This is a genomic window from Streptomyces bicolor, assembly GCF_000719285.1.
In the GTDB taxonomy this organism is placed as follows: domain Bacteria; phylum Actinomycetota; class Actinomycetes; order Streptomycetales; family Streptomycetaceae; genus Streptomyces; species Streptomyces bicolor.
This window is the reverse complement of sequence record NZ_JOFS01000005.1, coordinates 456205-512923: the sequence shown is the minus strand read 5'-3', so window position 1 is coordinate 512923 and position 56719 is coordinate 456205. Positions and strand designations below refer to the sequence as shown.

General features: G+C 71.1%; 54 protein-coding genes (2 of these 54 running past the window's edge). 23 read left to right on the top strand and 31 right to left on the bottom strand.

Features of this window, described 5'->3' with window-relative positions:
- A protein-coding gene (locus IF78_RS0108445) for a mycothiol transferase (RefSeq protein WP_031480215.1) crosses the window boundary here: on the top strand, nt 1-438 show its 3' portion. Its footprint begins 69 nt before the window's first position; only the last 438 of its 507 coding nucleotides appear in the window; its start codon lies off the left edge, out of view; the stop codon is at nt 436-438.
- Between the two features lie 24 nt (nt 439-462).
- Here IF78_RS0108445 and IF78_RS0108440 read toward each other — a convergent pair whose 3' ends face one another.
- Together IF78_RS0108440 and IF78_RS0108435 are read right to left on the bottom strand one after the other, a co-directional pair.
- The gene (locus IF78_RS0108440) at nt 463-1536 is read right to left on the bottom strand and encodes an adenosine deaminase (protein ID WP_031480213.1); all 1074 of its coding nucleotides are present in this window, start codon (nt 1534-1536) and stop codon (nt 463-465) included.
- Between the two features lie 47 nt (nt 1537-1583).
- On the bottom strand, nt 1584-1970 hold the full coding sequence (locus IF78_RS0108435) for a VOC family protein (protein ID WP_031480211.1): 387 nt from the start codon (nt 1968-1970) through the stop codon (nt 1584-1586).
- Between the two features lie 134 nt (nt 1971-2104).
- Here IF78_RS0108435 and IF78_RS0108430 point away from each other — a divergent pair, with 134 nt between their 5' ends.
- A complete protein-coding gene (locus IF78_RS0108430; RefSeq protein WP_031480209.1) occupies nt 2105-2563 on the top strand; it encodes a pyridoxamine 5'-phosphate oxidase family protein in 459 nt (152 codons plus the stop codon).
- A 119-nt stretch (nt 2564-2682) separates the two neighbouring features.
- Nucleotides 2683-3669, top strand: a complete 987-nt coding sequence (gene sph / locus IF78_RS0108425; protein ID WP_031480207.1) for a sphingomyelin phosphodiesterase — start codon at nt 2683-2685, stop codon at nt 3667-3669.
- 15 nt (nt 3670-3684) lie between these two features.
- Here the strand turns inward: sph and IF78_RS0108420 are convergent, their stop codons facing one another.
- The 9 genes from IF78_RS0108420 to IF78_RS0108380 all read right to left on the bottom strand — a co-directional run bounded on the left by IF78_RS0108420 (nt 3685) and on the right by IF78_RS0108380 (nt 13137).
- Entirely contained in the window at nt 3685-4590 is a 906-nt protein-coding gene (locus IF78_RS0108420) for an aldo/keto reductase (protein WP_031480205.1), read from the bottom strand.
- A gap of 37 nt (nt 4591-4627) precedes the next feature.
- A complete protein-coding gene (locus tag IF78_RS0108415) occupies nt 4628-5338 on the bottom strand; it encodes a chitinase (RefSeq protein ID WP_031480203.1) in 711 nt (236 codons plus the stop codon).
- A gap of 232 nt (nt 5339-5570) precedes the next feature.
- Entirely contained in the window at nt 5571-8330 is a 2760-nt protein-coding gene (locus tag IF78_RS0108410) for a fumarate reductase/succinate dehydrogenase flavoprotein subunit (protein ID WP_031480201.1), read from the bottom strand.
- 123 nt (nt 8331-8453) lie between these two features.
- Complete coding sequence (locus IF78_RS0108405; protein ID WP_031480199.1) at nt 8454-9248, bottom strand: ABC transporter ATP-binding protein; 795 nt, start codon at nt 9246-9248, stop codon at nt 8454-8456.
- Entirely contained in the window at nt 9245-10087 is an 843-nt protein-coding gene (locus IF78_RS0108400) for an ABC transporter permease (protein WP_031480197.1), read from the bottom strand. The genes IF78_RS0108405 and IF78_RS0108400 overlap by 4 nt, the downstream gene beginning before the upstream one ends.
- The gene (locus IF78_RS0108395; RefSeq protein ID WP_031480195.1) at nt 10084-11439 is read right to left on the bottom strand and encodes an ABC transporter substrate-binding protein; all 1356 of its coding nucleotides are present in this window, start codon (nt 11437-11439) and stop codon (nt 10084-10086) included. The genes IF78_RS0108400 and IF78_RS0108395 overlap by 4 nt, the downstream gene beginning before the upstream one ends.
- A 14-nt stretch (nt 11440-11453) precedes the next feature.
- Nucleotides 11454-11681 (bottom strand): 4Fe-4S dicluster domain-containing protein, encoded by a 228-nt coding sequence (locus tag IF78_RS0108390; RefSeq protein WP_031480193.1) that lies wholly within the window; start codon nt 11679-11681, stop codon nt 11454-11456.
- Between the two features lie 101 nt (nt 11682-11782).
- Entirely contained in the window at nt 11783-12553 is a 771-nt protein-coding gene (locus IF78_RS0108385) for a GntR family transcriptional regulator (protein WP_031480191.1), read from the bottom strand.
- A 140-nt stretch (nt 12554-12693) separates the two neighbouring features.
- Nucleotides 12694-13137: a MarR family winged helix-turn-helix transcriptional regulator gene (locus tag IF78_RS0108380; RefSeq protein WP_031480189.1), complete on the bottom strand. Its 444-nt coding sequence runs from the start codon at nt 13135-13137 to the stop codon at nt 12694-12696.
- 158 nt (nt 13138-13295) lie between these two features.
- Between IF78_RS0108380 and IF78_RS0108375 the strand changes: the two genes are divergently transcribed.
- The 6 genes from IF78_RS0108375 (at nt 13296) to urtE (ending at nt 19402) form a co-directional block, all read left to right on the top strand.
- Entirely contained in the window at nt 13296-14411 is a 1116-nt protein-coding gene (locus tag IF78_RS0108375) for a substrate-binding domain-containing protein (protein WP_031480187.1), read from the top strand.
- Nucleotides 14412-14636: 225 nt separating this feature from the next.
- Nucleotides 14637-15893: an urea ABC transporter substrate-binding protein gene (gene urtA / locus IF78_RS0108370; protein ID WP_031480185.1), complete on the top strand. Its 1257-nt coding sequence runs from the start codon at nt 14637-14639 to the stop codon at nt 15891-15893.
- Between the two features lie 68 nt (nt 15894-15961).
- Nucleotides 15962-16858, top strand: a complete 897-nt coding sequence (urtB, locus tag IF78_RS0108365) for an urea ABC transporter permease subunit UrtB (RefSeq protein WP_031480183.1) — start codon at nt 15962-15964, stop codon at nt 16856-16858.
- Complete coding sequence (gene urtC, locus IF78_RS0108360) at nt 16855-17949, top strand: urea ABC transporter permease subunit UrtC (RefSeq protein ID WP_031480181.1); 1095 nt, start codon at nt 16855-16857, stop codon at nt 17947-17949. Before urtB ends, urtC begins: the two co-directional genes overlap by 4 nt.
- Nucleotides 17946-18710 (top strand): urea ABC transporter ATP-binding protein UrtD, encoded by a 765-nt coding sequence (urtD, locus tag IF78_RS0108355; RefSeq protein ID WP_031480179.1) that lies wholly within the window; start codon nt 17946-17948, stop codon nt 18708-18710. The genes urtC and urtD overlap by 4 nt, the downstream gene beginning before the upstream one ends.
- On the top strand, nt 18710-19402 hold the full coding sequence (gene urtE / locus IF78_RS0108350; RefSeq protein ID WP_031480177.1) for an urea ABC transporter ATP-binding subunit UrtE: 693 nt from the start codon (nt 18710-18712) through the stop codon (nt 19400-19402). Before urtD ends, urtE begins: the two co-directional genes overlap by 1 nt.
- Here urtE and IF78_RS0108345 read toward each other — a convergent pair.
- Both IF78_RS0108345 and IF78_RS0108340 read right to left on the bottom strand, forming a co-directional pair.
- Nucleotides 19392-20582, bottom strand: a complete 1191-nt coding sequence (locus IF78_RS0108345; protein WP_031480175.1) for an RNA polymerase sigma factor — start codon at nt 20580-20582, stop codon at nt 19392-19394. The genes urtE and IF78_RS0108345 overlap by 11 nt on opposite strands.
- Nucleotides 20579-20935: a YciI family protein gene (locus tag IF78_RS0108340; RefSeq protein ID WP_031480173.1), complete on the bottom strand. Its 357-nt coding sequence runs from the start codon at nt 20933-20935 to the stop codon at nt 20579-20581. Before IF78_RS0108340 ends, IF78_RS0108345 begins: the two co-directional genes overlap by 4 nt.
- A gap of 191 nt (nt 20936-21126) precedes the next feature.
- Here IF78_RS0108340 and IF78_RS0108335 point away from each other — a divergent pair, with 191 nt between their 5' ends.
- Nucleotides 21127-21567 carry an SPW repeat protein gene (locus IF78_RS0108335; RefSeq protein ID WP_031480171.1) on the top strand — a complete coding sequence of 147 codons (441 nt, stop codon included), beginning with the start codon at nt 21127-21129 and terminating at the stop codon, nt 21565-21567.
- Between the two features lie 103 nt (nt 21568-21670).
- Here the strand turns inward: IF78_RS0108335 and IF78_RS0108330 are convergent, their stop codons facing one another.
- On the bottom strand, nt 21671-22438 hold the full coding sequence (locus IF78_RS0108330; protein ID WP_031480169.1) for an ArsR/SmtB family transcription factor: 768 nt from the start codon (nt 22436-22438) through the stop codon (nt 21671-21673).
- Nucleotides 22439-22672: 234 nt separating this feature from the next.
- On the opposite strand from IF78_RS0108330, the gene IF78_RS0108325 reads away from it, so the two are divergent.
- Together IF78_RS0108325 and IF78_RS0108320 are read left to right on the top strand one after the other, a co-directional pair.
- A complete protein-coding gene (locus tag IF78_RS0108325) occupies nt 22673-23215 on the top strand; it encodes an AAA family ATPase (protein WP_031480167.1) in 543 nt (180 codons plus the stop codon).
- Between the two features lie 102 nt (nt 23216-23317).
- Entirely contained in the window at nt 23318-23581 is a 264-nt protein-coding gene (locus tag IF78_RS0108320) for a GlsB/YeaQ/YmgE family stress response membrane protein (protein ID WP_031480165.1), read from the top strand.
- 99 nt (nt 23582-23680) lie between these two features.
- Here IF78_RS0108320 and IF78_RS0108315 read toward each other — a convergent pair whose 3' ends face one another.
- Complete coding sequence (locus IF78_RS0108315) at nt 23681-24415, bottom strand: dienelactone hydrolase family protein (RefSeq protein ID WP_031480163.1); 735 nt, start codon at nt 24413-24415, stop codon at nt 23681-23683.
- 212 nt (nt 24416-24627) lie between these two features.
- A complete protein-coding gene (locus IF78_RS0108310) occupies nt 24628-25404 on the bottom strand; it encodes a GNAT family N-acetyltransferase (protein ID WP_031480161.1) in 777 nt (258 codons plus the stop codon).
- 295 nt (nt 25405-25699) lie between these two features.
- Between IF78_RS0108310 and IF78_RS0108300 the strand changes: the two genes are divergently transcribed.
- Nucleotides 25700-26185 (top strand): nucleoside deaminase, encoded by a 486-nt coding sequence (locus tag IF78_RS0108300; protein ID WP_031480159.1) that lies wholly within the window; start codon nt 25700-25702, stop codon nt 26183-26185.
- Between the two features lie 54 nt (nt 26186-26239).
- Here IF78_RS0108300 and IF78_RS0108295 read toward each other — a convergent pair whose 3' ends face one another.
- Together IF78_RS0108295 and IF78_RS0108290 are read right to left on the bottom strand one after the other, a co-directional pair.
- Nucleotides 26240-27094, bottom strand: coding sequence for a GNAT family N-acetyltransferase (locus IF78_RS0108295; RefSeq protein ID WP_031480157.1), 855 nt, complete (start codon nt 27092-27094; stop codon nt 26240-26242).
- 210 nt (nt 27095-27304) lie between these two features.
- Complete coding sequence (locus IF78_RS0108290) at nt 27305-27961, bottom strand: chaplin (protein WP_031480155.1); 657 nt, start codon at nt 27959-27961, stop codon at nt 27305-27307.
- A gap of 271 nt (nt 27962-28232) precedes the next feature.
- Between IF78_RS0108290 and IF78_RS0108285 the strand changes: the two genes are divergently transcribed.
- Complete coding sequence (locus IF78_RS0108285) at nt 28233-29819, top strand: alpha/beta hydrolase (RefSeq protein ID WP_031480153.1); 1587 nt, start codon at nt 28233-28235, stop codon at nt 29817-29819.
- A gap of 82 nt (nt 29820-29901) precedes the next feature.
- Complete coding sequence (locus IF78_RS0108280; protein ID WP_031480151.1) at nt 29902-30999, top strand: baeRF3 domain-containing protein; 1098 nt, start codon at nt 29902-29904, stop codon at nt 30997-30999.
- A gap of 93 nt (nt 31000-31092) precedes the next feature.
- On the opposite strand, the gene IF78_RS0108275 is transcribed toward IF78_RS0108280, so the two are convergent.
- Nucleotides 31093-31506, bottom strand: a complete 414-nt coding sequence (locus IF78_RS0108275) for an SsgA family sporulation/cell division regulator (RefSeq protein WP_031480149.1) — start codon at nt 31504-31506, stop codon at nt 31093-31095.
- 430 nt (nt 31507-31936) lie between these two features.
- Between IF78_RS0108275 and IF78_RS0108270 the strand changes: the two genes are divergently transcribed.
- A complete protein-coding gene (locus IF78_RS0108270; RefSeq protein WP_031480147.1) occupies nt 31937-33364 on the top strand; it encodes a PP2C family protein-serine/threonine phosphatase in 1428 nt (475 codons plus the stop codon).
- Between the two features lie 71 nt (nt 33365-33435).
- Here the strand turns inward: IF78_RS0108270 and IF78_RS0108265 are convergent, their stop codons facing one another.
- Entirely contained in the window at nt 33436-34932 is a 1497-nt protein-coding gene (locus tag IF78_RS0108265; RefSeq protein ID WP_031480145.1) for a DNA-binding protein NsdB, read from the bottom strand.
- A 244-nt stretch (nt 34933-35176) separates the two neighbouring features.
- On the opposite strand from IF78_RS0108265, the gene IF78_RS0108260 reads away from it, so the two are divergent.
- Together IF78_RS0108260 and IF78_RS0108255 are read left to right on the top strand one after the other, a co-directional pair.
- Nucleotides 35177-36319 (top strand): aminoglycoside phosphotransferase family protein, encoded by a 1143-nt coding sequence (locus tag IF78_RS0108260; protein ID WP_031480143.1) that lies wholly within the window; start codon nt 35177-35179, stop codon nt 36317-36319.
- A 260-nt stretch (nt 36320-36579) separates the two neighbouring features.
- Nucleotides 36580-38547, top strand: a complete 1968-nt coding sequence (locus IF78_RS0108255; RefSeq protein ID WP_031480142.1) for an N-acetylmuramoyl-L-alanine amidase — start codon at nt 36580-36582, stop codon at nt 38545-38547.
- 35 nt (nt 38548-38582) lie between these two features.
- Here the strand turns inward: IF78_RS0108255 and IF78_RS0108250 are convergent, their stop codons facing one another.
- Entirely contained in the window at nt 38583-40817 is a 2235-nt protein-coding gene (locus IF78_RS0108250) for a glycoside hydrolase family 95 protein (protein ID WP_031480140.1), read from the bottom strand.
- 248 nt (nt 40818-41065) lie between these two features.
- Nucleotides 41066-41563, bottom strand: a complete 498-nt coding sequence (locus IF78_RS0108245; protein ID WP_031480138.1) for a hypothetical protein — start codon at nt 41561-41563, stop codon at nt 41066-41068.
- A 159-nt stretch (nt 41564-41722) separates the two neighbouring features.
- Here IF78_RS0108245 and IF78_RS0108240 point away from each other — a divergent pair, with 159 nt between their 5' ends.
- Nucleotides 41723-42646 carry an aminoglycoside phosphotransferase family protein gene (locus IF78_RS0108240; protein WP_031480136.1) on the top strand — a complete coding sequence of 308 codons (924 nt, stop codon included), beginning with the start codon at nt 41723-41725 and terminating at the stop codon, nt 42644-42646.
- Nucleotides 42647-42663: 17 nt separating this feature from the next.
- Here IF78_RS0108240 and IF78_RS0108235 read toward each other — a convergent pair whose 3' ends face one another.
- The 6 genes from IF78_RS0108235 to IF78_RS0108210 all read right to left on the bottom strand — a co-directional run bounded on the left by IF78_RS0108235 (nt 42664) and on the right by IF78_RS0108210 (nt 48065).
- On the bottom strand, nt 42664-43569 hold the full coding sequence (locus tag IF78_RS0108235; protein ID WP_031480134.1) for a universal stress protein: 906 nt from the start codon (nt 43567-43569) through the stop codon (nt 42664-42666).
- A gap of 175 nt (nt 43570-43744) precedes the next feature.
- Entirely contained in the window at nt 43745-43990 is a 246-nt protein-coding gene (locus tag IF78_RS0108230; protein ID WP_031480132.1) for a DUF397 domain-containing protein, read from the bottom strand.
- 85 nt (nt 43991-44075) lie between these two features.
- The gene (locus IF78_RS0108225; RefSeq protein ID WP_031480130.1) at nt 44076-45242 is read right to left on the bottom strand and encodes a thiolase domain-containing protein; all 1167 of its coding nucleotides are present in this window, start codon (nt 45240-45242) and stop codon (nt 44076-44078) included.
- Nucleotides 45239-46288 (bottom strand): thiolase domain-containing protein, encoded by a 1050-nt coding sequence (locus IF78_RS0108220; RefSeq protein ID WP_031480128.1) that lies wholly within the window; start codon nt 46286-46288, stop codon nt 45239-45241. Before IF78_RS0108220 ends, IF78_RS0108225 begins: the two co-directional genes overlap by 4 nt.
- Nucleotides 46285-47226, bottom strand: coding sequence for a Zn-ribbon domain-containing OB-fold protein (locus IF78_RS0108215; protein WP_031480126.1), 942 nt, complete (start codon nt 47224-47226; stop codon nt 46285-46287). The genes IF78_RS0108220 and IF78_RS0108215 overlap by 4 nt, the downstream gene beginning before the upstream one ends.
- A gap of 38 nt (nt 47227-47264) precedes the next feature.
- Nucleotides 47265-48065 carry a crotonase/enoyl-CoA hydratase family protein gene (locus IF78_RS0108210; RefSeq protein WP_031480124.1) on the bottom strand — a complete coding sequence of 267 codons (801 nt, stop codon included), beginning with the start codon at nt 48063-48065 and terminating at the stop codon, nt 47265-47267.
- 166 nt (nt 48066-48231) lie between these two features.
- On the opposite strand from IF78_RS0108210, the gene IF78_RS0108205 reads away from it, so the two are divergent.
- The 4 genes from IF78_RS0108205 (at nt 48232) to IF78_RS0108190 (ending at nt 52780) form a co-directional block, all read left to right on the top strand.
- A complete protein-coding gene (locus IF78_RS0108205) occupies nt 48232-49860 on the top strand; it encodes an acyl-CoA synthetase (RefSeq protein WP_031480122.1) in 1629 nt (542 codons plus the stop codon).
- A 116-nt stretch (nt 49861-49976) separates the two neighbouring features.
- Entirely contained in the window at nt 49977-51809 is a 1833-nt protein-coding gene (locus IF78_RS0108200) for an alkaline phosphatase family protein (protein ID WP_031480120.1), read from the top strand.
- 138 nt (nt 51810-51947) lie between these two features.
- Nucleotides 51948-52334 (top strand): hypothetical protein, encoded by a 387-nt coding sequence (locus tag IF78_RS0108195; protein WP_031480118.1) that lies wholly within the window; start codon nt 51948-51950, stop codon nt 52332-52334.
- 44 nt (nt 52335-52378) lie between these two features.
- Nucleotides 52379-52780, top strand: coding sequence for a hypothetical protein (locus tag IF78_RS0108190; RefSeq protein WP_031480116.1), 402 nt, complete (start codon nt 52379-52381; stop codon nt 52778-52780).
- 38 nt (nt 52781-52818) lie between these two features.
- Here IF78_RS0108190 and IF78_RS0108185 read toward each other — a convergent pair whose 3' ends face one another.
- From IF78_RS0108185 to IF78_RS0108175, 3 genes are all read right to left on the bottom strand, one after another.
- Complete coding sequence (locus IF78_RS0108185) at nt 52819-54096, bottom strand: cation:proton antiporter (RefSeq protein WP_031480114.1); 1278 nt, start codon at nt 54094-54096, stop codon at nt 52819-52821.
- 6 nt (nt 54097-54102) lie between these two features.
- Nucleotides 54103-54588 (bottom strand): cation:proton antiporter regulatory subunit, encoded by a 486-nt coding sequence (locus IF78_RS0108180; protein ID WP_199921384.1) that lies wholly within the window; start codon nt 54586-54588, stop codon nt 54103-54105.
- A 116-nt stretch (nt 54589-54704) separates the two neighbouring features.
- Nucleotides 54705-56719: the 3' portion of an AMP-binding protein gene (locus IF78_RS0108175; RefSeq protein ID WP_234439789.1), read on the bottom strand. 757 nt of this gene lie beyond the right edge of the window; the window shows 2015 of its 2772 coding nt (coding positions 758-2772); the start codon falls outside the window, past its right edge; its stop codon occupies nt 54705-54707.

The following is a 56719-nucleotide window of genomic DNA, read 5'->3' as shown; positions in this document are numbered from 1 at the left end:
GGCCTCGACCTCGACGCCCTGCACGCCCGCCCCTCCCCCGACGCCAACTCCATCGCCTGGCTGGTCTGGCATCTCACCCGGGTCCAGGACGACCACATCGCCGACGCCTTCGACCTCGACCAGGTGTGGCTCACGCAGGACTTCCAGAAGACCTTCGGGCTCGACCTGCCGCGCCACGACACCGGTTACGGCCACACCGCCGCGAAGGTGGCCAAGGTGCGGGTCGACTCCGGCGACCTGCTGACGAGGTACTACGACGCCGTGCACACCCAGACCCTCGGGGCCCTGCGCGAGGTGGCCGCCAAGGATCTGGAGCGCATCGTGGACGAGCGCTGGGATCCTCCGGTCAGCCTGGGCGTACGGCTGGTCAGCGTCCTGTCCGACGATCTGCAGCACGTCGGACAGGCCGCCTTTGTGCGGGGGCTGCTCGCCTCCTAGCGCACCGGGAACACCGGGGCTGCCTCAGAGCTCGTAGCCGGGGAGGACGACGTCCTCGATGAGGGCCTTGCGCTCGTCGAACGGGATGAACGCACTCTTCACGGCGTTCACCGTGACCGTGCGCAGGTCCTCGACCGTCCAGCCGGCCTCGTCCACCAGCAGGGACATCTCCCGGGTCATCGTCGTCCCCGACACCAGGCGGTTGTCGGTGTTGAGGGTGACACGGAAGCCGAGGTCCTTCAGCGCGGTGATCGGGTGCTCGGCGATCGAGGTGGCGGCGCCGGTCTGGAGGTTGGACGTCGGGCACATCTCCAGGGCGATACGGCGGTCACGCACCCAGCCGGCGAGGCGGCCGAGCTTGCCGGCGGCCAGGTCGGGGATGTCGTCGGTGATGCGCACGCCATGACCGATGCGCTGGGCGCCGCAGATCTGGAGGGCCTGGTGGATGCTGGACAGGCCGTCGGCCTCGCCGGCGTGAATGGTGAAGGGCACGCTCTCGCGGCGCAGGTACTCGAAGGCGTCGAGATGGTCGGCGGCGGGGAAGCCGGCCTCCGCTCCGGCGATGTCGAAGCCGACGACACCGGCGTCCCGGAAGGCGACGGCCAGGTCGGCGGCCTCGCGCACCCGGTCGAACATCCGCATGCCGCACAGCAGCGTCCCGACGCGCACCGGAGTACCGGCGGCCGCGGCCTTCGCCATACCGGCGGCCAGGCCCTCCTGCACGGTCTCGACGACCTCGGCGAGGGTCAGTCCGCCGTTGGTGTTCAGCTCGGGGGCGTAGCGCACCTCGCCGTAGACGACCCCGTCGGCCGCCAGGTCGAGGACGTACTCCTCGGCGGTGCGCAGCAGGCCCTCACGGGTCTGCAGCACGGCGAGGGTGTGCTCGAAGGTGGCTATGTAGCGGACCAGGTCGCCGGAGTTCGCGGCCTCGAAGTACCAGGCGGCGAGCTCGTCCGGGTCGGTGGTGGGCAGGGTGTGGCCGACCTCGGCCGCGAGTTCCACGACAGTGGCGGGGCGCAGGCCACCGTCGAGGTGGTCGTGCAGGACGGCCTTGGGGAGGCGGCGGATCACTTCGGCGTCTACGCGCGTAGCAGTCATGGCGGGGTCTTTCGTCGAGCGGGGCGGTCCGAGGATGCGGGAGCGGGTCAGGCGGCGGGCTGGAGCAGGTCCCAGCGGTTGCCGTACAGGTCCTGGAAGACGGCGACCGAGCCGTACGGCTCGTGCCGCGGCTCCTCCAGGAAGGTCACGCCCGCGCCGAGCATCCGGGCGTGGTCGCGGGCGAAGTCGTCGGTGTGCAGGAAGAACCCGACGCGCCCGCCGGTCTGGTCACCGACCCGGGCGCGCTGCCCGTCACCCTTGGCCCGGGCCAGCAGCAGCGCGGAGCCCTGGTCGCCGGGCTGGACGACGACCCAGCGGGAGCCGTCCGGGCGGGGGGTGTCCTCGACGAGCCGGAAGCCGAGGGCTTCGGTGTAGAAGCGGATCGCCTCGTCGTAGTCGTCGACGACGAGGGTGACCAGGGCGATGCGTCTCATCGGGGCCTTCCAGAGGTGCGATTGACGGGAGAGGTTATACGTAAAACGTTCGCGGCGCCAGTCCTGATCGGGACCGCGGTCCTACGCCTGCGGCCCGAGGTGCGAGAGGCGTCCGGCGACTAGCGTTCCCGGGCATGACGATCATGGAAGAGCCACGCAGCCCCGAGCACCGCAAGCAGGACGTTCTGGACCGCCTGGAACGGGAGACGGACATCTGGGTGGCCTCGGCGGACGCCGACGGGGTGCCGTGTCTGGTCGCGTTGTGGTTCGTCTGGGACGGCGAAGCCCTCTGGATGGCCACGCGCCCGGGCAACCCCACGGGCCGCAACCTGCGGACCGGCGGCCGGACCCGGCTGGCCTTCGGGGACACGCGCGACGTCGTCCTCATCGACGGCGATGTGGAGGTCCACGGCATCGACGAGGTGCCGGCCGAGGCGGCCGAGGCGTTCCACGCGAAGACGGGCTGGGATCCGCGCGGCGACTCCGCGACGTACGCCTACTACCGGGTGCGTCCGCGTGCGGTGCAGGCATGGCACGAGGTACGTGAGCTGCCGCAACGCCATCTCATGCGAAACGGAACATGGCTTGTCTGAACAACTTCCGTGCGTACGTCCCTACGACATCCATTTCCCGCACAGGTGTTACCTAGGAGTAATCCCTGATGGTTTGATGTGCGGCGCCACTCAACCCCCTTCGACCACAGGGAGATCCAGTGACGCTCTCCGCACAACGCCGTGCACAGGGCTCGGCAGTGCTCGCGCTCTCGCTCGCCACCGCCGGTCTCGTGAGCGCGGCGCCCGCGGCCTCGGCCGCCGAACAGGCGCCGCCGCTCAAGGTGCTGTCGTACAACGTCTTTCTTTTCAGCAAGACGCTGTACCCGAACTGGGGCCAGGACCACCGTGCCGCGGAGATCGCCAAGGCGCCCTTCGTGCAGGGCAACGACGTCGTCGTCCTCCAGGAGGCGTTCGACAACTCCTCCTCGGACGCGCTGAAGAGCTCCCTCGCCGGCCAGTACCCGTACCAGACCCCGGTCGTCGGGCGCGCCAAGAGCGGCTGGGACGCGACCGGCGGCGCATACTCGGCGACCACGCCCGAGGACGGCGGGGTCACGATCCTCAGCAAGTGGCCGATACTGCGCCAGGAGCAGTGGGTGTACAAGGACGCGTGTGGGGCGGACTGGTGGTCCAACAAGGGCTTCGCGTATGTGGTGCTGAACGTGAACGGGACCAAGGTGCACGTCGTCGGCACCCACGCCCAGTCCACCGACCCGGGCTGTGACGCCGGTGAGGCGGCCGCGATGCGCAGCCGGCAGTTCAAGGCGATCGACGCGTTCCTGGACGCCAAGAACATCCCGGCGGGCGAGCAAGTGCTGGTCGCCGGTGACCTGAACGTCGACTCGCGCACGTCGGAGTACGCCTCGATGCTCGCCGACGGCGGGCTGGTGGGGGCCGACGCGCGCACCGGGCACCCGTACTCCTTCGACACGCAGGAGAACTCCATCGCCCGCGACCGCTACCCGGACGACCCGCGCGAGGACCTGGACCACGTCCTGCACCGCGCGGGTCACGCCCGGCCCACGGTCTGGAAGAACGACGTCGTCAAGGAGCAGAGCGCGCCCTGGACGGTGTCGAGCTGGGGCACCGACTACACGTACACCAATCTGTCCGACCACTACCCGGTGACCGGGTACGCGGGCTGATACCGGTCGCCCGGCTCAACCGGCCTGTCGGCGGGCCGTGTTGAGCCGGGTCAGCTCGTCGTCCGTGAGGCGGAGGGCGCCGGCGGCGACGTTCTCGGCCAGGTGATCCGGGTTGCCGGTGCCGGGGATGGCCAGGACGTGCGGGCCCTGGTGCAGCGTCCAGGCGATGCGCACCTGGGCGGGGCTCGCGCCATGCGTCCGCGCCACGGAGAGCACCTCGTCGTCGTGGGCGGCGCTCGCGCCTGTCTCCCCCGCCTCCCCCGCCACCGCGTAGAACGGCACGAAGGCGATGCCCTGCTCGCCGCACAGGCGCAGGAGTTCGTCGGCCTCAGGGTCGGGCCGGTCGAGCGCGTACCGGTTCTGCACGCACACCACGGGCGCGATGGCCTGCGCCTCGACGAGATGCCGTGGCTCGACGGCGGAGATGCCGAGGTGCCGGATGAGGCCCGCCTCGCGCAGTTCGGCCAGGGCGCCGAAGTGCTCGGCGATGGAGTCCTGCCGCATGCGCCTCAGGTAGACGAGGTCCAGGTGGTCGCGGCCGAGCTGACGGAGGTTCTCCTCGACGTGGCCGCGCAGTTGGTCGGGCCGGGCCGAGGTGCCCCAGTCGCCGTGGTAGTCGCGATAGGGGCCCACCTTCGTGGCGATGACCAGGTCGTCGGGGTACGGCGCGAGCGCGGTGTTGATGAGTTCGTTGGCCGAGCGGAGGGCCGAGAAGTAGAAGGCGGCCGTGTCGATGTGGTCGACGCCGAGCTCGACCGCCTTGCGCAGTACGGCGATCGAACGCTCCCGGTCGCTCGGCGTCCCGTGATGGAAGGCGGCGCTGCCCGTCAGCCGCATCGCGCCGAAGCCGACGCGGCTGACGGACAGATCGCCGAGTTTCCAGGTGCCCGCGGCGTCCGCGGTGATCGTTTCGGAGGTCATCGGCGGAGTGTCGCACAGGCCGTGGACACGGGGGGCGTCAGCAGTAGAGGTTGCCGCCCGGGGAGACGCCGAGGATCTGTGTGAACCGCTGGTAGGCGTTCACCCGGCTCTGTACCTGGGCCGGGTTCTTGCCGTCGCACTCCAGGGAGCCGTTGATGCTGCGGATGGTCTGGCCGAAGCCGGCCTGGTTGACCATGGCGTTGTGGGGGGTCATGGTGCCGGGGCCGGTCTGGGTGTTCCAGTACCACAGGCCGGTCTTCCAGGCGACGGCGGATTCGTTCTGCACCCGCCAGGGGTTGTTGAGCAGGTCGATGCCGAGCGCGTCGCCGGCGGCCTTGTAGTTGAAGTTCCAGCTGAGCTGGATGGGGCCGCGGCCGTAGTAGGCGTCCTGGCCCGCGGGACAGCCGTAGGGCTGGCTGCGGTCGCAGTAATGGGGGTAGTTGGCGGTGTTCTGCTCGACGATGTGGACCAGGCCGCCGGTCTCGTGGTTGACGTTGGCGAGGAAGGCGGCCGCCTCCTGCTTCTTCACCGTGTCGCTGCCCGTGTTCGCGAAGCCGGGGTATGCGCTGAGGGCGGCGGTGAGGCCGCTGTACGTGTAGAACGGATTCCGGTTCGGGAACATCTGGTTGAACTGCGACTCGCTGACGACGAAGCCGGCGGCGGACGCGCTCGGGGCCGGCTGGAGCACCAGCGCGGCGCCCGCCAGGGCGAGGGAGGACAGGACTGCTGCCGTACGGCGCCTCGACACAGGATCAACTCCTTTGCGGAGCACGGCCGCACCCGGACAAGGGCAGGGCGAAGCAGCACCTTGTGCGCACGCACCGACGGTGTCGGTCACGGCGTGGGGGCGGCCGTGGTGGGGGGTGTGGAGACACACTCAACCCCTTTGGTCTGTACCAGTCAAGGGTTTGGTCTGTACCAATTTCGGGTGCGGGCCGGTCAACCCGACCGATGAGTCCCGGAGTTGAGAAGGCGCCGGATCACCGCCCCGCCCGGCCCGCGTACGCGCGGACGTCGGCGTCGGGGTCGTCGACCGCGGCGGCGAGTGCCGTACGGGCGTCGTCGCGTGCGGTGTGGCGCAGCAGAGCAAGTACGGCGGCCTTGCGCACATCGGCGTTCGTGTCGCGCAGTGCCCCGCTGAGGGCGGGCACTCCCTGGTCCGGTGCCGCCCCGCCCAGTGCGGTCGCGGCTCCCGCGCGGACCTGCCAGGCCGGGTCGGTGAGCGCCGCCGTCACGGGGGCGAGGAGTCCGTCGGGGACGCCGAGGACGCCGCGGGCTTCCAACGCCGCCGCGCGTACCAGGACGTCGGGATCGCCGGTCAGACGGTGCAGGGCGGCCGAGGTGCCGGCGTCCCGGTCGATGTGCGGGGCCACGGCGGCGAACCCGCGCGCCACGGCGACCCGGACCTCGCGCGCCGCGTCGCCGGCCGCCCCGGACAGGGCCTCGACGGCGTCCACCGAGACCAGGGCGCGTACGGCGGCCAACCGCACCTCGATGTGCGCGTCGGCCAGGAGCCCGGCGAACAGTTCGGCGTCCCCGAGGCGCAGGGCGCGCAGCAGGTCCAGTGCCGCGGCGCGGGCCGTCGGATCCGCTGCCGCCAGCGCGGCGGCCACCAGCGGGGCGCGCAACTCGGGCTCCGCCGTGAGGACTTCGGCCAGCTCGCGCAGCGAGGCGGCGGCCGCGGCGCTCACCCGGCCGTCGCCGTCGGTCAGGGCGGTGGCCAGTGCGGGGCCCGCCCCGGGTGGGACCGTCTCGGTCAGTGCCTTGACGGCGGCGAGACGTACGGCGGCGTCCGCGTCCTTCAAGTAGGGCTCCAGGGCCGGGAGATCGGGTTCCTCCTCCGTGAGCGCGACGACTGCGAGGAGCCGTTCCCTGGTGGATTCCGGGGTTCCGTGCGTCGGGTCGGCGGGGTCGGCCGCGCCGCCCCTCTTCGGGGTGAGCGCTGCGGGCGGTGCCTCGCGGTGCCCCGCCGTGGCCGTCTCCAGCGGCCGTACCTCGCCCAGGTGGCGGGCGGGGCCGCCGGTGGGGGTGAACTCGTCGACGGGGACGAGGTAGGGCTCGACGGGACGCGCGGTGAACTCCATCGCTCCGGTCGGGCTCTTGCGCAGGTCGAGATGGTGCAGCCAGGCCGTGTCGTCCCGCTGGGGGTGGTCGATGCGCTTGTGGTAGAGGCCCCAGCGGGACTCGGTGCGGGCGAGGGAGGACCGGGCCGCCATCTCCGCGCAGTCGCGGATGAAGGAGACCTCGGCGCAGCGCATCAGCTCGTGCGGCGTCCGTGCCCCCATCTCGGCGATCTCGTCCCGCATCCGCTCGAAGTGCTCCAGCGCCAGGGAGAGCCGGGCGCCGCTCTTGGGCGGGGCGACGTAGTCGTTGACGAACCGGCGCAGCTTGTACTCGACCTGGGGCTGGGCCGGGCCGTCGGGGTTGCGCAGCGGCCGGTAGATCAACTCGTGGGCCTCGGCGAGCTGGTCCTGCGGCAACTCGCCCCGGTGCGCCGTGTACTGGGCGGCGTCCTCGCCCGCCAGGTCACCGAAGACGAACGCCCCGATCATGTAGTTGTGGGGCACGCAGGCCAGGTCGCCGGCCGCGTACAGACCCGGCACGGTGGTACGGGCGTGCTCGTCGACCCGCACGCCCGAGGCGGAGTGGCCGCCGCACAGGCCGATCTCGGAGATGTGCATCTCCACGTCATGGGTGCGGTAGTCGTGACCGCGTCCGGAGTGGAAGGTGCCGCGGGTGGGGCGTTCGGTGGAGTGCAGGATCGACTCCAGGGCCGAGATGGACTCCTCCGGCAGGTGGCTGAGCTTGAGGTAGACCGGCCCGCGGTCGGAGGCGACCTCGGCGGCGAACTCCGCCATCATCTGCCCGGACCAGTAGTCGGAGTCGACGAACCGCTGCCCGTGCCGGTTGACCTGGTAGCCGCCGAACGGGTTGGCGACATAGGCGCAGGCCGGGCCGTTGTAGTCCTTGATGAGCGGGTTGATCTGGAAGCACTCGATGCCGGTGAGCTCGGCGCCCGCGTGGTACGCCATCGCGTAGCCGTCGCCCGCGTTGGTCGGGTTCTCGTACGTGCCGTACAGATAGCCGCTCGCGGGCAGCCCGAGCCGGCCGCAGGCACCGGTCGCGAGGATCACGGCGCCCGCCCGTACGGTCGCGAAGGCACCGGTGCGGGCGTTGAAGGCGGCCGCGCCGACGGCCCTGCCGCCGGCGGTCAGGACCCGCACCGGCATCAGCCGGTTCTCGATGCGGATCCGCTCACGGTTCTCCCGCCTGCGCAGCTGCCGGTAGAGGACCTTCTTGACGTCCTTGCCCTCGGGCATCGGCAGCACGTACGAACCCGAGCGGTGCACCTGCCGGACCGCGTACTCGCCGTGCTCGTCCTTCTCGAACTTCACCCCGTACGACTCCAGGCGCCGCACCATCTCGAAGCCCCGGGTGGCCGTCTGACGGACCGTCGACTGGTCGACGATGCCGTCGTTGGCGCGGGTGATCTCGGCGACGTAGTCGTCGGGTTCGGCGCGGCCGGGGATGACGGCGTTGTTGACGCCGTCCATGCCCATGGCCAGCGCCCCGGAGTGCCGTACATGGGCCTTCTCCAGCAACAGCACGGAAGCACCGCGCCCGGCGGCGGTCAGCGCGGCCATCGTGCCGGCGGTGCCGCCGCCGATGACCAGGACGTCGCAGCTCAGCTCCTCGGCCGAGTCGAGGTCGGGGATCTCCGTCAGGGTCGGGGTGCTCATGGCGGGAGTGCCTTTCAGGACGTGCGGGGCGGCGGAGGGGCTCTCGGAACGCTCGAGGCCGAGGGAGGGTCGGGACGCTCGCGTGCGGAGGGACGCCCAGGACACGCGGCGGCCCAGTCGGCCTCAGGACGCTCGGGGGCCCAGGGATTCGAGGATGTCGTGGCGCAGTGCCACGGTCGCGGGGGTGTCGCGGGCGCCGCGGTCACGGGGGCTCGGCACTGGCCGGACCCCGGCGAGGCCGCCTGCGCCGAGCAGCGCGACACGGTCGCCGAGGAACAGCGCCTCGTCCACGTCGTGGGTGACGAAGACCACGGTGGCGCCGGTCCCCTGCAACACCTCCACCAGCAACTGCTGCATACTGGCCCGGGTCTGGGCGTCCAGGGCGCCGAACGGCTCGTCCATCAGGACGGCCCGCGGCTGCCCGGCGAGGGCGCGGGCGAGCTGCACGCGCTGTCGCTGTCCTCCGGAGAGCCGGTGCGGCAACTGCCGCTCCAGACCCGCCAGCCCGACCCGCTCCAGCCACTGCTCCGCCCTGGCCCGGCGCTCGGCTCGGCCCAATCCCCTGATCGCCAACGGGAGTTCGACGTTGGCCCGGGCGGTACGCCACGGCAGCAGTGCGTCCTCCTGGAAGACCAGCGCCCGGTCCGCGCCGGGGCCCGTGACGGGCCGCCCGTCCTGGACGACCTGTCCGGCGAGCGCGGGCAGCAGCCCGGCCAGCGTCCGCAACAGGGTGGACTTGCCGCACCCGGACGGGCCGACGACGGTGAGGATCTCGCCGGGGGCGGCTTCGAGATCCAGCCCGCGCAGCACCACGGCACCCGGTCGGCCGAGCTCGGCGCCGGTGACGCTGAGCCGTGCACCTGGGGCGGGCTGCTCGGTGCGCGGTGCGGTGACGGTCGTGTCGGTGTCCGTGCTCATGCTGTGGCCTTCCCCTCGCGCCGCGGCAGCCAGTGCGTCAGCCGGCGTCCCAGGAGCTCCACCACGGTGGAGGTCAGCCAGCCGAGCAGGCCGATGGTGACGATGCCGGTGAACACGCCCGGGTAGTCGATGACGGTGTAGTCCTGCCAGGTGCGGTAGCCGACCCCGTACTCGCCGGAGATCATCTCCGCGGAGATCACACAGATCCACGAGACGCCGATTCCGACCGACAGCCCGCCGAAGATCCCCGGCAGCGCGCCGGGCAGCACCACGGAGGCCAGCACCCGCCACCGTCCACCGCCCATGGTGAGCACCGCCTCCTCCCAGACCGGGGCGAGCGCGCGCACCGCGTGCCGGGTGGCGACCAGCACCGGGAAGAACGCGGCGGTGAAGGTGATGAAGACGATGCCCTGCTCGTTGCTGGGGAAGAGCAGGATCGCCACGGGTACCAACGCGATGGCCGGGACGGGCCGCAGCACCTCCAGCACCGTCCCGACGAGGTCCGCGGCCCAGCGGGACCGGCCGACGGCCACGCCCGCGGCGACGCCGAGCACCGCCGCGAGCAGGAAGCCGGTGACGATCCGGCGCAGGCTGTCGGTCACGTCCTGCCAGTAGGCGCCGTCGCCGATCCGCTCTCCGAACTCCCCGGCCACGTCGGTGACGGACGGGAACTGGTCGAAGCGCAGCCACAGTTGGACGTCGAGCGTGGTGAGCAGCTGCCACAGCCCGAGCGCCGCGAGCAGCGACAGGACGCGGACGACCGGCCGGAGGCGGGCCGTGCGCCGAGTGGGTGCCGGCCCCGCCGACGCCTTCTTCGGCGGGGCCGTCACCGCGGTCATGACGCCAGCTCCAGAGCGCTGGCGTAGGAGACGGTACGGGCACCGGAGTGGGCCTGGATGTACGCGTCGGCGGCGGAGGCGGTGACGAAGGGCTTCAACTCCTTGCCGTCCTGGACCCAGACCGCCTTGTCGGCGTACCAGCGGGTGCCGTTGGTGGCGTCCGGTACGTAGGCGGCACGCACCTCGCCCTCGTGCCCGGCGACGAACTTCAGCAGGGCGGCGGGCGAGTCGAACGGGCGGGTGCTGTCCTCGCCCTTGAGCCAGACCTCGCTGCGCGAGGCGCCGGGGGTGGCGGCGAGCCGCTCGGCGTACTCCTTGCCGTACACGCGCTTGATCGGGCCGTCGTCGACGAACGAGTCGACGTCCACGTCGCCGACGAGTTTCGCCGACTTCAGCACCGACACGTCCTTCTTCAGCGCGGAGACGAGCTGCGGCTTGACGGCCGGGTCGAAGGTGGCGATGCCGCCGCTGCCGTTGTAGAGGTAGACGACCTCCGGAGGCAGTCCGGTGGCCTCGGCGACCTTCTCGGCGGCCTGCACGGGGTGGTCGTTCAGGTAGTTCGTCGCCTCGGTCTGCGCGGTGAGAAAGGCATCGAGCACCTTCGGCCGCTGCTCGGCGAAGTCCTCGCGGACGGTGACCCCGTGGAAGGTGGGCAGATCGAGTTCCGCACCGTCGTACAGCGCCTTCGCCTTGTCCTGGAAGACCAGCAGCCCGGGCCAGGCCACGAACTGCGACAGGGCGTCGGCACTGCCCGCCTGGAGCGCGGAGGCACCCACCGCCGGCTGCTGGTTGAGCTTGCTGATGTCCTTCTCGGCGTCGAGCCCGGCCCGCTGGAGCGCCCGTACGAGGGTGCCGTCCGCCGCCGAGCCGACGCTCGTGGACACCTTCTTGCCCCGCAGGTCCTCGAGCGAGCCGAGCTTCGAGTCCGGCGCCGTCACCACGGTGTTGAGGGCGCCCTTCAGGTTGTATCCGGTGACCGACACGAGGTGGGTGGGGCGGTTCAGCTGCTTGCCGCGGGCGGCGTTGATGAGCAGCGGGAAGTCGCCCATCGACCCGATGTCGATCTTCCCCGCGGTCATCTGCGCGGTGATGGGCGCGCCCGTGGCGTAGTCCTGCCACTCCACCTTGTAGGAGATGCCGTCCCGTTCGCCCTGGGCGGCGAGTTCACGCTCGAAGTAGCCGAGGGAGCGCAGCAGGGTGCCGGCGGTGACGGTGTTGATGGTCTTGGACTGGTAGCCGACGGTGACGGTGATGTGCGTGTCGTCGCCGGCCGAGGCGTCGCCGCCGCAGCCGGTGGCGAGGATGCTGACAAGGGCGATCGCGAGCAGGGCGGCAGGAGTCGTGCGTTTCATCGGATGTGGGCCTTTCACCGCAGCAGATAGGGCATGTTGACCGTGACGGCCCCGGTGGGGCAGCGGGCGGCACAGGGGCCGCAGTACCAGCACTCGTCGACGTGCATGTACGCCTTGCCGCTGTCGGGGTTGATCGCCAGGGAGTCCAGCGGACACATGTCGACACAGAGCGTGCAGCCGTCGATGCACTTCGACTCGTCGACGGTCACGGGCACGTCGGCCCGCTGGGGCACCAAGGGCATGGCTGTCTCCAGTGAGGTACTGCGAGGGGTGAGAGAAACGCTGCGCGGATCGCGGGTGTTCAGTGGACCGCGGACATACGGAAGTACGGATATGCGGCGATTCAGACCGAGCGGCGCAGCAGCCCGCTCATCGTGATCCGGTCCCCGCGGAACCGGATGAACTCCAGGTCCACGGGCCTGCCGTCGCACAGGTGGGTGAGCCGCTCCAGCATCAGCACGGCGGTGCCGCGCGGCGCCTGGAGCACGGTGGCGGAGTGCGCGTCGGCGTTCACGGCCTCCAGGGTGATCTCCGCGTGCCCGAGCGGCTGCCCGGTGATCTGCTCCAGCAGCCGGAAGACATCGGTGTTCTCCAGGTCGGCGCCGATCAGCTCACTGCCGATGTCCAGGGGAAGATAGGTGAGATCGAGGGAGAGCGGCAGCCCGTTCAGCTTGCGCAGGCGCTCGATGTAGAGCACGTCGGTGCCGATGGGCAGGCGCAGACGCTCGGCCACGGGTGCGGGGGCGGCGACGGGCCCCATGGTGCGTACCTCGTTGGTGACCCGGCCGTGTTCCCGCAGGGTCTCCGCGAGTCCCATCAGCCGGTCGAGGCCGTGCGAGTACTTCTCGGCGACGACGACGGTGCCGACGCCGGGCATCCGCTCGACGAGCTGCTCGGCGCGCAGCAGGTCGAGGGCGTGCCGCACGGTGTTCCGTGACACCTGGTAGTCGGCGGCGAGGACGTCCTCGTGGGGAAGCGCTCCCCCGGGAAATCCCCCGGTCAGAACCAGATGCCGCAGCAGGTCCGCGAGCTGACGCGCCCGGTCCGCACGCAGCCGACGGCGGCGGGCGGCGGCGAGCGGCGCGGTGTGCTCGCGGGTTCGTTCAGGTGGCATGCGGCGACCATATCGATGGTTTCCGGCCAGTGGTGTTGCTGAATCATTGCGCCACCTGATTGCCCATCACCCGGCCGCTGACCTGCTGTTTCTTTGGAGATCGGCTTGGTTTCGCCACCAGTCCCGCAGTACGGACACGGTCAGCCGGCAGTCTCGGCCGCCGTCTGCTCCAGCGTGCCGACCAGTCGCTCCAGCAGACCACGCAGCAGGTCGTCGTCGCTCTCGCCGAGCACCGGCATGCCGGCCCGCACCTCGCGGCTGATCCGCCGCCGGTAGGCCTCGCCGCGCGGGGTGAGGTGGGCGAGTATGCGGCGTCGGTCGAGGGGGTCGACCCGGCGGTACACGAGGTTCTGGTCGACGAGGTGGTCGACCAGCTTGGTCAGGGTCGCCGGGGGCAGGAAGGCCGCTTCGGCCACCGCCGTCATGGCGTGGCCCTCGCCGTCGGAGAGCAGCGACAGCACCCGCCAGGCCTCGATCGAGCAGCCGCCCCCGTCGAGGACGCTCCGCAGCCGGCGCGCCGCCAGGCGTTCGGCGCGCGTCAACAGCTGCATCAGGTCCTGGGGCTGACGCGGAGGTGTGGGCATCCTGCTCCTCGGTCCCGGGGTGCCGTCATCGTACAAGTGCCGCTTCACCAAAGGATCGTCCACATGTCACGCAAGCACCGTCGACGTCCACCACTTCCCCACCGCCCAGCCCCCGAGACGGACTGGAGTTCACCGAACGGGACCGGAATCATGACCGCATGTGCCGGCTCGACCCCCATCCGCTCGACTGGTTCACCGTCGACGACTCCGTGCTCAGCGTCGCCCTCGTCTTCCCGATGCAGGGCGCCGCGGGCATCTTCGGGCCGACCTGCGAACTGTGCGCACAACTCGCCGTGGAGGAGGTCAACCACGCGGGCGGCGTGCTCGGCAGGGAGTTGCGGCTGCTGCCGGTGGACGGCGGCGCCGAGCCCCGTGAGATCGCCGACCGGGTCGAGGCGCTGGTGGACCTCGGCGTCGTGCAGGGCGTCACCGGCTGGCACATCTCCTCCGTGCGCCAGGAGCTCGCCCCGCGCATAGCGCACCGGGTGCCGTATGTGTACACCGCGCTGTACGAGGGCGGGGAGCACACCACCGGCGTCTATCTGACCAGCGAGACACCGGACGACCAACTGCGGCCCGCGATGCGGCTACTGGCGGCCGAGCGCAAGGTGCGCCGGTGGTTCGTCGTCGGCAACGACTACGTGTGGCCGCGGCGCACCGCGCGGGCCGCGTGCGGTTACGCGCGCGAGTCCGGCGGCGGGGTGTGCGGGCAGGTGTATCTGCCGCTCGGCACCCATGACTTCGACGGCGTGCTGCGGCGGATCGAGCGGTCGGACGCGGACGCCGTCGTGATGCTCCTGGTGGGCAACGACGCCGTCCGGTTCAACCGGGCGTTCGCCGCGGCCGGCCTCGACCAGCGCTGCCTGCGGCTGAGCACACTCATGGACGAGAACATGCTGCTGGCCAGCGGCCCCACGGCGACCGCCGGCCTCTACAGCACCGCCGGGTTCTTCGCCTCGCTCGCCAACCAGGACACCCTCGACTTCCACGGCCGGTATGCCGGGCGGTACGGCATCGAGGCACCGGCTCCCGGGAGTCTCGGCGAATCGTGTTACGAGGGCGTGCTGTTGCTCGCCGCACTCGTCGCCCGGGCCGGGACGCTGGACGTGAGGGCCATCGGCGCGACGGCCGAGTCGGTGTCGTACGAGGGGCCGCGCGGACTGCTGCGACTCAGGGGCAGCCATGTCAGGCAGCGCATCTACCTCGCCCAGGCGGACGGCGTGGACTTCGACGTGCTCACCCAGCTCGACCTGGACGCCGCCGCTCGGCCCTGACAGCTCAGCCTTGACATGCACCCACCCACCCCAGATACTTCCTGCAGGAAGTAACTAGAATGCCTCGGGCGAAGTGTGAATTCCGGTGCGGAATCTAACCCGGGGCTTTTTTGTTTCCCGTTTCTTTTCCTGCGGAGAGCCGGAAGATACAGCTGGGTAAGTGACCCGAAACACCATGGAAACAGGCCGACTTGAGGCTGTGCACCGCCCTTCAAGGAGGTTCACTTGTCCAGCCTTCCTCATATCCACCGGCGTCGTTTCCTGGCCGGTACCGCCTCGCTCGCGGCCGTCGTGGCCCTCTCGGCGTGCGGTGCGAAGACCGACGCGGCCGGCTCGTCCGACAAGGCGGCGAAGATCGACGTCAGCGGCGACACGGTCAAGGTCGGTCTGCTCAACTCGCTGTCCGGCACGATGGCGATCAGCGAGGTGACCGTACGCAACTCGCTGATGCTCGCCGTCGACGAGATCAACGCCTCCGGTGGCGTCCTCGGCAAGAAGATCAAGCCGATCAGCGAGGACGGCGCCTCCGACTGGCCGACCTTCGCCGAGAAGGCGACCAAGCTCATCAAGGAGGACGGCGTCGCGGCCACCTTCGGCTGCTGGACCTCCGCCAGCCGCAAAGCGGTCAAGCCGGTGTTCGAGAAGAACAGATCGCTGCTGTTCTACCCCGTGCAGTACGAGGGCCTGGAGGAGTCGCCGTACATCTTCTACACGGGCGCGACCACCAACCAGCAGATCGTCCCGGCCCTCGACTACCTCAAGAGCCAGGGACTGAAGAAGCTCTACCTGGTCGGCAGCGACTACGTCTTCCCGCGCACCGCCAACAAGGAGATCAGGGCGTACGCCAAGGCCAACGGCATGACGATCCTCGGCGAGGACTACGCGCCGCTGGGGTCCACGGAGTTCAGCACGATCGCCAACAAGGTGAAGGCGTCAAAGGCGGACGCGGTGTTCAACACCCTCAACGGCGACTCGAACGTGGCCTTCTTCAAGGAGTACAAGTCGGCGGGCCTCACCGCGAAGAGCATGCCGGTCGTCTCGGTGTCGATCGCCGAGGAGGAGGTCAAGTCGATCGGCACGCAGTACCTGGACGGACAGCTGACGGCCTGGAACTACTACCAGACCACCCCGGGCGCCGCGAACGAGAAGTTCGTGAAGGCCTACAAGGCGAAGTACGGCCAGGACAAGCCGACCAGTGACCCGATGGAGGCCGCGTACGTCTCGGTCTACCTGTGGAAGGCGATGGTCGAGAAGGCGAAGTCCTTCGACCCGGAGAAGGTGAAGGCCGCCTCGGACGGCATCACCTTCGACGCGCCCGAGGGCAAGGTCACCGTCGACGGCGCCTCGCAGCACATCTACAAGACCGCCCGGATCGGCAAGGTCGGCTCCGACGGACTGATCGAGCAGGTGTGGGACTCCGGCAAGCCCATCAAGCCGGACCCGTACCTCAAGGGCTACTCCTGGGCCTCCGGCCTGTCCTGACCGATCGCTTCTCGGGGGCCTCGCGTACGCCGAGGTCCCCGCGCCCCCCGCCTCCCCGGAGCCGCCGCATGACCGTGATCCTCGGTCAGACCTTCACCGGCATCAGCATCGGTGCCGTCCTGCTGCTCATCGCGCTCGGTCTCTCGCTCACGTTCGGCCAGATGAACGTCATCAACATGGCCCACGGCGAGTTCATCATGGCCGGCGCCTACACGACGTATGTCCTGCAGAAGTCCATTTCGAGCGCCGGAATTTCGCTGCTGGTCGCTCTGCCCGTCGCTTTTCTCGTCTCGGGCGCCCTCGGCGCACTTCTCGAATGGCTGCTGATACGACGGCTGTATCTGCGGCCACTTGACACACTTCTCGTCACCTGGGGCGTCTCCCTGATGCTCCAGCAACTCGCCCGGGACCTTTTCGGCGCGCCGAACGTGCAAACCCGCGCGCCCGACATCCTCACCGGGAACATCACTCTCATCGGCGGCGACGATCCGCTCACCGTCGCCAACAGCCGCCTGTTCATTCTCGGGTTGGCGGTCGCGGCGGTCGTCGCGCTGTCGCTGACGTTGCGGCTGACGCCGCTGGGCCGCCGGATCCGGGCCGTGGTGCAGAACCGCGACCTGGCTGAGGTGTCCGGCATCTCGACCTCGACCGTGGACCGTACGGCCTTCTTCATCGGCTCCGGGCTCGCGGGCGTGGCCGGAGTCGCGCTGACGCTGGTCGGTCCGATCGGGCCGACGATGGGCACCAACGTGATCATCGACGCCTTCCTGGTGATCGTGGTCGGCGGTATCGGACAGCTCAAGGGCACGGTCATCGTCGCCTTCGCGCTGGGGGTGCTCCAGTCGGTGCTGGAGTACTCCACCACCGTCAGCGTCGCCAAGGTGCTGGTGCTCGTCGGCATCGTCGCGTTCCTCCAGTGGCGGCCCCAGGGGCTGTACACGCTGCGGACGAGGAGTCTCGCATGAACCTGCTCAAGAGCCGGTCGGCCCGGGCGGCGGCCGGTTTCGTGGGGGCGGCCGTCGTGCTGTTCGCCGTCGCCCCGCTGGTCCTGTCCGACTTCCGGCTCGGGCTGCTCGCCAAGTACCTGTGCGTCGCGATGGTCGCGGTCGGCATCTGCCTGGCCTGGGGCCGGGGCGGGCTGCTGACGCTCGGGCAGGGCGTGTTCTTCGGGCTCGGCGGCTACGCCATGGCGATGCACCTCAAAATCGCCGACGCGGGGCCCGGCAACCTGCCCGACTTCATGCAGCTGTACGGCACCGCCACCGAACTCCCCTGGTGGTGGCAGCCGTTCGCGAACCCGGTGTTCGCGCTGGCCGCGACGTTCCTGCTGCCGATGGCGGTCGCGGCGCTGCTCGGCTCGTTCATCTTCCGGCGGCGGGTCAAGGGCGCGTACTTCGCGATCCTCAGCCAGGCGCTCGCCGCCGCCTTCGCCATCTGGCTGATCGGCCAGCAGGCCACGACCGGCGGCACCAACGGACTCACCGACATCCAGGGCTTCTTCGGCTACGCCCTGGACGACCCGGTCAACCAGCGGACGGTGTACTTCATCATCGCGGCCGTACTGCTGCTGCTCATCGCGCTCGCCCGCCAGCTCATCCAGAGCCGCTACGGCGAACTCCTCGTCGCCGTGCGGGACTCGGAGGAGCGGGTGCGCTTCCTCGGCTACGACCCGGCGAACGTCAAGCTGGTCGCCTACGTCGTCGCGGCCGGGATGGCCGGCCTCGCGGGTGCGCTGTTCGTGCCGGCGGTCGGCATCATCTCGCCCGCGCTCATCGGCATCGTGCCGTCGATCGAGTTCGTCATCGGCGCGGCGGTGGGAGGCCGGGCCAGCCTGGTCGGCGCGGTCCTCGGCGCGATCGCGGTGGCCTGGGCGAAGACGGCACTGTCGGAGGAGTTCCCAGCGGCCTGGACCTACTTCCAGGGGCTGCTGTTCATCGTCGCGCTCGCCTTCCTGCCCGGCGGTCTGGCCTCGCTGGCGACAGTCGTACGGCGACGCAGGGCGGCAGCGGCAGCGGAGAAGAAGGCGGCCGTCATCCCCGTAGGAGAAGCAGCATGACCGGCCTGGAAATACGCCAACTGCGGGTGTCCTTCGACGGGTTCACCGCGGTCGACGGAGTCGACCTCGACGTCCGCCCCGGCGATCTGCGGTTCCTCATCGGTCCCAATGGCGCGGGCAAGACGACCCTCGTCGACGCGGTCACCGGGCTGGTGAAAGCGGCGGGGTCCGTGCGGTTCGGCGGCGAAGAACTGCTCGGCCGGAGCGTGCACCGGATCGCCCGGGCGGGCATCGGCCGGACCTTCCAGACCGCCACGGTCTTCGAGGAGTTGACGGTCCTGCAGAACCTGGACATCGCGGCGGGCGCGGGGCGGAGCATGTGGACCATGCTGCGGCGCCGCAAGGGCGTCCCCGAACCGGTAGCCAAGGCGATGGAGACGGTCGGGCTCACCGACCTCGCCGACTCCCCCGCCGGGACGCTCGCGCACGGTCAGAAGCAGTGGCTGGAGATCGGCATGCTGCTGGTGCAGGACGTGCGGCTGCTGCTCCTCGACGAGCCGGTGGCCGGCATGAGCCACGATGAGCGCCAGGCGACCGGCAGTTTGCTGGAGCGGATCAGCGCGGAGCGGACCGTGGTCGTCATCGAGCACGACATGGACTTCATGCGGTCCTTCGCCCGCAGCGTCAGCGTGCTGCACGCGGGCAAGGTGCTCAGCGAGGGCACCGTGGCCGAGGTCCAGGCGGACCCGAAGGTGCAGGAGGTGTACCTCGGGCACACGGCCGCCGAGGCCACCGCCGACGTGGCCGTGCGGGAGGCATGATGCTCCAGATCGACGACGTGCGCGTCGGCTACCACCGCAGCAGCGTCCTGCACGGGGTGTCCGTCGAGGTGCCGAAGGACGGTGTCGCCGCGGTCCTCGGGCACAACGGCGCCGGCAAGAGCACACTGCTGCGGGCCGCAGTCGGCCTGCTCACCCCGACCGGCGGGACCATCCGGTTCGACGGCGAGGACATCACCCGCCGCAAGCCGCATGAACGGGTCGCGCGCGGGATGGCGTACGTCCCGCAGGGCCAGCAGGCGTTCCCGCATCTGACGACCGCCGAGAACCTGCAGTTGGTCGCGGACGGGCGCAAGCGTGGGAGGGAATCGGTCGCCGAGGCACTGGACCTGTTCCCGGCGCTGCGCGCGCTGTCGGGTCGCCGCGCAGGCCTGCTCTCCGGCGGGCAGCGGCAACAACTCGCCATCGCCCGTGCCCTGGTGACGGAGCCCCGGCTGCTGCTCCTCGACGAGCCGACCGAGGGCATCCAGCCGTCGGTGGTCACCGAGATCGAGGAGACGATCCTCGCCCTGGCCGCCCGGGGCGGGCTGTCGGTGCTGCTGGTCGAACAGCACGTCGGGTTCGCGATGCGGGCGGCGCAGCGGTACTACGTCCTGGAGGCCGGGCGGGTCACGTCGTCCGGCGAGGGCGGTGCGGAGGCCGAGGTGGCGGTGCGGGAGGCGCTCAGCGTGTGAGGGTGCGCCTACGGCGCTGGAGGAAGGCGCGCTCCGCCGGGCTCCGGGTGAGCCCGATGGCGGCCTCGTACGCCCGCACCGCTTCCGCGTCCCGCCCGAGCCGGCGCAGGAGGTCGGCGCGGACGGCATGGAAGACGTGGTAGCCGTCGAGGTCCAGCGCGTTCACCAGGGCGAGGGCCGTGGCCGGGTCCTCGGCCTCGGCGACGGCGACCGCCCGGTTCAGGGCCACGACCGGGCTGGGGGCGAGGGCCATCAGCTGGTCGTACAGCCGCAGGATCTGCCCCCAGTCCGTTGCCTCGGCGGTCGGCGCGTCGCTGTGCACGGCCTGGATGGCGGCCTGGATCTGGTACGGCCCCGGCCGGTTGCGGCGCAGGCAGCGCCGGACGAGCTCCTGTCCCTCGGCGATCAGTGCGCGGTCCCACCGGGCACGGTCCTGCTCGGGCAACGGCACGAGCTCGCCGTGTTCGTCCTGCCGGGCGTCCCGACGGGACTCGACGAGGAGCATCAGCGCGAGCAGCCCGGTGGCCTCGGGTTCGTCCGGCATGAGCTCGGTCAGCAGGCGTCCGAGGCGGACGGCCTCCTCGCACAGGCCCGCCTCCCCCTCGTACCCCTGGTTGAAGATCAGGTAGACGACGGCCAGCACTCCCGAGAGCCGGTCCGGCAGGTCGGCGTCGCGGGGCACGCGGTACGGGATCCCGGCGTTGCGGATCTTCGCCTTGGCCCGCACCAGGCGCTGGGCCATGGTCGGCTCGGGCACCAGGAAGGCACGGGCGATCTGGGCGGTGGTGAGCCCGCCGAGCAGGCGCAGGGTGAGGGCGACGCGTGCCTGCATGGCGAGGGCGGGGTGGCAGCAGGTGAAGAGGAGCCGGAGCCGTTCGTCGCGCACGGGGCCCTCCTCAGGCGATGCGTCGGGGGCGTGCAGCAGGGCGGCCTGGGCGTGGCGTTCGTCCCGGGTGGCCTCGCGGCGCAGCCGGTCGATGGCACGGTTGCGGGCGGTGGTGATGATCCACCCCGCGGGGCTCGGCGGCACTCCGGTCTCCGGCCAGCGCCGAACGGCCGTGGTGAAGGCCTCCTGGACCGCTTCCTCGGCGAGGTCGAGGTCGCCGAGGAAGCGGACCAGGACGGCGACCGCGCGGCCGTACTCCGCGCGGAAGACGTCCTCGACGCCCGGGATCGTCATCGGTCCTCGGCCTCGCCCATGAACGGCCGCACCTCGATCGGCAGGGTGGTCGCCAGCGCCAGCCTGCGGCCCCACTCGAGGGCGGCGTCCAGATCGGGGGCCTTGATCAGGCTGATGCCGCCGAGCATCTCCTTGCCCTCGGCGTACGGCCCGTCGATGACCAGGACGTCGCCGTCGCGGGGCCTGAGCACAGTGGAGGACTCCGGGCCGTGCAGGCCCCCGGCGAACACCCACGCGCCCGCCTCCCGCAGCTCCCGGTTGAGGGCGTCGAGGTTCTTCTCGATCTCGCCCAGGACCTCCGGGGCGGGCGGTTCCCCGACGGGCTGCATCACATTGAGCAGGTAGTACTTCATGACGGCCTCCTCGGACCTGCGTCGTGTTCTCTCCCCCCTTACACGAACGGCCCGCCCCCGGATCGACACCACCACCATGATCTCGAACAGCTCTACACATAAAGAAAAAATAAGCGCAGAATGACCGTAGGCGGCGCTTACCGCATACCGCACCAGACGCGGTCAGGCCTGCGAGTCAAAGGAGACGAGTCATGGCCAACGTGCAGCCCACCAGAGGTGACATATCCGCCCACCCTGATGTATCCGAAATGCGGGACCGCTACGACCGCATGCTCGGCGGTCGCGACGTGGCGCTCGTGGACGGACCGGTGTTCCTGCTCGGTCTGTACTGCGCGGTGTCCCCCTGGATACTCCACTACACGACCAGCCAGCCCGCGCTCGTGACCCACAACCTGATCGTGGGCATCGCGATCGGCCTGCTGGCCCTCGGGTTCACCCGGGCACCGGAGCGCATGTACGGCCTCAGCTGGGCCTTCTGTGCGATGGGCGCCTGGATGATCATCGCGCCGTGGATCGTCGGCGACAGCCCGGACGCGGGTGTCGTCGTCAACAACATCATCATCGGCGCGCTGGCCGTGATCCTGGGGATGCTGTGCGCCGGCACGGCTGCGAAGAGCACCCCCAGGCCGTAGCAGCACACCGCCGCGAGCCCACCCGGCGAGCACCCGGAGAGGAAGCCTTCCGGCCGGTCCGCACCCGCGGACCGGCCTCTTCGCGTCCTCACGGGCGCCCTGTTCAGCGGGTCGGCATCAGCCACGGCTCCTGGGGCAGGACGTGACCGGTCTCCAGGAGCGACTTGAGGTTGGACAGCACCGCCGGCCAGCCGGACGCCACGTCGGCGCGCGCACTCTCGTCCGGCAGGTCCTCGTGGGTCACGGTGAGCCGGACGATCTCGGCGTGCTGCTGGATGTCGAAGGTGACCCTGGAGTACTTGTCCTCCTGCCCCTCTTCGTCCGGCGCCACCCAGGTGGTGACCAGGCGGTTCGGGCGCTCGCTCTCGACGACGGCGCCGACCACGTCGGCGATGCCCGAGCCGTCCGTACGGACGTGTTCCCAGCGGGAGCCCCGCTGCCAGTCCGAGACGTTGCTGTGGCCCCAGTAGGCGGCGGTCAGGTCGGCGTCGGTGAGCGCGTCCCAGACCTTCTCCGGCGTGCTCTCGATGTAGGTGACGTACACGAATGTGGGCTTGTCCGTCATGGCTTCCTCGGCTCGTCGTTTCACGGCCCCCAGTACGCGCAGGCGCGGGTGCTCGAACTTGTCGATCCACCGCTCCTGGATCTCGTGCAGCGGGATCGGATTGAGGTAGTGCAGCTTCTCCCGCCCCCGCCGCACCGTGCTGACGAGGTTGGCGGCCTCCAGGACGGCCAGATGCTGGGTCACCGACTGGCGCGCCATGTCGATGCGCGTGCACAGCTCTCCCAGCGTCTGCCCGTTGTGCTCGTGCAGCCGGTCCAGCAGCCGTCTGCGCGTGTCGTCGGCCAGCGCCTTGAAGACCTTGTCCATTCCGGAGTCGCTTCCTGATCGCACACACAAAGTTATGCAGGTAAATGCCTGCATGTCAATCCAGCCCACGGACGAGTTGGGCGATCCGTACCAGCCTCGCGTCACCGCGGACCGGGTGGCGCGGCGCCCCCTGCCACCATCTCTCCGCGAACAGCACTGACAACTCCCGCACACACTGCGGCCGTTCGACCGTTCCACTCGCCCAGGACGCCCGCAGCCGGGCACTCTGCCCTTATGGATCACACGGAAGCACTCCTCATCGGGGGACGGGCCGGGGTCGGCAAGACCACGGTGGGCTGGGAGGTGTCGGCCCGGCTGCGGGCGGCACAGGTCGCGCACGCCGTGATCGACGGCGACTTCATGGGATACGTCCATCCGGCACCGGCCGGCGACGCGCACCGGGCCGGCATCACGGAGCGGAACCTGGCCGCCGTGTGGCGGAACTACGCCGAGCTCGGGTACCGGCGGCTCGTCTACACGAACACCGGCAGCGTGCTCGACGAGACCGCGCCCATGTTCCGCCGGGCCATGGGGGACGGCGTACGGCTCGTACGGGTTCTGCTCACCGCCACCGACGAGACGGCCGAACAGCGGCTGACCGCTCGCGAACTCGGCTCCGAGTTGGAGCACGAGGTGCGCAACAGCGCCCGCAAGGCCCTGCTCCTGGACGAGCGTGCGCCCGCGGACGTGCTTCGGGTGGTGACCGACGGCCGCTCGGTGATCGACATCGCCGCCGAAGTGGTGGCCGCCACGGGGTGGGGCGGGGGCGGGGCTTGAGTCGCGCGGGACCGGCGACGGTGGCCGGTTGAAGCGGAACCGACTGTCCCAGCGTCCGCGGGGAACTCGAACCCATGCGGGGACAGGAGGAAGAGGGACGAAATGGAGATCTCGGGCATCATCAGTGCCATTGTTATCGGCATCATCATCGGTGTGCTGGGGCGCCTCGTGATTCCGGGCCGTCAGCGCATCGGGGTCCTGTGGACGATCCTCGTCGGCATCGTGGCCGCGTTGCTCGGTTCGGCGATCGCGGCCGGCCTGGACGTGGCCGACACCGACGGCGTCGACTGGGTCGAGTGGCTCATCCAGATCGGCCTCGCCGCGCTGGGCGTGGCCGCGCTGGACAGGACGAAGGCGCGGCGCTGACGTCGTATGCGCGCAGCGACGCGGACACGGGGCGCGCATGGACGCCATGCGCGCCCCGCGGTACCACCTACCGTCTGCTGCCCGTCAGACGGCCCGGCCTCACTTCAGATGTCGGTCCAGGAACCGGCACCCGTCCTCCAGCTCGAACCACGGAGTGCCGGTGTGCCCGCCCGGATTGGCGTGCAGCGTCTTCTCCTTGCTGCCGAAGGCGTCGAACAGGTCCAGGGCCCGTTGCCGGGGGTTGCCTTCGTCGTCCCACTGCAGCAGGAACAGCAGCGGAATGGTGACCTTCCGGGCCTCCTCGCGCTGGGCACGGGGCACGTACCCCCCGGCGAAGAAGCCTGCGGCCGCGATGCGCGGCTCGACCACCGCCAGCCGAATGCCGAGGGCGGTCCACCCCCCGGAGTACCCGACCGGGCCGCCGATCCCGGGCAGCTCGAGGAGGGCGTCCAGAGTGGTCTGCCATTCCGGGACCGCGTTGTCGACCAGCGGGCCAATGAAGGACTCCAAGATCTCGTCGACCGGCTCGCCGGCCTGCATCGCCCGCCTGAGGTCGGCACGGGCCTGCTCGTCGGCGGCGGAACGCGGCCGGTCACCGCACCCGGCGGCGTCGATGGTGGCCACCGCGTAGCCGCGCGCCGCGGTGTACCGGGCCCGGGCCACCAGCCGGGGATCCGCCTTGGGCAGGCCGTTGTTGTGAGCCATCAGGATCAGCGGGGCCGGTGCGGACGGGGATGCGGATCCAGGCGTCCACAGGGTGCCGGGGATCTCGCCGAGGGTGAATTCGCGCTCGAGGACGCCGTCGTCGAGGCGCTGTTCAGAAGTGAAGTGCACGGTCGTGCCTTTCGGGAGTGCGCAGAGACGGCGCTCCCGGACGACCTATCGCCCGACCGCGACCCCGGAGGGGAGCACCCATGTCGATACTGCGTTCACGGGTACCACCTCCTCGTTCTCTCGCACGGCCTCCGGGAGATTAGCAACGGTCGCTGTGGTCCGCCAACGGGTTTTCTTGCTCACCAGCTGCGACCTCGGCCCGTGATCTCTCCCTACGGCACGTACACGTACGGCGTCGTGGTGGTCAGCGGTGCGAAGCCGAGGCGCTCCAGGATGGGGCGACTGGTGCTCATGGCGTCGACCTGGAGGTACCGGTAGCCGCGGTCCACGGCGGCACGGGCACGGTGGGCCACCAGGGCGCGGTAGATGCCGCGCCCGCGCCAAGCCTCGACGGTGCCGCCGCCCCACAGTCCGGCGAACCGGGTGCCGGGCACCAACTCCATGCGGGCCGCGCTCACGGGTGTGTCCCCGGCCAGCGCGACCACGGCGACCACGGTGTCCGGGTCGGTCGCGAGGCGGGCGAGCAGTTGGTGGCGCATGCGGGAACTGTCGGTGCCGAACGCCTTCTCGTGCACCTCGGCGACGAGGTCGACGCCCTTCGCGTCGGTCACCGGCAGGACGCGGATGCCCTGCGGCGGCTCGGCGTCCAGGGTGAGACCGGCGACCTCCCCGATCATCAGCGTCTCCTCGGGCTGGGCCGTGAACCCGGCGTCCCTGAGCCGCCGCCCCAGGTCCATCGGGAGGTCGTGCCCGTACACCTTCCACTCGAACTCGCGGCCGAGCGCGGCGAAATGGGCGATCTGCTCGGTGATCGCCGCGTCGGCGCTCGCCTCGTCCAGGTCGGACCACACGACGCCGTTCCAGCCGCGTGCCGAGGAGATCTGGCGGACCACGCGCCCGGCCCGCTCGACCCGGGCGTCGGGGCTGTCCGGCTGGGCGCCTTCGCGCATGTCCCGGTCGTACAGGGCGAGTATCGAGGCATGTTCCATGGACTCACTCCAGCATCGGGCGGGGCGCAGGGCAACAGCTTTACCGGTCAACGGCGCCTTGGCCGTGCTCCGGCCGCACGGCTGCCAGGTATGCGCTGAACCGGTCGCGGTTGCGTGCCGGACCGTCGACGCGGGCCTGGATGCGATCGAAGTGGCCGCCTCCCTGCAGGCCACGGTCAGCCACGCGGGCATCGCGGCACGCCTTTCCAGCCTCGAGTCGGCGATCACGGGCTGCACGGAGAGGAGCGATCATAAGGTGACCGGGAGGACCGCGCCGCGAGGAGGGCCGTACACGATGGTCGTCAAGGACGCCGAACTTCCGTATCTGCGCCGATGCGTCGAGCTCGCGACCGAGGCACTGGAGGCCGGGGACGAACCGTTCGGTTCGGTGCTGGTGGGGGCGGACGGCATCGTGCTCGCCGAGGACCACAACCGGGTGGCCTCGGGCGACCGCACCCGGCACCCCGAGTTCGAGCTGGCACGCTGGTCCGCCGCCCACATGTCGCCCGAGGAGCGGGCGGCCGCGACCGTCTACACCTCCGGCGAGCACTGCCCGATGTGCGCGGCCGCGCACGCGTGGGTCGGCCTGGGACGCATCGTGTACGTCGCCTCGTCGGAGCAACTGGGCGGATGGCTGGCCGAGTTGGGGGCGCCCGCCCCGCCGGTACGGACGCTGCCGGTCCAGGAGGTCGCCCCGGGTGTCGCGGTGGAGGGCCCGGTGCCCGAGTTGGCGGAGGACGTCCGCGCGCTGCACTTCCGGTTCCACCGGCGAACGGGCTGACGGGCGGTTTCGAGTGCCGTACGGCCCGGACGCCGGTGTTCCGGTCGGGTGCCGCTAACCGAGTTCCAGCGTGGTGACGCCGAAGACCCTCTCCTGCGCGTACGGCCGCACCGGGCCCGTGTACATGCGAGCCGTCTCGAAGGAGGGCGTGAAGCCCGCCCCCTCGGCGAGGGCGACCGCCGCCGCGTTGGTCTCGGGCACGTCGATGGCGACCTCGCGGCCGGCCACCTCCGCGGTCAGGGCGGCCAGGAGCGCCCGGGCGTCCTCGGCGGTGTCGGCGAAGAGCGGGCCGATGCGCGGGCAGTCGTGGCCGGGGCGGATCACGCCGTAGCCGGTGACGCGGTCACCGTCGCGGCGGACGACGGCGTGGTGTCCTGGCCCGGTGAGCCAGTGCTCGAGGAAGCGGGGGCGGTCGGCCGGCGTGCAGGTGCCGTCGTACGCCTTGATCTCCGCCAGGTCGGCGGGCCGTACGGCGTGGACGTCCGCCGGAGCCTCGACGGCGGGTGCCGTTCCGGTGAACCGGAAGGTGCGGTGGGCGAGCTCGAAGCCCGAGCGGCGGTAGTTGTCCTGCTGGGCGACGACGCCGTCGAGGCCCACCGTGCGGTTCTCCGCGTGCGCCAACGCCGTCTTCCACGTGGTGAGGCCGTAGCCACGGCCGCGTACGTCGGGGCGGACCAGATACCAGCCCAGGAAGGCGTAGTCGGAGCCGTAGTTGACGACGGAGATCGACGAGACGGGCTCGCCGTCGATCCGGCCGATGAAGAAGCCCTCCGGGTCCTGCGCGAAGAAGGCCGCGCTGTCCGCGACCCCCGGGTTCCACCCCTCGGCGACGGCCCACTCGCGCACGAGCGGCCAGTCGTCGAGGTCGGCCCGTGTCACGACGAGGTCTTCGGGGGCCGGAGAGGCCATGGGTGCGCTCCATTCCGTCGGGGGCTGCGTGCGCACGGTGATCGACCGTGCGCACGACATCCTTTCGGATGGTCAGCGGGGGCGTCACGGCATGATCAAGCCGTTGCCGCGCATGGGGGACCACCGGACGCGTGTCCGTACGCAGGGAATGAAGGCCCCACCGCTCGCCTGCCCGGTGGGGCCTTCCGTGCCACGGTCGCGAGGACGGGGTCAGCGCACCGCCTGGGGGCGGAACCGCCGGTACAGAATGGCCCCGCCCAGCACGAGAACCGTGCCGCCCACCGCGGCTGCGAGGGCCTGGTCCGCTCCCGTGTGGGCGAGGGAGCCCTCGGACCCCTGGGGGACGAACGCGGGCGGCACCGCCCTCGGCCGCGGCGGGTGCGTCCTCGGCTCGGACGGCTTGGGCGCCGGCCTGGTGGTGGGGGGAGGGCTGTCGTCGGGACCGTTCACCGACTCGTTGCCGGTCACCGCGTTGCCGACGCCGACCACGTTCACGCTGTTCCCGCTGACGTTCACCGGGAGGTGGACCGGGAGCTCCACGACATTGCCGGACGCGATCCCCGCCGAATCCTTTCCGCTTCCTTCGGCCGAAGCCCCGCCGCGCGACGCGGCGCCCGGCTTGCCGCCGCCGTCCTTGTTGGCGCAGCTGTTGCCCGCGGCGGGGTTGAGCAGCCCCACCACGTTCACGGTGTTCCCGCACACGTTCACCGGGACGTGCACCGGGAGCTGGACGGTGTTGCCGGCGAGCAGCCCGGGCGAGTCGGCCGCGGCACCGTCCGCCGCTGAGTCGGCGTACGCCGGCACCGCCATGGCCATCGCGCCCGAGGCGGCGACGGCGATCACACCGTTTCGGGTAACCCGTCTCATAGGTTCCCTGCCTTCCAGACATGGTCGCGGGCGTTCGCCCGCACCGGATAAAACGCGGGCGAACCATTCGGGTTATGGCTTATCTGCCTTTCACCCCATCGAGCGGCACGGTTGTCGAACTAGTGGCAAAAACGCCCGATAGGAACGCAAGGGGCGAAGGGTACGCCGACCCAGGCGGTCCCGCACGTCCGGAGGCGTGCGTTCCGGGCGCCGCTTATCGTGAGCGAGGACGCCGTTTCCCGGTCCGCGACGGGCGTCTTTGGAGGCATCGATGCTGGCCAAGCTGTCAACGCGGCCCATGCTGCGGCGCTGCGCGGTCACCGGCGCGGTCGGGATGGTCCTGCTCGGCACGGCTCTGCCGATGTCCACGGACGACCCCGGCCCCGACCTCAGCCGCTTCTATGGGCAGGAGGTCACCTGGGCGAAGTGCCCGGGTGAGGGACAGCCGAAGGACTTGCAGTGCGGCAAGGTCACCGTCCCCCTCGACTACGCCCGCCCGAAGGCGGGGACCCTGGAGCTGGCGCTCGCCCGCTACCGGGCCACGGGTGAGAAGCGGGGTTCGGTGCTGCTCAACTTCGGCGGGCCGGGCGTCGCCGGCGTCCCTGGATTCGCGGGGGGCGGCAAGGAGTTCATGGAGCTGACGGACAACTACGACATCGTGACCTTCGATCCGCGCGGCGTCGGCAGGTCCTCACCGGTCAGCTGCGGAGACGGCCAGGAGGACATCGCGGTGGACGACGACGGCTCGGAACTCGGCCGTGATCCGCAGCACGTGCTGGCGCAGTTCAAGAAGGCGGCCGACGTGTGCGCCAGGCATTCCGGACCGGTGCTTCCGCACATCGGGACGGTCAACGCCGCGCGCGACATGGACGTGATGCGCCAGGCCCTCGGCGACGACAAGCTCAACTACCTGGGCTTCTCCTACGGAACACGCCTCGGCGCCGTCTACGCCGCCCAGTTCCCCGAGAAGGTCGGCCGGTTGGTGCTCGACGGCGTGGACACGCTGACCGAACCGCTGACCGAACAGGGCCTGGTGGGCGCCCAGGGCCAGCAGAAGGCGCTGGAGGAGTTCATCAACTGGTGCGTGAAGGACATCGCCTGTCCGCTCGGGCAGGACCCGCGCGAGGCCAGGAAGGAGGTGCTGCGCCGCGTCGACTCGCTGGACGAGCGCCCTGTGCCGTCGGCGTTCGGTGAGCCCTTCAGCGGGCAGGACCTGGTCGGCGCCCTCGGACAGGCGCTCTACAGCGAGGACTTGTGGCCGTCCCTGGAGCGGGCCCTCGCCTCGCTGTTCTGGGACGGCGACACGCACGCCATCGAGGCGTTCGCGTCGGGCGGGGCCGCGCCGAGGCACCGCGAGGAGACCGACGAGCCGGACGGCGCTCTCGCCGACGCCGAGGACGTCCCCCTCGACAACCTCCCCGCGGCGATGATGGCGATCAACTGCGCGGACGACCCCGACCGCCCCACCGGCGAGGAGATCGTGGGGCGTCTCGACCGGCTGCGCGCCGAGTACGAGCAGGCTTCACCGGTCTTCGGCCCCTACCGGCTCACCGGGGTGCTGCTGTGCTACGGCCGCCCCCGGGGCACGGACTTCATCCGCGACGAGGTGAAAGACGTGCACACACCGAAGATGCTCCTCGTGGGCACGCGCGGCGACCCGGCGACGCCGTACCGCTGGACCGTGGAGACCGCGAAGCGGCTCGGCCCCTCGGCCGTGGTCCTGGACAACAAGGGCAGCGGCCACACCGGATACGCCTCCTCCAAGTGCGTGCACCGCAAGGTCGACGCCTTCCTGCTGTACGGCACGCTGCCCGCCGACGGCAGTTCCTGCGGCCCCGAGGACGACCGGGAATCCTGAGGGCGCCCCAGGGAGGCGGGCCGCGCCGAAGCGCCGGATCGCCCCTAATGCCCGATCCGCGAATCGGCCCTATCGTGCTGTTATGGAGCACGCACTCAGTCCCACGACCCTCATCGAGCTGCGGCGCCCGCGCCCCTATCCGGCCGTGTCCGTGCTGACGCCCACGCATCGCCGAGAGCCCTACCGGGCCCAGGATCACGTCCGGCTGCGCAATGTCGTGGCCGAGGCGAAGAAGCAGCTGGAGGCCGATCCCTCGGTCACTCGCGAGCGACGGGCGGATGTGGAGCGGCAGCTCGACCAGGCACTCGCCGAGATCGATCTGACGTACGCCGAGGACGGTTTGGTGATCTTCGCCGCCCCGGGTGAGCACCAGGTGTGGTCGCTCGCCCGCACGGTGCCCGAGCGCGTGGTGCTCTCGGACACCTTCCTGACCCGCAACCTCGTCTCCGCGGAGGCCGCCGAGCGGCCGTTCTGGGTGCTGTCGGTCTCGGCCGACCGCGTCACCCTGTGGAACGGCAGCCTGGACCGTGTCACCGAGGCCCGCATCGGCGGGTTCCCGCTGACCAAGCGCGTCGAGAACTTCGACGCCGAGCGCCGGGAGCGGATCGGCGACAACCCGAGCACGTTCCGCGACGAGGGCACCCGCCACTTCCTCAAGGACGCGGACTCCGCGATGAGCGCGATCCTGCGGGACAACCCGCGACCGCTGTACGTCACCGGCGAACAGGCGGCGCTTTCCCTGCTGGACGAGATCGGCGGCGTCGGCAAGGAGGCGGTGCACGTCCCGCACGGCGGGCTCGCGCACGGCTCGCACGACGCCGTGTGGCAGGCGATCCAGCCGGTGATCACCGCCGAGAACCGCAGGAACACCGACGCCGTGGCGCGCGAACTCGAATCGGCCATGGGCCGCAAGGCGTTCGCGGCGGGTGTCGACGAGGTCTGGCGCAGCGCCCGCGAGGGGCGGGTCCGGCTGCTGGCCGTCGAGGAGAACTACCGGGTGACGGTGCGCGGCGAGGACGGCGGCCACCTGATCCCGGCCGAGAGCGGCGACCTCGACGCCCGCGAGGACATCGTGGACGAGATCGTCGAGCAGTGCCTGGAGACCGGCGCCGACGTCCGCTTCGTACCGGACGGCACGCTGAGCGACGCCAGCGGGATCGCCGGGGTGCTGCGGTACTGACACCGGTTCGTCGAGGAGGCACAGCGGCGGTCCGGTCGCCTCCTCGACGGTTCACCTCCTCGCGCAGGCGGCCGTCCGGTCAGGCCTGCCGCCTCACACACCGCCGAAGAGCGTGCTCAGACCGCGCTCCACGACCGCCCCGAGGTCCTCCTCACCGGGCGGGACCACCGCGTACGTGCGCAGCAGGAAGCGGTTCAGGGCGGAGGTGTCGAACTGGAGCAGCGCCATGCCGTAGGGCGAGTGAAGCTCCACGACCGTGCGCTCGGGCCCGCACGGCCAGATGTGCACGTCCCCGTCGCCGGCCGGCCCGCGCAGCCCCGCCTCCAGCAGGCCGCGGGCGAAGATCCAGGTGGCGCCCTGCCCATCGAGGGAGACCTCGCCCGGGAAGTCGAGGTGCACCGCCAGCGGGTTGGTGGAGGTGTATCGCAGCTTGGCGGGCACGGGGAGTTCGCGCTCCTCGCCGGTGATCAGGCGGGCACGGGCGGGCTGCTCGAGGGCGATGTCCATGGGCGGTCTCCCCTGCGGGTCGGAGGTCGGACGGTTTTGCCGCTGTGCTTTTACGACTCCGCAGGTGCCCTTCGCATTACACCGAAGGCCACTCCATTTATGTGAGCTGCATCACTCTCGAACGATGCATCCCTCCGGCCGCCGCCGATCTCCGCGCCACCCCTGGAACACACGGCCGTCGAACACCCGATTGAGCACCGTACGATCGTCTCGCGAGACCGTCAAATCACGTACGCCGTCTACGACTTGACCCCTCTGGCGGCGTACGGCATCCGCACGGCTCAGGCCCTCCGTGAAGACTCTGGCATATGCCAGACGCACCACCGTATCGGGTGTTGCCAAATCCCTTACGGGGCGTCGCGGGCTGTGCCAGAGTCGTAACGGTCCTTCCGTCAGCCTTGGTCGTACCGTCCCCGCATCGGAGTGCGTCATGCCGCCCCATCTCTCTGCGGACCACCCCGCCGCCCAGCCGCCCGGGCGCGGCTCGGTCGACGCGCTGATATCGCAGACGCGGCGGCTCCGGGGCGACGTCGACGCCGTACGGCGGGACACTCCCAGTGACGCCGCCGGTCCGCAGGAGCGGTGGCAGCGGGCGCTGTACGACCTCGCCCTGCACCAGCTCAACGACCTCGACGAGCACCTGGCACAACTGCGGGACGGCCCGGCTCCCACTTCCCCCGGTCCTGCCGCCGCGCCCGCCGAACAGCCCGAACTCCCCACTCCCCGGCGCGACTCGCTGCTCAGCCGGGTCGGCAGCGCGGAGTGGAACCTGCTGACGGACGAGGCCAGTTGGTCCGGCGAGCTCTACCAGATCCTGGGGCGTGACCCCGCCGCTCCGCCGCTCACCCTCGACGAGCTGCCGTCCCTGGTACTCGACGAGGACCGGCCGACACTGACGGCGATGGTCACCCACTGCCTGGTGGACGCCAAGCCCATCGACGGGGAGTTGCGCATCGTGCGGCCGGACGGCGAGGTCCGGACGGTGCACATGATGGGCGAGCCCGTGCTCGACTCTGACGGCAGCGCCGCCTCGATGTGGGCCGTGCTGCGGGACGTCAGCGAACTGCGCCGATGCCGGCGCGCGGTGAGCGAGACCCGTGACTCGCTCCAGCGCCACCGGCACCACGCGCAGACCGAGTACCGGCTCGCGGTCGAGCTGCAGGAGGCCGTGCTGCCGCCGTGGCGCGGCTCCCTGCGGCTCCCGCACGGGGGCCCCCGGACACTGGACCTCGCGGCTCGCTATCTGCCGGCGTCGACGAGCACGCTGATCGGCGGCGACTGGTACGACGCCCTCGAACTCGCCGACGGCGCAACGCTGTTGAGTGTCGGCGACCTCACCGGGCACGGCGTCGCCGTGACGTCGGGCATGGCGACCCTGGTGGGCGCCGTCCGCGGCATGGCGATGGCGGGCACCCAGCCGGGGCAACTGATGTCCTGGCTCAACCAGTTGCTCGACGCCACCGTCCAGCCGGCCCTGGGCAGCGCCGTCTGCTGCCGGTACCGGCCCGAGACCCGCACCCTGACCTGGGCGCAGGCCGGACACCCCGCCCCGCTGCTGTTCCGCGACGGGACGGGGCGCAGGCTGAACCCGCCGGACGGCGTCCTGCTCGGCGCCATCTCGGGTGCCGTCTACGCGCAGGCCGAAGAGACCCTCGAGGTGGGCGACCTGCTCCTGCTGCACACGGACGGGCTGGTGTCCCGGCACAGCGGACACTCCCCGAACCGGCTCCTCGACCTGGCCCCCCGTCTCGGCGGGGCACGCGACGCACAGGACTGCGTACGGCTGGTCGTGGAGGAGTTCGGTGAGAGCGAGCGCGAGGACAACGCCTGTGTGCTCGTGGCCAGGGTGACATCCTAGAAGTCCGGTGCGACTTCCTGGATTTGGTGACGTCCTGGTACTGCCGGGAATCGATCAGCTGCACAGTCCCCCTATGCCTGTGCGCTGTGGCCGCCGCCCGGCTTCTTCGCCTTGGGCAGCGCCAACCGGATCTCCTCCCGCAGTTCGTGGATCTTCGGATAGCTGGAGTACTCGGCGGTGAGCCGGTACATCTGGCGCAGCCGGTCCCAGGTGCGTCCGGACGAGTTCGAGCCCATCGACATCAGGGCCAGCCGTGCGTACCGGTCCGCCTGTTCGGGGTCGTCCGCGATGAAGCAGGCGGACGCCATGGACAGATGGTCGAAGATCTTCGACCGCTCCCGGCCGTCGATGCGCAGGGCCAAGGCCTTCTCCGCGTAGTGCTGGGCGTGCGCGGCCGCGCCCGGCTCGAACTCGGCCAGCGTGCGGTAGGCCAGGGCCTGCATGCCGTACAGATCCTCGTCCTTGAAGGTCTGCATCCAGCTCGGCGGCGGCACATCGCCCCGGTCGGAGACGAAGAGGTCCTCCGCCTGTCCGAGGGTGCGGCGCATGGCCTGGCCCTTGCCCATCGACGCCTGCGCCCAGGCCTCGATGGTGTGGAACATGGCCCTGGTGCGCGGCAGCACCTGGTCGCCGGAGCCGGACTGGGCGAGTTTCATGAGGTCGAGTGCGTCGTCCGGCCGGCCCAGGTGCACCATCTGGCGAGCCGCTCGGGAGAGCGCCTCCCCGGCGCGGGGCCGGTCGCCGCCCTCTCGGGCCGCGTGGGCGGCGATGACGAAGTACTTCTGTGCCGTGGGTTCCAGGCCGACGTCGTGCGACATCCAGCCCGCGAGGACGGCGAGGTTGGCGGCGACGCCCCACAGGCGCCGCTGCAGATGTTCGGGGTGACGGTAGGCGAGCATGCCGCCCACCTCGTTGAGTTGTCCCACGACCGCCTTGCGCTGCAGCCCGCCGCCGCGGGCCGCGTCCCAGGCCCGGAACACCTCGACCGAGCGCTCCAGTTCCTCGATCTCCTGAGAACCGATCGGGGCCGCCTCGTACCGGTCGAAACCGGCGGGGTCGGCGTGCAGAGGGTCGTCGAATCGGGGGGCGTCGGCCTTGAGGGCCGGGTCGGTGTGCAGCCAGTCGTGCATGGCGCTGCTGAGTGCGGATCCCGCGGCGAGCGCGGCACCCGCGCCCACCAAGCCGCGTCGGTTGAGCATGAGGTCCATTCCCGTGAATTCGGTGAGGACCGCAGCCGTCCGCTCGGGCGCCCACGGCACACCGTCGGGATGCTCCGCACTCCCGCCGTCCTGCCGTTTCCCCGCACGCCCGTGCCGGACCAGACCGAGGTCCTCGATGGTCACGACACGGCCGAGACGCTCGGTGAACAGGGCTGCCAGCACCCGCGGCACCGGATCGCGCGGGATCTCTCCCATGTCGATCCACCGCCGCACCCGCGAGGTGTCGGTCGCCAGCTGGGGGTGGCCCATGGCCGCCGCCTGCCGGTTGACCAGCCTCGCGAGCTCGCCCTTGGACCAGCCGGCCAGGCCGAACAGGTCCGATAGGCGGGTGTTGGGTTCTCCGCTCACGTCAAGCCCCCAGGTTCTCGGCTGAGTTGACAGTAGCCGGGTGAGAGTTGCCCCGGGACTATTCGCCAGGGTTCGCCAGGGTGCGCCAGATGGTGTGCCACTGCGCATCGGGTGTCAGGTAGGAACGCGCCACCCCGACCCGGTCGCCCTTTGAGTACGTGGGTGCATTCCCCAGGGTGCACCCGGGCGGCCGGATCGGGCAGCGCTTTGTCGTCGCAGGCACACGAAGGGATCTGTCTCTCCCATGTACGCAGCATCGTCCTCCGTGTCCGCCCCGCCCCGGTCGCTGCGTGCCCGCCCGGCGGGCAGCGGCCCCTACCTCGACCCCGCGCGGCCGACGGCCGCCCCCGTGCTCGGCGCGGGCCGGGCGCGCCGCCCCGCGGGGCTCGGCACCCAACCGCTCAGCGGGAGACTCGACTTGTCCGGCCCCCAGGGCGCCCAGCTGCGTACGGCGATCGCGTCGGTGCACCGGATCTGCCCGGAGTTCGCTCCGGTGCAGGTGCTGCGCCGCAGCGGGCGGTCCGTGCTCCTGGTCGGCACGACCGGGCGCAGCACGGCCGTCGCCAAGTGTTTACTCGACCACTCGCCGGCGTGGGCCGAGCGGATCCGGCACGAGATAGCGGCATACCGCTCGTTCGTCCGGCACCGCCCTCCGGTGCGGGTGCCGAGACTGATCGCGGCGGATCCGGACAACTGCACACTCGTCATCGAGCGGATGCCGGGCCGGGTGGCGGCACTGCAGCGGCACCCGTTGGAGGCGCCGCCGCGTGCGGACATCAGGGCGGCGCTCGGAGCGATCTGCCGGCTCAACGCGTGGCGGCCGCCGGCGGGCACGTTCGACGCCCCGCTGGACTACGCGACGCGGATCTCCCGGTACCACGAGCTGGGCCTGCTCACCGACCGGGACATGGGCGATCTGCAGAAGCTGCTGCACGGCATCGCGGCGACCGCGGGCCGGCAGGGCATGGGCCAGTTCTGCCACGGCGACGCACTGCTCGCGAACATCCTGCTCTCACCGGCCGGTCCAGTGCTGGTGGACTGGGAGCACGCGGGCTGGTACCTGCCGGGCTACGACCTGGCGACGCTGTGGTCGGTGCTCGGGGACGCACCGGTGGCGCGGCGGCAGATCAGCCAGATCGCCCAGTCGGCGGGGCCGGCTTCCCGGGACGCGTTCCTGGTGAACCTGATGCTCGTGCTGACCCGGGAGATCCGTACCTATGAGACGGCCGTGCAGCGTTCGATGCACGACACGACCCCGGCGGCACCGGGAGTGGCCCACCCGGGTGCTGCGCCGTCCGGCGAGGAACAGCGGCTGCTGCTGAGGCGGCTGCACGACGACTGCCAGTTGGCCCGACGGGCCGTACGAGCGGCGGTCGGCACTCGCTGACGGGGACGGTGGTCCGCGGTGCGCAAGGGACAACGGCGCACCGCGGGCCTTCGTATGTCTGCCCGCGTACGCCCCATTGGCGTACGCCAGTGGCGCCCCTCAGGGCCGGGAGCCCCCGCCACGAAACTCCCGCGACGCTCGACCTCCAGGGCATTTCGCCGACCCGGCGGCATGATTGACGGATCGTCGGACAGCCGGTACCACAGACGCACGCCCGGCCCCGCACGGCTCATCGCGCCCGACCGTCCCAGGAGGCTGCAATGCGCGGATCCGTCATCGCCCCCGACCGAGCAGCCGGGCACGGACGCACCCGGGCCACCGCCGTCGCGTCGGCCGCGGTGGCGCTGTTGTTCCCGCTGCTGGGCGCGGCCCCGCCGGATGCCCCGGGTGCGGCGGACCGCCTGCAGTCGGCCTTCGCCTCCGCCGCCGCCGAGTACGACGTGCCGCAGAGCGTCCTGCTCGGCGTCTCCTATCTGCAGTCGCGCTGGGACGCGCACGACGGGGCCCCGAGCGTGACCGGCGGTTACGGCCCGATGCACCTCACCGACGCCCGCACCGCGCTCGCCGGGGCCACGCCGCACCACAGCGAGGGCACGGAGGACGCGCGCGGCGACAGCGCCCGCCCGCCCCTGCTCCCCACCGCGAAGCTGCCGCCGGCCTCGGAGATCCCGGCCCGGCTCAGCACGTTGCCGAGGGCGGCCGAGCTGACCGGGCTGAGCCCGCGGGCACTGCGTACGGATCCGGCCGCCAATGTGGCGGGCGGCGCCGCTCTGCTCGCCGCCGCGCAGAAGGAGCTCGGCGAGCCGTTGAGCTCCGATCCGGCGGACTGGTACGGCGCGGTGGCCCGCTTCTCCGGCGCCGACGACAGGGCGACGGCCACGGCGTACGCGAACGATGTGTACGACGTTCTGCGCACCGGTCAGGAGCGCCGCACGGACGCGGGCCAACTGGTCGCCCTCGCCGCCCAGCCGGGCCTGTCCCCCGACATCGCGCAGTTGCGGCGGGCCGGGCTGCGGACGGCGAACGCGGCCGGGACGGAGTGCCCGCCGACGGTGTCCTGCGAGTGGATCCCGGCGCCGTACGAGGAGTTCGGGGAAGACGACTACGGCAACCACGACCTCGGCAACCGTCCGGCCTCCCAGGACATCGACTACATCGTCATCCACGACACGGAGGGCGCCTGGGAGGGTGTCCTCCAGATGGTCCAGGACCCGACCTATGTGTCGTGGCAGTACTCGCTGCGCTCCACCGACGGCCATATCGCCCAGCATGTGAAGGCCAAGGACGTGGCCTGGCACGCGGGCAACTGGTACGTCAACGCCAAGTCGATCGGTCTGGAGCACGAGGGTTTCCTGGCGCAGCCGGACTCCTGGTACACCGAGGCGATGTACCGGTCCTCGGCGCGCCTGGTGACGTATCTCGCCCACAAGTACGGCATCCCGCTGGACCGGCAGCACATCCTCGGCCATGACAACGTGCCGGGCCCGACCGCGTCGACGATCGGCGGCATGCACACCGACCCCGGCCCGTACTGGGACTGGCGGCACTACTTCGAACTGCTCGGCCGCCCCTTCGTGCCCACCGCGGGCCCGAACGGCGGCATGGTCACGATCCGCCCCGACTACGCCACCAACCGGCCCGAGTACACGGGCTGCGTGTCCGCGGGCCGGCCCTGCGCGGCCCACGGTTCGAGCGCGGTGCGCCTGTACTCCGGGCCCGGCGAGTCGTATCCCCTCATCAAGGACATCGGTCTGGGCAGCACCCCGAGCACCGGTGTGAACGACCTGTCCTCCCGGGTCTCGACCGGCCAGCAGTACGCGGTGGCCGGACGCGACGGCGACTGGACGGCGATCTGGTACCTCGGCCAGAAGGCGTGGTTCAAGAACCCCGGGAAGAACCCGACCGCGGTGAACGCGACCGGTCTCGTGGTGACCCCCAAAGCCGGCGCCGCGAGCGTCCCGGTGTACGGGCGCGCCTACCCCGAGGCCTCCGCCTATCCCTCGGGCGTCCCCTCCCAGGCCGTGTCGCCACTGCCGTACACCCTGCCGGCGGGCCAGCGGTATGTGGTCGGTGACAAGGTGCCGGGCGAGTACTACTACGCCGTGACCTTCGACGCGGACTCGCACCGGGTCGTCGTCGGCAAGGACCTGTACTACGAGATCCAGTACGGTCACCGGGTCGCGTTCGTGCGGGCTGCGGATGTGCGGGTGGTGCCGTCGGCCGCCTGACGGCACCACCGGGGGAACGTCGGTCCGGCGAGGCGTCAGTCCTTCCTCTCCCAGGTGTACCGCCGCCCGGCGACCGCCCTGAAGGTCAGGTCCCCGTCCTTGAACAGGTCACTGCGTACAGTGATTTGACGGGTCCGGGACGCCTTCAGGGCGATACGGGTGGCCCGTCCGTCCGCCCACTCGATGTCGAGGGTGGCGCCGCCGCGGGCGCGCAGGCCGCGCACCGAGCCGGCCGGCCAGGCGGTGGGCAGGGCGGGCAGCACCTCGATGACGTCGTGCTGGCTCTGCAGGAGCATCTCCACGACCCCGGAGGTGGCGCCGAAGTTGCCGTCGATCTGGAACGGCGGGTGGGTGTCCCAGAGGTTGGGCAGGGTCGAGGACTTCAGCTGCTCGCCGAGCATCTTGTGGGCGTGGTCGCCGTCGCGCAGCCGGGCCCAGAAGTTGATCTTCCAGGCCTTGGACCAACCGGTGCCACCGTCCCCGCGTGCCGTCAGGGAGACCTTGGCGGCCTCCGCCCACGCGCTTCCGGGTTCGATCTGCCGCCCCGGGTGGAGGGCGAAGAGATGCGAGACGTGCCGGTGTGTGTCGGTGGGGTCGTCCAAGTCCTCCTTCCACTCCTGGAGTTGACCCCAGGAGCCGATCCGCAGTCCGGGGTCGAGCCGGGTCAGCGCCTCCTCCACGCGGCGGCGGAAGTCGGGCGTGTCGCCGAGGATCCGGGCCGCTTCGAGGGTGCTGGTGAACAGGTCGTGGACGATCTGCTGGGACATGGCCGCACCGGCGGTGAAGTCGCCGTGCTCGGGCGAGTAGCTGGGGGTGACGACGAGGGTGCCGTCGCGTGGATCGGTGCGCAGGTTGTCGAGCCAGAACTCGGTGGCCTCCTTCATCACCGGGTAGGCGGTGGTGCGGAGGTAGTCGGTGGAGCCGCTGAACCGGTAGTGCTCGTAGAGCTGTTGGGTGAGCCAGGCCGCCGCCTCGGGGAACCAGAACGCGGTCGCCCAGTCGTGCACACCGGTGAAGCCGTACGGGTTGGTCTCGTTGTGCACGACCCAGCCGCGCGAGCCGAACATCTCCTGTGCCGTACGACGTCCGGGAACGCGCAGGGCCTCGACGAAACGGTCGTACGGCTGCGTCGTCTCGGCGAGGTTCGCGGCCTCGGCGGGCCAGTAGTTCATCTGGATGTTGATGTTGGTGTGGTAGTCCGCCGACCACGGGGGCGTGGTGCTGTTGTTCCAGACGCCCTGGAGGTTGGCGGGCAGGGAGCCGGGGCGGGAGGAGGCGATGAGCAGGTAGCGGCCGTACTGGAAGTAGAGGGCCTCGAGGGCGCGGTCCGCCGCGCTCGTCCCGCCGGTGTAGGCGGCCAGGAGCGCGTCGGTGGGCACGTCCGCCGGGAGTGACTGGCCGATGTCGAGGCCGACCCGCCCGAAGAGCGCGCGGTGGTCGCGGACGTGGCGGGCGAGCAGCGCCTCGAAGCGGTCGCCCGCCTGCTCCAGGGCACGGGTGACGGCCGGATGCGGGTCGGGGCCGCGGTAGCCGGGGAACGTGTCGGCGTAGTCGGTGCCCGCCGCCAGGACGAACCAGGCGCTGTCGGCCCCGGTGACGGTCAGGGTGCCGTCGGCGCCGGACGTGACGGTGCCGCCCTGGCTGCGCACTCGGACCTGTGCCTCGAAGCGCAGTGCGTTGTCGGCGAGTGCGCCCCGCACGGTCAGGGTTCCGTCGGCCGCGGTGGCGGTGAAGTCGGCGCGGGGCGAGGTGTGGCGCAGGGTGAAGGTGACGTTGCCGGGCCGGTCGGCGGTGAGGCGGCCGACGATCACGCCATCGGGGTGGGAGGCGAAGAAGTCCCTTTGGTGACGGACGCCTTGATGGGTGTAGGTGACCGAGGCGACGGCGTTGTCGAGGTCGAGTTCGCGGCGGTAGTCCTCCGGGGTCGTCGGCGGCGCGCCGGGCAGGTCGAGGTGGAGGTCGCCGAAGGTCTGATGGGCGCCGTAGCCCAGCCGTGGCTGGCCGAGCCGGTCGGCCACGGACTCGGGGTCGAGGGTGGTCCGCGTGTCGAGGTCGTCCTGTACGGCGGAGACCGCGCCGGGGCGGGGGACGCGCCAGTTGCCGTGGTCGTAGCCCTGGGCGGAGCCGGGGCCACCGGTCCAGAGTGTCTTCTCGTTGAACTGCAGCCGTTCCGAGGCGAGGGTGCCGAACACCATGGCGCCGAGCGCGCCGTTGCCGACGGGCAGGGCCTCGCGCTCCCAGTCGGCGGCCGGGGTGGCGTACCAGAGCACGGACGCCTCCCTCGACACATCGGATGAATCAGCGGCGGCAGCTTCTGCGGATCCGACTCCCAGAGCCAGCCCTCCGGCACCTCCGGCCGCTGCTTTTAAGGTAGCTCTTCGGGTGATCCCATACGGCTCATATGACATGACCCTTGACGCTAGAGATCCGATGACTCTGCGGCAAGGGTCATGACAACACGAGAAGGGGTCAGCACTGGGCTGCCCGGGGCCGGACGGTGACGCGGTGGCGGGACGATTCAGCTCTGCTGGAACAGCTCAGCGGGCAGCGGCTTCAGGAGGGCGTACAGGTCGTCGGTGATGGGGCGGTCCCAGGCGGCGATGGTGACCAGGACGTTGTCGCTGCGGTCGAACTGTACGCAGGAGATCCGGCTCTCGGAGAGCTTCAGGCGCCGCACGATCAGGAGGTTGTCGCCCTGCATCACCGGCACGTCCTCGCTGCCGACGACGGTGACCTCCTCGTCGTTCTCCAAGGCGAGGAGCAGCTGCGCGACCTCGAACGGGATCTCGCCCTCGTCGACCTCGCGGGCCGGCGAGCCCTCGGGAAGGTTGCCGATGATCATCGCGGGGCCGCGGCCGCCGAAGAGGTCGTAACGCAGGAAGACGCCCTGGCAGCTGCCGTCCGGGGCGGGGAGCAGCCCCGCGCCCAGGTTGCCCGGCCAGTCGCCCGGGTCCATGGCCAGTACGTCGAAGTCGGGCCCGGCGGGCGTGGCGCTGCGGCGGCGGAGGAACGACATGTCGCCATGGTACGTGGCCGGACCTGCTCCGTGACGTGCGGGCGGGGGTTCGAGCGCTGCTTCCCGCGCATGGGCTCGGGCTCCAGCGGGCTCGGCCGCGCCGCCGGGCGTCACGAAAATACCTTGCCCTGCGACAGCGGCCACCCTACGTTCCCGATCATGCTTCCACCGGTGGAAACGGACGAGGAGTGGGACGCCGTCGTCCCCGACGAGACGATCATGCGGCCCGGAGCGGAGGACCTGTCCGCCCGCCTCGGCCTGGGCGGCGCCCCGCTGAGGCGGTTTCCGGACGGATCGCAGCCGGTCTACGCCGTGGGCGACGAGCACGTCCTCAAGCTCTTCCCCGGAGCAGCCGCCCAGGACGGCATCGCCGAGGGCCGGGTCCTGTCCCACATCCAGGGGCTTCTGCCCGTACCGACGCCTCGCGTGCACGACGCCGGCGCGTACGAGAACGGCTGGCGGTACGTGCTGATGTCCCGGCTGCGCGGCGAGAACCTGGCCGGCGTCTGGGACCGGGTTCCGCGTGCCGACCGTGAGCGCATCGTCGCCGAGATCGGCGAGGCCCTCGCCGTGCTGCACGCGCTCGATGCCGGGCCGCTCGCAGACGTCCTCGGTCCCGGGGAGTGGGGCGCGTTCGTGGACCGGCAGCGAGCCGGGGCGGTGGAGCGACAGCGTGGGCGTGGGTTGTCCGCCGACTGGCTGGAGCAGATCCCCGGGTTCCTCGCCTCGGTACCACTGCCCCGCACCCCCCAGCTCTCCTTGCTGCACACCGAGGTCATGCGGCAGCACTTCCTCGTCGATCCCGACGGCTGGCGACTGACCGGCCTCTACGACTTCGAGCCGGCCATGATCGGTGACCGGGCGTACGATTTCGTCGGCGTGGGCGTGTTCGTCACACGAGGCGACCCGCAGCTGCTGGGCCGCCTCGCCAAGTCGTACGGCACCGCCTTCGACCCGGCCGTGCTGCTCGCGTACACGCTGCTGCACGTGTACAGCAATCTCCCTTGGTATCTACGGGAGTTGGGCGCACCTGCCGACGGAACGCTGCCGTCCCTGGCCGAGGCCTGGTTCGGCACGGCGTGACCCGCCGCTCGGCCTCCTCACTCCGCCAACGGCTCTGGCGGCACCACCGCCACCGGGCTCGCGGCGTGCAGCAGGACCGCCTGGGCCACCGAGCCCATCATGCGGGCCGGGGCCAGCAGGCGGCGCCGGTGGCGGCCCACGACGACCAGGTCCGCGTCCCTCGATGCCGCGACGAGGAGACCGGCGGCGGCGCCGGGGGCCACGTACGGCTCGGCTCGGACCTCCGGACGGCGTTCGCGGTGCGGGGCGAGGAAGCCTTCCGCGAGGGTGCGGGTCTCGGCCTCGACGGCCTCTTGGTCCTCGGACGGCGGCACGATCTGGGCCGTGGCCGCCGTCCAGATGTGCAGCGGCCAGGTGTAGGCGGCGACGACCTGGAGCCGGGCGCCGCGCAGGGCCGCCTCGGCGAAGGCGAAGGACAGCGTGGCCTCGTCGGGGCTGTCGACCTGAAGGCCGACGACGACCCGTGGTCCCGGCTCGACGGGCATCCCGTCGTGCACCTGACGCCCGGGCTTGGGCACCACGACGACCGGGCACACGGCGTCACGCGCGGCGGCCATGCCGTTGGACCCGAGCAGCAGACCGGCGAAGCCGCCCCGGCCCCTGCTGCCCAGCACCAGTAGCTGGGCGGTGGAGCCGAGTTCGGGCAGCGCGGCACTCGGCGACCCGTCCAGCGCGACGTACTGCACGACGGGCTGCTCGACACGGCCCTGCAGATACCGGCGCACCCGGTCGAGCACCGGATCGTCGACCGGTTCCGGCTGGCCGGCGGGCAGGACCTCGGGCCCGGCCCAGGCGGCGTACTGCTGAACGTGGACCACCCGCAGTGGCGCCTCGCGCAGCAGGGCGGTCTCGAAGGCCCAGTCCAGCGCGACGAGACTGTCGTCCGAACCGTCGACCGCCGCGATGACCGGCAGGGTGCTCATGGGTTCCTCACCTCCGGAAGGCGACCTTCCCCTCCCGGGCCAGCCTCGCTCAGGCATGGCCCCCAGGGGGTTTCTCAGGGTCGCGTGTCCGGAGAAACGGGCGGAACACACCCGGATCGGCCCCGGGCGGCCGGCGCGCGGCACATCCGCCCGCCGGCTCACCCGGGCCCGTACGTCACGTCAGGTCGAACTCGCCCTCCCTCGCGCCCGACACGAAGGCACCCCACTCGGCGGGGGTGAAGATCAGGGAAGGGCTCTCCGGGCGGCCGCTGTTGCGCATCGCGATGAACCCCTCGACAAAGGCGATCTGGACATCCCCCAGGCCACGGCTGCTCGAGTGCCAGTCGGCGTTGCTGAGGTCGAGCTCCGGCTTGTCCCAGCCCGTGAGCGGCGGCTGCTGGATGGTGGTGCTCTCGGCCACGTCCGTGCTCCTCCCGATTCGCGTCGTCCGCGGGTCAGCCTAGCGATCGGTCACGAGTGTCGACAGGCCACGCGAGGGGGACCTTTCAGGAGGTCGGGGGTTCCGCTCCCACGAGCCACATGGAGAAGAACTGGGATCCGCCGCCGTAGGCGTGCCCGAGGACCCGCCTGGCCCGCTCCACCTGGTGTTCCCCGGCCTGCCCGCGCACCTGAAGAGCCGCCTCCGCGAAACGGATCATGCCCGATGCCCCGATGGGGTTGGTGGACAGCACCCCGCCCGACATGTTGACGGGCAGATCGCCGTCCAACTCGGTCACCCCGGACTCGGTGAGCTTCCAGCCCTCGCCCTCGGCGGCGAAGCCGAGGTTCTCCAGCCACATGGGCTCGTACCAGGAGAACGGCACGTACATCTCGACGGCGTCGATGTCCCGGCGCGGATCGGCGATGCCCGCCTGCCGGTAGACGTCGGCCGCGCAGTCCTTGCCGGCCTGCGGCGACACGGCGTCCTTGCCCGCGAACAGGGTGGGCTCGCTGCGCATGGCGCCGCCGAGCATCCAGGCGGGCGGGCGGGGCGCGCGGGCGGCTCCGGCCCGGTCGGTGAGGACCATCGCGCAGGCGCCGTCGGAGGACGGACAGGTCTCCGAGTAGCGGATCGGGTCCCAGAGCATGGGCGAGGCCTGGACCTTCTCCAGGGTGATGTCGTGCTCGTGCAGATGGGCGTAGGGGTTCTTCAGCGCGTTGCGCCGGTCCTTGTACGCCACCAGCGAGCCGACCGTGTCCGGCGCGCCGCTGCGCCGCATGTACGCGCGCACGTGCGGCGCGAAGAAGCCGCCCGCCCCGGCCAGCAGGGGCTGCTGGAAGGGGATCGGCAGGGACAGCCCCCACATGGCGTTGGACTCGGACTGCTTCTCGAACGCGAGCGTCAGCACGGTGCCGTGCACCCGGGCGGCGACCAGGTTGGCCGCCACGAGGGCGGTGGACCCGCCGACCGACCCGGCCGTGTGCACCCGGAGCATGGGCTTGCCCACGGCCCCCAGCGCGTCGGCGAGATACAGCTCCGGCATCATCACGCCCTCGAAGAAGTCGGGCGCCTTGCCGATGACGACGGCATCGATGTCTGCCCACGTCAACTCGGCGTCGTCCAGGGCCCTTCGCGCGGCCTCCCTGACCAGGCCGGCGATCGACACGTCCCGGCGCGCCGCGACGTGCTTGGTCTGACCGATGCCTATGACGGCCACGGGCTCCTTGCTCATCGCGGATCCCCTTCGAGTACGGCGACCAGGTTCTGTTGCAGACAGGGGCCGGAGGTGGCGTGGGCGAGCGCGCGGTCGGACTCGCCCCGGTGGACAAGGGCGGCGGCCTCGCCGATGCGGATGAGCCCGGCGGCCATGACGGGGTTGGCGGCGAGCGCCCCGCCGGACGGGTTGACGCGCACGCCGTCGTCGAGCCTCAGCGCCTTGCGCAGGACGACCTCCTGTGAGGTGAACGGCGCGTGCAACTCGGCGGTGTCGACGGGCCGTTCGAACGCGCCCGCCTTCTCGGCGGCGAGCCGCGCGGAGGGCGAGTCGGTCAGGTCACGCACGCCGAGGCCGTGCGCCTCGATGCGGTGATCGATGCCCCGGATCCAGGCGGGGCGTGCGCACAGCTCGCGGGCCCGCTCCCCCGCCGCGAGGATCACGGCGGCGGCCCCGTCGCCGATGGGCGGGCAGTCGCCGGTACGCAGCGGTCGTACGGCGTACTCGCCGTGCGGCACCGAACCCCTCAGCTGGGCATGGGGATTGGCCGTGGCGTCCTCGCGGCTGCGGGCGGCGACGGCAGCGAGCGCGGGCTCGTCGGTGTCGCCGGCGTCGATGAGGGCCTGGGCCTGGAGGGCGGCCAGGGCGACGGCGTCGGGCCAGAGGGGGGCGACGTAGTAGGGGTCGATCTGGCGGGTCAGGACGTCGCGCAGGGGGCCCGGTGAGGACTTGCCGTAGGAGTAGACGAGCGCGGTGTCGGCGTCCCCCGTGAGCAGCTTGGTCCAGGCCTCGTACAGCGCCCATGCGCCGTCCATCTCGACGTGCGACTCGGATATCGGCGGCCAGGCTCCGACGCCGTCCAGGGCGAGGGTGAAGGAGAAGGCGCGGCCGGCGAGGTAGTCGCTGGAGCCGGAGCAGGTGAAGCCGATGTCGGCGGTCTTCAGGCCGGTCTGCCCGAGCACCTCGTGCAGGACGGGCATGAGCATCTCCACTTCGGAGAACTCCTCGCTGGTGCGCCGGTGGTCGGTCTGCGCGAAGGCGACGACGGCGATCTCGCGGTTCACAGCAGCTCCCGGTAGGTGTCGTAGTCCGCGTCGGGCTCGCCCGTGGGCCGGTAGTGGTCGGGATACCGGGCCCCTTCCGTCCACACCGGCTCCACGCGCAGGCCCATGCGCACCTGGTCGTAGGGGATGCCGCCGATACGGCCGTGGAGGGCGAGGTCCGCGCCGTCGAGGGCGATGTGGGCGTAGACGTAGGGCACGTCGATGTCGAGGTTCTTCGCCTTGATGTTGACGATGCAGAAGGTGGTGACTGTGCCGTGCGGACCTACTTCGACCTGTTCGGATGTGGCCACCCCACATGTGGGGCAGGCACCCCTCGGCGGGACGTACACCTTGCGGCAGGACGGGCAGCGTTCGCCGACGTTGCGGCGTTCGGCCAGGGCGTTGATGTACGCGGTCTGGGCGCGGCCGGGTGAGTAGGTGTAGTCGAGGCGGGCGGGGGCGACGATGCCGGTGACCGGGTCCTCGAACTGGCCGGTGTGACCGGCTGGTTCGGCCGGGTCGCCGTCGTACGGCTCGAAGCAGGCGATGTCGGTGATGGTGCCGGTGCGCTCCTCGGCCCAGCGGACGCGGACGCGCATGCCCGTGTGCACGGCGTCGGGGCCGGGGGCGTCGAGGGCGTGCAGGAGGGCGGTGTCGGCGCCGTCGAGGCGGACCAGGGCCCAGGCGAAGGGGGTGTCGAGGGGCTGGCCGCGGCGGGGGGCGTGGTTCCAGGCCCAGGTGGTGACCGTGCCCGTCGGGGCGACCTCGACCAGGTCGCGGATCTCCTCGGCGGTGACCGGGTCGTATTCGACGGGCGGGACGAGCGTGCGGCCGTCCGTGGTCCGCACGCCGAGCACGACGCGTTCGCGCAGGCCGGTGAGGAAGGCGCTCTGGACGGGACTGAGCGAGCGGGTGAAGGGGAATTCGACGGTCAGCGGGGCCTTGAGGACTTCGGGCATCGGGGGACGGGCCTCCTTCAGAGGTCGGGTGCGCAGCGCTACGCGCGTTTGTAGACGGGCGGCCGCTTCTGCGCGAAGGCGCGGGCGCCTTCCTTGGCGTCCGTGGTGTCGAAGATGGGCCAGCCACGCTTGAGTTCGGCGGCGAGGCCGTCGGTCTCGGTCATCTCGGCGGTGTCGTAGACGGACGCCTTGACGGCCTCGACGGCCAGCGGGCCGCAGGCGTTGATCTGTTCGGCGATCTCCAGGGCCTTGTCCAGCGCCGTGCCGTCGGGCACGACGTGGCCGATCAGGCCGATGCCGGCGGCTTCCCGAGCGCCGTACGGGCGTCCGGTGAGCAGCATCTCCAGGGCGTGGGTGCGCGGGATCTGGCGTTGCAGGCGGACCGTGGAGCCGCCGATCGGGAACAGCCCGCGTTTCACCTCGAAGAGCCCGAAGGTGGCCGACTCGCCCGCGACCCTGATGTCGGTGCCCTGGAGTATCTCCGTGCCGCCGGCGACGCAGTACCCCTCGACCGCGGCGATCACCGGTTTGCGGGGGCGGTGGTGGCGGAGCATCGCCTTCCAGTGCAGGTCCGGGTCCGCCTTGAGCCGGTCCCGGTACCGCTCGCCCTCCATGCCTTTCCCGGCCAGCGCCTTGAGGTCCATCCCCGCGCAGAAGGCTCCGCCCGCTCCGGTGAGCACGATCGAGCGGATCGCCTCGTCCTCGTCGGCCTCGATCCAGCCGTCGTACAGGCCGACGAGCATGGACAACGAGAGCGCGTTCTTTGCCTGCGGCCTGTTGAGCGTGAGCACCAGTGTGGCGCCTTCGCGTCGCACGGTGAGGTGTTCCGTCCCACTCATCGCCCGTCTCCCCTCGATAAGAACGAGAACAGGTTGCAGTAGGCGGGGAGGCACTTCAAGGGTTTTCTGACAGGCAGTCAGATTTCTTGTGCGCGGACCCTTCACACTTGTGCCGCCCTTTGCTCTGATGACCGGCAGCCGGTGGTGAGCGAGGTCAGGAGGAGCGGTGGAGTACAACCTTGCCGACCTGTTCGAGTCGGTCGTCGACGCGGTTCCCGACCGCGAGGCGCTCGTGTACATCGACCATCCGGGCACGGGTGCGCAGCGCCGTCTGACGTACGCGGAGCTGGACGCGGCCGCCAACCGGATCGCCCACCATCTGATCGACAGCGGGGTTCGCGCCGGCGAGCACCTCGGGCTCCACCTCTACAACGGCGTCGAGTACCTGCAGACGGTGCTGGGCTGCCTGAAGGCGCGGATCGTGCCGGTCAATGTGAACTACCGCTACGTCGAAGAGGAGTTGGTGTATCTCTACCGGGACGCCGATCTGGTGGCCCTCGTCTTCGACGCCGAGTTCACGGAGCGGGTGGCGGCCGCGCTGCCTCAGGTGGCCGGGTTGCGGCATCTGGTGCGCGTGGGCGGCGTGTCCTGCGGTGCACCCGACGCGCCGGTCGTGCCCGCCGTGGCCTTCGCGGACGCCGAAGCCGCCGGGTCGCCCGAGCGCGGGTTCCCGGCGCGGTCCGGCGACGACCAGTTCATCATCTACACGGGCGGCACCACAGGGATGCCCAAAGGTGTGATGTGGCGCCAGGAGGACCTGTTCTTCTCGGGGCTGGGCGGCGGCGCGCCGACCGGTGAGCCGGTGAAGAAGCCGGAGGAGCTGGCCGAGCGCGTCGCCGCGGGCGGCGACGGGATCACCTTCTTCCCCACCGCCCCGCTGATGCACGGTACGTCCACGCTGACCGCCTTCATCGGCTTCAACTTCGGCCAACGCGTCGTCATCCACCGCAAGTTCGCGCCGGAGGAGGTTCTGCGGACGGTCGAGAAGGAGAAGGTCACCGCCATGTCGCTGGTCGGCGACGCGATGCTGCGGCCGCTGGTCGACGCTCTCAGCGGGCCCATGAAGGGCACGGACTGCTCGTCGATGTTCAGCGTGTCCTCGTCCGGGGCGATCATGTCCGACACGGTGCGCCGGCAGTTCCAGGCACTCGTCCCGAACGTGATGCTGCTGAACAACTTCGGCTCCTCGGAGTCCGGCTTCAACGGTACGGCGACCGAGGACTCCGGCCCCGAGCGCGGCTTCCGCATCCGCGTCAACTCCCGCACTCAGGTGGTCGATCCGGCCACGCACGAGCCGGTCGCGGTGGGTGAGGTGGGCCGGATCGCCCAGTGCGGTCACGTTCCGCTCGGCTACTACAACGACCCGGGGAAAACCGCCGAGACCTTCTTCGAGAAGGACGGCGAGCGGTGGGTGCTGCTCGGCGACATGGCCACGGTCGACGCGGAGGGCGTCGTCACCGTACTGGGGCGCGGCTCGCAGTGCATCAACACCGGCGGCGAGAAGGTGTACCCGGAAGAGGTCGAGCAGGCGCTGAAGTCACATCCGGATGTGTACGACGCGCTGGTGGCCGGGGTTCCGGACGCGAAGTGGGGGCACCACGTCGCGGCCGTGGTGCAGTTGCGGGCGGATGCGGTGCGGCCGTCGCTGGCGGACATCCAGGCGCACTGCCGCTCCCATCTCGCGGGGTACAAGATCCCACGCCAGCTGGTGATCACGGACTCGATCCGCCGCTCGCCGAGCGGGAAGGCGGACTACCGGTGGGCGCGAGAGGTGGCGGTGGCTGCGGACGGGTGAATTCCGGGCAGCTCCGATTGAACCTAAGGTGACGTGCGGACGTACTCGTGGTGGCAGGCCCGGTCATCGGGCGCTGTTCGCCATGCCATCGCAAGACCGCACGGGAGGACCTCCGGGTGTCGCAGGAGGCAACAGAGGAAGTAACGCAGGAGACGGAAGAAGCGGGGACGAAGGACGCGGGCGAGGCGGCCGACGCCGTGGAGGCGGCCGAGGCGGCCCGGACAGCCGACACGGTCGAGGCAGCGGCTGACGAAACGAAGTCGAGTCCCGCCGCCGAACCGTCCGGCTCCCCGGCCCCCGGCTGGTTCGGCTGGCGTCGCCGCTACCCCCGTACGGCACACGGCGTCACCGTGGGGACGACGGTCCTGGCCGGCGTACTCCTGCTCTTCGCGCTCCTCGTGCCGAACCGCCTGGAACGGCTCACCCCCGAGGCGTTCTTCCGCCTCCCGGCCGAGGGGATCCTGCTCGCGGGCCTGCTGCTGGCGCTGCCGCCCCGCTCCCGGCGGCTGATGACAGTGGTGTCGGGAGCGCTCCTCGGCCTGCTCACCGTCCTGAAGTTCGTCGACATGGGCTTCTACCAGGTGCTGGCCCGCCCCTTCGACCTGGTCCTCGACTGGATACTGCTCGACGACGCGGCGGAGTTCGTCCGGGAGTCCTTCGGGCGGACCGGTCAGGTGCTCGCGGTCGTCGGGGTGATCGTCCTGATCGTCGCCGTACTCGTCCTCATGACGCTGGCGATGGTGCGGGTGGCGGACCTGATGGTGCGTCACCGGCCCGTCGCCGCCCGCACCACGCTGATCCTCGGTACGGCGTGGATCACCTGTATGACGCTCGGCATCCAGGTCACCGGAGTCCCGCTGGCCACCAAGGGCAACGCCGAGTTCGTCAACAACCGCATCGAGCAGGTGCGTGCGGGCCTCGTGGACGGGCGGATCTTCCAGAAGCAGGCGGCGGTGGACGCCTTCGCGAAGACACCGCCGGACCAGTTGCTGACGGGGCTGCGCGGCAAGGACGTGCTGTTCACGTTCATCGAGAGCTACGGCCGGGTCGCGATCGACGACCCGGCGATGGCGCCGCACATCGACGCGGTGCTCAAGGAGGGGACGAGCTCGCTCAAGGCCGCCGGGTTCCAGTCGCGCAGCGCCTGGCTGAGGTCGCCGGTGACGGGAGCGGGCAGCTGGCTGGCGCACTCCACGTTCCTCTCCGGCCTCTGGATCAAGAACCAGCAGCGGTACCGGAGTCTGACGACCAGCGATCGCGCGACGCTGAACAGCTACTTCCGCAAGACGGGCGCCTGGCGCACGGTCGGCGTCGTGCCCGGCGTGCGGCGGGCCTGGCCGGAGGGCGAGTACTTCGCCCTCGACCACATCTACGACTCCGAGCACCTGGGCTACCACGGCCCGTACTTCAGCTGGACCCCCGTGCCCGACCAGTTCAGCCTGGAGGCCTTCCAGCGCCTCGAGCACGGCAGGAAGGACCGTGAGCCGATCATGGCGGAGATCATCCTGGCCTCCAGCCACAACCCCTGGTCCCCGATCGCCCGCATGATCGACTGGGACGACCTCGGCGACGGCTCGGTCTTCCACCGGATCAAGAAGGAGGGCACCGACCCCAAGGAGGTCTGGCAGGACCCCGAGCGCGTCCGCACCGAGTACCGCCGTGCCATCGAGTACTCGATCCGCAGCCTCACCGAATGGGTCGAGCGCTACGGCACCGACGACACCGTCCTGGTCTTCCTCGGCGACCACCAGCCCGTCCCGACGGTCACCGCCGGCAGTACGAGCAAGGACGTCCCCGTCACCATCGTGGCCCGGGACCAGAAAGTCCTGGACCGCATCGCCGACTGGCACTGGACGGACGGCCTCAAGCCCGCCGAGAACGCCCCGACCTGGGGCATGGACCGCTTCCGGGACCGGTTCATGACGGCGTACGGCCCCCGGGCGGACTGAGCGCCCGGCGTTGCGCCGTTCGGGCGTCGCCGATCGGCGGTGACTTCGTACGGCGTAGCAGGACGCGCCGGTGCGCGGGAGGCGTCCCTACGGTCGCAGTGACGGTCGTCGAGACCTCAGGACCGAAAGGGAACGTTCGTGAAGAAACGAATACCCGTGCTGTGCACGACCGCGCTCACCGTTCTCCTGGCCGCCGGCCCGGCGGCCCATGCCGCCCCCGCGCGGACCGACCTGGACTGCAACGACTTCACCTTCCAGGAAGACGCACAGGCGGAGTTCGACCGAGACCGGGGCCAGGGCCGGCACCACGGCATCGCCTGCGACAACCTGCCCCGCCGCGTCGTGACCGTGCCGTCGCCGGTCATCGTCACGCAGACGCCGCTCCCCACACGGGGAGTCAGAGGCGGCCTGGGCGGTGCCACGGGACCGGCCGACTTCGAGGTGGCTCTGGGAGCCGGCCTCGCCGTCGGCGCGCTGGGGCTCACCGCCGGTTTCGTCGTGTACCGGCGTCGGCTCAGCCGCTGAAGGCTCGGTTCGAGGTCGCCGAGTGGGCGAACCGGCGGGCCGGCGTGACGGCGCGCCTGCTGACCCTGTGGGTCGTCGTCGGCTACGTCCTGGCGCTGCCGGTCACCGTGCCCGACCAGATGGCTTACCAGGACCCCGCGCTGCGACTGTGCGGCTCCGGCCCGTGGTGGGTCCTCCTCGGCCGTGCGGCGCTCGTGCTCGTGCTCGGTCGGGCCGCCGTGGCCTGGGCCGCGGTCCGCTTCGACGCACCGGAGTGGAGCTCCCGAGCCCTGGCCCTGAGCGGAGCCGCCGGCCTCGCCGCGCTCCTGTGCTACCGGGCGCTGCGCTGGTGGGACGACGGCGGCCTCACGCGGGCCGGCGCCGTCCGGCCGCCGGCGAGATATGGCACGCCCAGGTGCCCTTCCGTGAGTCTGCCGGCGAACTCCCGCACTACTGCGTCGTCATGAGGCCCCGTCTGCGCCCGGCTTCACCCGGGCGCCCTCGCTCATGGCCGACCGAGCACGTCCCGGCTGTCCACCGCGTCGTGCGGTGCGTCCGCCGTCGGATGGGCGTCGGTCTCGTTCTCGCTCACGATGACTGCCGGGACCCTAGACGTGGACCGGCGCAGACGCTGCGTCAGACGTGTCGCCACCGGCTCTGTGTAACGGGCCGTGAGCGGGCCGAGGATCACCAGGATCAGCACGTACGCGGTGGCCAGCGGGCCGAGTGACGGCTCGATGCCGGCGGTCACGGCGAGCCCGGCGATGACGATGGAGAACTCACCGCGGGCGACCAGCGTGCCGCCCGCACGCCAGCGGCCCTTGGCCGAGATCCCGGCGCGGCCGGCGGCCCAGTAGCCGGTGGCGATCTTCGTGAGCGCGGTGACGACGGCCAGCGCGAGCGCGGGCAGCAGCACCGGCGGGATGCTCGCGGGGTCGGTGTGCAGCCCGAAGAAGACGAAGAACACCGCGGCGAACAGATCCCGCAACGGCGCCAGCAGGTTGTGCGCGCCCTCGGCCACCTCACCCGACAGCGCGATGCCGACCAGGAACGCCCCGACCGCGGCGGAGACCTGGAGCTGCTGGGCGAGCCCGGCGACGACCAGGGTGAGGCCCAGCACGACGAGCAGCAGCTTCTCCGGGTCGTCGCTGGACACGAAACGGGAGATGTGGCGGCCGTAGCGCACCGCGAGCAGGAGCACGAGTCCGGCGACGCCCAGCGCGATGGCGAGGGTGACGCTCCCCGCCGCGAGACCGGCACCGGCGAGCAGCGCGGTGACGATCGGCAGGTAGACGGCCATGGAGAGGTCTTCGAGGACCAGGATGCTCAGCACGACCGGTGTCTCGCGGTTGCCGAGCCGGCCGAGGTCGCCGAGGACCTTGGCGATGACGCCGGAGGACGAGATCCAGGTGACGCCGGCCAGTACGACGGCGGCGACCGGGCCCCAGCCGAGCAGCAGCGCCATGACGGCGCCCGGCAGCGCGTTGAGCGCGGCGTCGACGAGTCCCGCCGGGTACTGGGACTTGAGGTTGGAGACGAGGTCGCTGGCCGTGTACTCGAGGCCGAGCATCAGCAGCAGCAGGATCACGCCGATCTCGGCGCCGATGGCGACGAAGTCCTCGCTGGTGCCAAGCGGAAGGAGGCCGCCCTCGCCGAAGGCGAGCCCGGCCAGCAGGTACAGGGGTATGGGCGAGAACTGGAAGCGCGCGGCGAACCGGCCCAGCAGTCCGAGACCGAGGATGATCGCGCCGAACTCGATGAGGAAGACCGCGGACGAGTGCATCGCGGTTCACTCCCGCCCGAGTATCTCGGCGGCCGACTCCACGCCTTCGCGCGTGCCGATCACGATCAGGGTGTCGCCGCCGGCCAGCCGGAAGTCCGGCGACGGGGAGGGGATGGCCTCGGCCCGGCGCAGCACGGCCACGATGGACACACCGGTCTCGGTCCGCATCCGGGTCTCGCCCAGCACCCGTCCGTTCCAGTGGGAAGTGGCGGACAGCTCGATCCGTTCGGCGACGAGGCCCAGTTCGGTCGTGGACAGCAGGTTGGGACTGTGGTGCGCCGGCATCAGCGCGTCGATCAGGGTGGCCGCCTCGCCGGAGGTCAGCCGCACCGACAGCGCGCACGCGTCCGGATCGTCCTCGCGGTAGGCGCTCAGCGTCCGTGAGCCGTCCCGGTGGGCGACCACCGACAGGCGGCGCTGCTCGCGCGTGGTGAGGTCGTAGCGAACCCCGATGCCGGGCAAGGGCGTGCTGCTCAGGCGTGGTGTGCCCACGGTGTCCCCCCTGTCTCGTTCAGGTGTCTGTTGCAGCCTTCTTTTGCCGCAACCCTAACGACCGCCAGAACCCCTGGCGGATGTGGCCTGTTCGCGGGCACGGGGTTGATCCGGGTTCACTGCCCCGGTGCCGGGACCGGGCGGCCTCTCGTGAGCCACTCGGGCACGCGCCGCATCAGGCGTGTGGACACCGAGCCGTATGCCACGCCGGCGACCAGCGACGCGAGGAGCGCGAGCGTCGGCGAGTGGTCGCGGATGTACGGGTAGACGTGGAAATGGGTCAGGTAGATGTACAGCGAACTGCCCGCCAGCACCCCCGCAACCCGGTTGACCAGGTCGAGGCTCGGCAGCACCGGCACCCAGACCAGCAGCGCCAGGCCCGCCACGACGAGCGACGTGCGCAGCGGCTGGCCCCCGGGGAACAGCCCAGGCACGGTGGCCGACAGCACCACGGTCAGCAGCAGCCGCTGGGGCACCGTACGCGCCCGCGCCGCCGCCCAGCCCAGGGCGAACAGGAAGAACACCACGGTGGGGCTGAGGTGGAACCGGACATGGGCCAGCCCCAGTGGGTCGTACCGGCCGACCAGCCCCAGCCCGAGCAGGCCCAGCGCGAAACCGAACGGGCTGCGCCGCTCGGCCCGGTCCAGCAGCGGAAGGGCGAGGAGCGCGGTCAGCACGATGAGGATGTGGACCAGCGCCTCCACGAACCAGTACCGCCACTCAGGGTCCGAATTGTCCTGGGGGAAGAGGCTGTTGGCCAGCAGCACGTTGGCGAGGTCGTACTCACGGGTCAGTGCCAGTGCGAAGGCCAGCCACACCATGCTCGGCACGGCGATGCGCAGGATGCTGCGCCCGAGGTTGCGCACGCGCCGACGGCGCCCGGCGTCGGTGAGGTGGAAGCGTGCGAAGTTGAATCCCGCGACGCCGAGCAGGACGTGCGCGCCGCCCTGGACCAGGAAGACGGGTATGTGCGCACTGACGACGAGGACGATCCCGACGGCCCGCAGGGCGATACCGGTCTCCAGGGTGCGTCTGCGGCGTGCCGGTCGCGGGAGGGACGGCGGGCCGGGATGCCGCAACTCGCGGATGGGCGTGGTGTGCCAGTCGGCGGGCAGTGCGCCCAGGGCCTCTTCGAGCCGCAGCGACATCTCGACGTAGGACAGGGAGTCACCGCCCAGGCCTACGAAGCTGCTGTCCTCCGTGACGTCCTGCCGGTCGAGGATCTCGGCGTAGAGGCGGCACAGGTCCTCGGTCGTCGCCCGGCCGGTCCGGGTCCCTGAGGTGTCGTCACGGGGCGGTTCCTGCAGGGCGCGTGTCAGCCGTCGTACGGCCTCGTAGTCGGGCTTGCCCGTGGCGAGGCGGGGAAGGTCCGGCACCACTCGTGCGCGGACGGCGCGCACCGGGAGGCCGCACTCTTGCGCGACCAGGCGGCGCACCCATGCGGCATCCACGTCCGTGGCGTCGCCGCTCGCGACCACGACGGCCAGTGCGTCGTCGTCCCCTGCGCAGTACGCGCGCAGGCCGTGCCGCTCCAGCATCGCCTCCACCCGCTGCGGGTCGATGCGGAGCCCCAGGATCTTCGCGAACCGGCTGCGCCGCCCGACGATCTCGTACAGGCCGTCCGCCGCGCGCCGGGCGATGTCCCCGGTGTGCAGTTCCTCGACGGTCCGGCCCAGGGCCAGGTCCGCCGGGCTCTCGGCGTAACCGAGCATGACGTTGGGCCCCGAGTAGACGAGTTCGCCGGTGTCGGCCGCACCGGTCCCGTCCGGTTCGTCCAGCGGCTGGAGCCGGAAGGAGCCGCCGGGTATGGGCACCCCGACGGCCTGCGGACGGTCGGCCGCGAGCCGGGGCGGCAGATAGGCCATCCGGGCCGTGGCCTCCGTCTGCCCGTACATCACGAACAGCTCCCAGCCCGCGCGGCGTCCCGCCTCGGCGTACCGCACGACGCGCTCCGGCGCGAGCCGGCCGCCGGCCTGGGTGACGCGGCGCAGCTCCGGCAGTCGCATCCGGTCGAAACCGACGCGGTCGAGCAGGTCGAAGGTGTACGGCACCCCGGCCAGCGCCGTGCCCCGCGCGGTGCGGAACAGCTCCCAGAAGCCGGCGTCGGCCACCGAACGGCCGGTGACGATCA

Coding starts and splice junctions, on each gene's coding strand:
- IF78_RS0108440 (WP_031480213.1), bottom strand. CDS start 1,536: ATGACTGCTACGCGCGTAGACGCCGAAGTGATCCGCCGCCTCCCCAAG.
- IF78_RS0108435 (WP_031480211.1), bottom strand. CDS start 1,970: ATGAGACGCATCGCCCTGGTCACCCTCGTCGTCGACGACTACGACGAG.
- IF78_RS0108430 (WP_031480209.1), top strand. CDS start 2,105: ATGACGATCATGGAAGAGCCACGCAGCCCCGAGCACCGCAAGCAGGAC.
- IF78_RS0108420 (WP_031480205.1), bottom strand. CDS start 4,590: ATGACCTCCGAAACGATCACCGCGGACGCCGCGGGCACCTGGAAACTC.
- IF78_RS0108410 (WP_031480201.1), bottom strand. CDS start 8,330: ATGAGCACCCCGACCCTGACGGAGATCCCCGACCTCGACTCGGCCGAG.
- IF78_RS0108405 (WP_031480199.1), bottom strand. CDS start 9,248: ATGAGCACGGACACCGACACGACCGTCACCGCACCGCGCACCGAGCAG.
- IF78_RS0108400 (WP_031480197.1), bottom strand. CDS start 10,087: ATGACCGCGGTGACGGCCCCGCCGAAGAAGGCGTCGGCGGGGCCGGCA.
- IF78_RS0108395 (WP_031480195.1), bottom strand. CDS start 11,439: ATGAAACGCACGACTCCTGCCGCCCTGCTCGCGATCGCCCTTGTCAGC.
- IF78_RS0108390 (WP_031480193.1), bottom strand. CDS start 11,681: ATGCCCTTGGTGCCCCAGCGGGCCGACGTGCCCGTGACCGTCGACGAG.
- IF78_RS0108385 (WP_031480191.1), bottom strand. CDS start 12,553: ATGCCACCTGAACGAACCCGCGAGCACACCGCGCCGCTCGCCGCCGCC.
- IF78_RS0108380 (WP_031480189.1), bottom strand. CDS start 13,137: ATGCCCACACCTCCGCGTCAGCCCCAGGACCTGATGCAGCTGTTGACG.
- IF78_RS0108375 (WP_031480187.1), top strand. CDS start 13,296: ATGTGCCGGCTCGACCCCCATCCGCTCGACTGGTTCACCGTCGACGAC.
- urtB (WP_031480183.1), top strand. CDS start 15,962: ATGACCGTGATCCTCGGTCAGACCTTCACCGGCATCAGCATCGGTGCC.
- urtC (WP_031480181.1), top strand. CDS start 16,855: ATGAACCTGCTCAAGAGCCGGTCGGCCCGGGCGGCGGCCGGTTTCGTG.
- urtD (WP_031480179.1), top strand. CDS start 17,946: ATGACCGGCCTGGAAATACGCCAACTGCGGGTGTCCTTCGACGGGTTC.
- urtE (WP_031480177.1), top strand. CDS start 18,710: ATGCTCCAGATCGACGACGTGCGCGTCGGCTACCACCGCAGCAGCGTC.
- IF78_RS0108345 (WP_031480175.1), bottom strand. CDS start 20,582: ATGACGATCCCGGGCGTCGAGGACGTCTTCCGCGCGGAGTACGGCCGC.
- IF78_RS0108340 (WP_031480173.1), bottom strand. CDS start 20,935: ATGAAGTACTACCTGCTCAATGTGATGCAGCCCGTCGGGGAACCGCCC.
- IF78_RS0108335 (WP_031480171.1), top strand. CDS start 21,127: ATGGCCAACGTGCAGCCCACCAGAGGTGACATATCCGCCCACCCTGAT.
- IF78_RS0108330 (WP_031480169.1), bottom strand. CDS start 22,438: ATGGACAAGGTCTTCAAGGCGCTGGCCGACGACACGCGCAGACGGCTG.
- IF78_RS0108325 (WP_031480167.1), top strand. CDS start 22,673: ATGGATCACACGGAAGCACTCCTCATCGGGGGACGGGCCGGGGTCGGC.
- IF78_RS0108320 (WP_031480165.1), top strand. CDS start 23,318: ATGGAGATCTCGGGCATCATCAGTGCCATTGTTATCGGCATCATCATC.
- IF78_RS0108310 (WP_031480161.1), bottom strand. CDS start 25,404: ATGGAACATGCCTCGATACTCGCCCTGTACGACCGGGACATGCGCGAA.
- IF78_RS0108300 (WP_031480159.1), top strand. CDS start 25,700: ATGGTCGTCAAGGACGCCGAACTTCCGTATCTGCGCCGATGCGTCGAG.
- IF78_RS0108295 (WP_031480157.1), bottom strand. CDS start 27,094: ATGGCCTCTCCGGCCCCCGAAGACCTCGTCGTGACACGGGCCGACCTC.
- IF78_RS0108290 (WP_031480155.1), bottom strand. CDS start 27,961: ATGAGACGGGTTACCCGAAACGGTGTGATCGCCGTCGCCGCCTCGGGC.
- IF78_RS0108285 (WP_031480153.1), top strand. CDS start 28,233: ATGCTGGCCAAGCTGTCAACGCGGCCCATGCTGCGGCGCTGCGCGGTC.
- IF78_RS0108280 (WP_031480151.1), top strand. CDS start 29,902: ATGGAGCACGCACTCAGTCCCACGACCCTCATCGAGCTGCGGCGCCCG.
- IF78_RS0108275 (WP_031480149.1), bottom strand. CDS start 31,506: ATGGACATCGCCCTCGAGCAGCCCGCCCGTGCCCGCCTGATCACCGGC.
- IF78_RS0108270 (WP_031480147.1), top strand. CDS start 31,937: ATGCCGCCCCATCTCTCTGCGGACCACCCCGCCGCCCAGCCGCCCGGG.
- IF78_RS0108260 (WP_031480143.1), top strand. CDS start 35,177: ATGTACGCAGCATCGTCCTCCGTGTCCGCCCCGCCCCGGTCGCTGCGT.
- IF78_RS0108255 (WP_031480142.1), top strand. CDS start 36,580: ATGCGCGGATCCGTCATCGCCCCCGACCGAGCAGCCGGGCACGGACGC.
- IF78_RS0108245 (WP_031480138.1), bottom strand. CDS start 41,563: ATGTCGTTCCTCCGCCGCCGCAGCGCCACGCCCGCCGGGCCCGACTTC.
- IF78_RS0108240 (WP_031480136.1), top strand. CDS start 41,723: ATGCTTCCACCGGTGGAAACGGACGAGGAGTGGGACGCCGTCGTCCCC.
- IF78_RS0108235 (WP_031480134.1), bottom strand. CDS start 43,569: ATGAGCACCCTGCCGGTCATCGCGGCGGTCGACGGTTCGGACGACAGT.
- IF78_RS0108225 (WP_031480130.1), bottom strand. CDS start 45,242: ATGAGCAAGGAGCCCGTGGCCGTCATAGGCATCGGTCAGACCAAGCAC.
- IF78_RS0108215 (WP_031480126.1), bottom strand. CDS start 47,226: ATGCCCGAAGTCCTCAAGGCCCCGCTGACCGTCGAATTCCCCTTCACC.
- IF78_RS0108210 (WP_031480124.1), bottom strand. CDS start 48,065: ATGAGTGGGACGGAACACCTCACCGTGCGACGCGAAGGCGCCACACTG.
- IF78_RS0108185 (WP_031480114.1), bottom strand. CDS start 54,096: ATGCACTCGTCCGCGGTCTTCCTCATCGAGTTCGGCGCGATCATCCTC.